Origin of the sequence: Dyadobacter sp. CY312 (genome assembly GCF_021390535.1) — a bacterium.
Classification (GTDB): Bacteria; Bacteroidota; Bacteroidia; order Cytophagales; family Spirosomataceae; genus Dyadobacter.
Genome location: NZ_JAJUXG010000003.1, coordinates 403,700 through 461,370, shown reverse-complemented (window position 1 = coordinate 461,370; position 57,671 = coordinate 403,700). Strand labels below are relative to the sequence as shown.

Genomic DNA, 57,671 nt, shown 5'->3' with positions numbered 1-57,671 from the left:
CAGCATCATCAGTTCCAAAGAACTTCTTCGCCAGTTTTTCAGTAATTACTACTGAATTAGGATCCGAAAACGGCTTTTCAGCATTGCCGTGAAGCACCTGAAATCCGCTGAATATTTTCAGGAAATTCCCATCCGCATAAACCAGATTATCCTTTTCTGTAAAAGTTTTTCCATTTGCGCGAAACGTGCCGGAAAAATAATCGCCAAAGCGCACAACACTTTCCACCCCAGGTATTTGCTTTTGAGTCACCACAGCAACGGGACCAGGTGTTGAAGTGAACGTGTGCTCATCTTCACCTTTCCCAAAATGTGCATTAATCAGATAAATCCGCTCCGCGTCTGCATGAAAGCGATCAAAGGTCAGTTCATCCTTTACCCACCAAAACAAAAGAAGACTTACAGCAAGCACAACTGCCAGACCACCGATATTGAGTACGGAATACCATCCATCGGATCGTATGTTACGAAATGCGATTTTGAAATAATTACGAATCATTCTGGTTCAGGATTAAGAGGTTATACAATCCCTTACGAAATTTGGATACAAACCGTTGCGTTTTGTGTTGTTCTAATATTCGCATGTGGATGAAGGAATTTAAGTTTGATAATTTAGCAAAGATTGATATGACTACAAAAGTGAATGGAATTTTAGAATCTGCTCTCTATTTTGAAGACCTTGAAAAAGCAGTGACATTCTACACAGATCTTTTCGGGTTCGAAATTCTTGTAAATACAGAAAGGCTTGTTGCCCTCAATGTGGCAGGGAAACAAGTGTTGTTACTTTTTAAAAAGGACAGTTCATTAAGCGACATTACATTACCGGGCGGGGGAATTATTCCGCCACACAATGGAAGCGGCCCGGTTCACCTTGCGTTCTCCATTGATGCTGATTCACAGGATGACTGGAAAAACAGGCTCACTGAAAGGAATATTACTATTGAGAGCCTGGTACAATTCAATGATGGTAATAGCATCTATTTCAGGGATACCGACAACCACCTGATCGAATTGGCTACACCAGGTATTTGGAAGGGAATTTAAAAAAAGAGCCGGCTGGATTATCGTCTGATATTCCAGTCGGCTCTTTACTATTTATGCATCGGTTAGTTACTCCGCGCTCGCTTCCTCATTCACGTACGTTTCCGCAAGTTCGGTCAACAAATGATCCGTTGTTCCTTCTTCGTCGAGCGTAATTTGGAGCAAGTCTGCCGCATCAGCATGGCCAAGCGTTCTTGCGATGTTTCTCAGTGTGCCGTAAGAAGCGATTTCATAATGCTCCACTTTTTGAGCGGCCATAATGAGCCCACAATCGCGAACCATTGTACCCTTTTCCGTACTATCAATGACTTCGTTTCCTTCTTCCAGCAGGCCTTCCATTGCAGCGCATTTTTTTGCCTGAGCTTTTTTGCCAATAAGGCCAAAGATTTCTTCCAAGCGGGTAACATGCGTTTCGGTTTCAGTAGTGTGTGTCTCAAATGCCGACTTTAATTCATCCGATGTAGCAGCTTTTGCCATTTTAGGCAATGCTTTTGCAAGATGTTTCTCAGCCCAGTAAATATCTTTAAGTCCGTCAACAAACAGTTCAGTTAATTTTTCGCTGTCTGTACTTGTAATCAGCTTTGTGGCTTTACTTTTCGCTTTCATAACATAAATAATTTTTAGTTGTCGTAGTCGAACGACGTAACATTACGCCGCTACCAGTCTGTATATAAAATATATTCCATTGTAGGATTTGGGTGAATGAGATTAAATAGTGCTGGATATGAATACTTTACTCTACATATACGTTGAGCTGTATACTATAAACGGAGGTACAGGTTGAGAATAGGGACGCTGGGTAAAAACATGAGGAATGATTTTTGAGATATGGTAGCAAAACTCAAAAGCATTCTGCCGTTATGAAAAAAAACCGTCCTGTTAAAATTACGTTAATCATTATTTTACTGGCTGCGGTAGGAGCAGCTGGATGGTATTTTTTCAAAAAGTACAAAGGCGATAATGAAAATCCTGTTTCCGGCTTAAAGCCTAAGGTTGAAATGGGTATCGGGCAGATCAGTAATATCACAGACAGCACGGTTGATCTTTCGCTGAACCTATTGGTTCACAACCCGCTTCCAATCGGTTTTGATGTAAACGAATTCGATTATTTCGTGACGATGAATGGTAAGAAAATCGTAGAAAATAATTATGATAAACCGTTGGCTCTGAAAGCCAACGATAGCAGTATGGTTACCCTGCCCGTTCAGCTCAAAATCAAAAACATATCCAGTGTAGGGGACAGCGTTACCGCAGCAGGAGAAGACAGCGCCAATTACCATTTTGAAACTGTGTTTCACTTAAAAAAGCCTTTACTTGGGAAAGATAGTATTACCCTGGAAATGGACAAAAAGCTTCCCCTGTGGCAATTGCCAAAGGTTGAGGTGGCTGGATATGATGTGGAAAAATTCCGCCTGAGTAAATCCGAATTAGTTCTTCAGTTGAAATTTACCAATAAAAACAGTTTTCCAATTCAGTTTAAAAATCCCTCTTATGTGGTGGATATGGGAAAGCAAAAGAGGCTGGCCGAAGGAAGTGTAAAGGGAACAACAAAGGTGAAAGCACAAAGCAGCGAGATATATGAAATCCCACTGTCAATTGATATGGGTAAAATTTTGAGGGCAGCGGGGCAAATCCTGGTAAATGGTAAAGATCTTCCGTTTACACTCTATTTTAAAAGTAAGCTTGCTTCTGAAAACGAAATCTTCAAGGACAGCGACGTCAATGTGATTGTAAATGGAGAATTGAAAGATCTAGAAACTGTCAAGAAAAATTTGGGAAATTGAGTAGTGCCAGTTGACAGTTGCATATTGAATGCATTTGCTTTCAAGCTGGGATTGCCCAAGGTTCGTCGTGATGTCGAAAAAGGGCAACTCGCCTTTTCTTGTTACCATACCGGAGCGCTTTATCTTCATTCCGATCAGGGATAGGCAAATTCAAAAGATCTTAATTTCTTATAGTAAACATACAAAAGTATCTTTCCTGTAATAAAAATGTAACCGTTACAATACCAACTGACAGTTTGCTACATAGGCCTTTGAAACACCGTTGATTTTAAATAACTTCGTTAAAACTCAGATAGAAGACATGAGCTCAAACATTCAGGTTTTAAGGGAGGAAGTTAAAAAGCAAATTGATGTTGCGGATGAACGTATGTTATCAATGGTTCATGCCCTATTGGAGGACAATACGAGCTCTGATTGGTGGGATACGCTGCCTGATGATGTGAAAAATGATTTGGAGGAGTCGATTAGTCAGGCAAATAATGGACAAACGTTAACCGAAGAGGAGGTCAATAAACGATTTCCACAATGGCATTTGAAATAGTATGGACCATCAAGGCCGTTGATACTTATGCTGCAAACATCGAATATCTCAAGGAAGAATGGTCCGATAAGGAAGTTAGGAAATTTGCTTTTCTCACGAAGCGAAAGTTGGAGGTTTTAAAGAGGTTTCCATTCTCTGGTATTTCGCAAAGTTCAGCCAATGAAAATATACGTTGTACAGTATTACACAAGAGGGTGAACCTGATATATCGTGTAAATTCAGTAAAAGGAAAAATAGAATTGCTACTATTCTGGAACACCTGGCAAAACCCTTCCAAATTTAAAGTCTAGATATTCCTATGACCACCGACTTTCTAAACATCTCCGATCTCCTTACTCCTGAGCAGCGGCTCATCACTCAAACCGTCAGGGATTTTACTGACAAGGAAATAAAACCAATCATTGACGACTATGCGCAACGAGCCGAGTTTCCTATACATCTGGTCAGAAAGTTTGGCGAACTGGGTGTATTCGGGCCGACCATTCCTGAGGACTATGGTGGCGGCGGGCTCGATTACATCAGCTATGGACTAATGTGTCAGGAAATTGAAAGGGGCGATTCCGGAATGCGGTCGACAGTTTCGGTACAGGGTTCGTTGGTGATGTGGCCTATCTATGCATTTGGATCGGAAGAACAGAAACGGAAATATTTGCCCGGACTTGCGAAAGGTGAACTTCTGGGTTGCTTCGGACTTACCGAGCCTGACTTTGGTTCCAATCCTGCTGGCATGAAAACGACGCTGGTCAAATCATCCGGAGGATATCTGCTCAATGGTTCCAAGATCTGGATTTCTAATGCACCCTTTGCCGACATTACCGTGGTCTGGGCCAGGAATGAGGAGGGGAGGGTGCAGGGTATTATCGTGGAACGGGGAATGGAAGGTTTTTCAACGCCTGAGATCCATAAAAAGTGGTCTCTTCGGGCGAGTACTACCGGTGAGCTTGTTTTTGATAACGTGTTTGTAAAAGAAGAAAATATTTTGCCTGAGGCTGCTGGCCTGAAAGCCCCGCTGCAATGTCTTGATAAAGCACGCTATGGCATAACGTGGGGTGCCCTTGGCGCGGCAATGGATTGTTATGAAACGGCTGTGAAATATGCCGGTGAGCGTATTCAGTTTGATAAACCGATCGGTGGATTTCAATTAACTCAGAAGAAATTGGCCGAAATGCTTACAGAAATTACGAAAGGTCAGTTGCTGGCATGGCGACTTGGGACGTTGATGAATGAAGGTAAAGCGACAACAAGCCAAATATCCATGGGCAAACGAAATAATGTTGCGATGGCTTTAAACGTTGCAAGGGAAGCGAGGCAAATTCTTGGAGCCATGGGAATCTCAGGCGATTATCCTGTGATGCGGCACATGATGAACCTCGAATCGGTGATTACTTACGAAGGAACACACGATATACATTTGCTGATTTTGGGAGCAGAAATTACGGGCATTCCGGCGTTTAAGTAGCTATTGGCTATCAGCTGATAGCATTTACCATTGTTGACGCTGGAAGCGGCGTTGACTATACAGTTTCCCTTTCAACGACCGACGGCTGGGTGCTGACCACCGACAGCTCCTTTTGCAATTGTTTGCTGGTTTGTCTTGATCCGTTATGCGACCAACCTGGTGCTTTAAATAGGTATTTGAGCTTGGTTTTGAACGTAACAGGCTGATTAAAATCCTTGCCTATTTCTTCCCATTCATGAAAGATGGTTTTCTTCAAACCTTCTTTACCAACATTTTTTGTCAATCCGTACTGCGTTTTCACCTGAGGCAGCTCTTCCTGAAATGTGCCAAAAATACGGTCCCAGATAATGAGACACATACCCATATTTTTATCAAGATATTCGACATTGCTGGCATGGTGAACCCGGTGGTGCGATGGCGTTACGAAAATATATTCGAGCCAACCCAGTTTGTTTACGTACTCAGTATGGACAATAATGCCGTATATCTGTGTGATGGAATACATTACCACAATATCAGCAGGATTGAAGCCAATCAATACCAATGGAATAAAATAAACGAATCGGTATAAAGGCTGGAAAACCGAAGAACGGAAACCAGTTGTGAGGTTGAAATGTTCCGAAGAATGATGGGTAACATGCACAGCCCAGAAGAGCCTGCTGTGATGATCTACATAATGTAACGTGTAAAATGCAAGGTCTTCGAGCAGGAAAAGTGCCGTCCAGTATAAATATGGATTCGGGATGGGTTCAATAAAGCTGAAATTATAAAGCCATATCAAAAGTCCGATGTAAGCAGCTCTGAAAAGAAGATCAATTCCTCCGTTAAGGAGCATCAAAATGGCGTTGGTGGCGGTGTCTTTAAATGAATAGCTTTTTTTGTCCGAACGATTAGTCAGGAAAATTTCCAGTGCGATGAGCACGATGTAAAATGGCGTAGAAATCTTAAGAATAAAATCCTCAAATTCATAGGTGCCGGACATAGCATTATTTAAAGTTTAGGCAAAGATAGAACGGAAGGTAAATTTATTATTTGTGGCAACAACTTTTAACTAATTTCTAATACTGCTGCTTTATAATCTGGCAGGCAAATCCTCTATGAGTTTAAGACAATTGAAAATGAATCTACCCCTATTTTGAATAACATTTAACAAATTCAGTTCTATTTGATCATCTTTTTCAATGCCTTTCTGAGTGCTTCGTTTTTGTGCCTTTTTTGCAAAATAATAGGCGCCGCTATCCGTTCACGGCAATCGAACAGTGCACATCTTTCACAAGTCTGGTTCACAATGCGTGCAGGAATTGTCGGATCCGGAAGGAAACGAAGTTTTTCTCTTGTTGCCTCGTCAAGGTAAATGCCCATGGACACGCTCACATTGAGATTGTGTGTGGTAGCCGCTGGTTGTGCGAAGCTGATCACCAGATACTCGTCATTGGAATCCAGGTAGGTCGATTTTTGTGCTTTACAAAGAACTGTTGATTCATTTTCTTCCTGTTCCGCCAGGTCATTCAGGATTGTGAGTGCCACCCAGCGCCTGCAATAATGCTCGTCCCGGACCGTATGCGGATAGTGTTTGCGGGATATGTGCAACTCCTTGGTCATGTCGAACCGGTTTTGCCCTGCAAAATTGTTGAAGCGGGAGAAAAAGATCTGGTTGATCCCAAAATATCGCGGCAGCACATTGCTCACACGATAGAAAAAGGATTCAGGCGTGGTGTTAAATTCGCTGATCAGCCCGGTAAGTGTTTCCGGCTGCCAGGTTGGTGATTCGAAGAAAGCGGCAAGCTTTGGTACCAACAAGCTCCGTTTAATAATGATCGCACTGGCAAAATAGGAAGCCTTAAAATTGTTCAGGAGTTGTTCAAATGTCTCCGCCTCCACCAGAGCGGTTGTGTGCAGCCGGTTTTTCAGGTTCAGATAATGATAGCCAATTTCCCTTCCGTAAATAAAAAGCCGTTGAACCGATGATAAATGCGCATTGAGCAACAGGCGGTTGCCGGCTGAACCTGGAATCGTGAGTGACCGTATGCTGGCAAATTCCGGGTTGGCTTTATCATTAATGTATTCAATCTTATATCCATACTGACCCGTCAGAATGCTTTCGAGAAAAAACTCATCCACCATTCTGGTATCCTGTATTTCATGAAGTGCAAGAAATTGCTCGGCTTCAATTTCAAGATCTTCAAAATAATTGTCATGCATTTCCTGATACGTACGCAATGCCGAAAAGTAAAACTTCTCAATGGACATATTGTAATTCCGGGCTATTTCAATCAGCGTGCCTACAAATGCACTGATCTTGGCAGGAGCGTCAGAGAGTATTTCCAGGAGATTGGCCGGATCTATTCCGAAAAGTTCGAGGGGCAGTTCTGTAAGTATATTCGAACTGAGCAGTTCAGAGATCGGTTCCAGGCGTTTGCTGAGTTTTAGTGAAACGAGCGTATCGTAATCCACATCCATGGCAGCAGCCAGAGCAATGATCTTATCCGACTTCGGATATTTCTTTCCTTTTTCAATCTCGTTGATGTACGATAACGACAGACCGCACTTTTGAGACAGCTCGCTTAGCGACAGTCCTTTGTCAAGACGGAGCTGTTTCAGTTTAAGTCCAAAAACAAGTTTTACGTTATCAGTATTTATAGCCACGAGGAAGTTGGAAATTTACATTAAGGATCCGCCATTGTATGAATCCATAACAGGCAATATAAATAAATATATACAAAAGCAGAAATCGCTGGTAGCAGAAGCTGGTGCAGAAAAACAAAGGCGAAGTCAGAATTACATCTGCTTCGCCTGTGAAAATCAGTTCGTTTCAAATTCTGTGTTTAGAAAATCGCAAGTCCAAGTGTAGCCTGGAACAAATTGCTCTTTTTACCAAATTGCGAAGCTGTTGTAGCGTTGTCAAACTTCACTTTAACTATGTCAGTGAAATTTCCTTCATAACGTACATCCAGGCTTAATCTTCCAAAGTCAAATCCTACACCAGCCTGGTATCCGTAAGCCAGACGATTTTTAAATTCCGCATCGGAGTTGTCTCCCGTCACATCGTCGAATGTGTCACCAATTTTTCCATTACTCGACATTCTCAGCGAAGCCATTGGACCCACATTAATCCTGAAAAGTTTAGCTACTCTGATACCAAATAGTACAGGAACGTCCAGGTTAGAAAAACGAACATCCACCTTGCCATCCGGGTTTTGAACTCCATCTTTATACACATTGAATTTTCCGCCTTTCTGTGACAATAAGAATTCTGGCTGTATATACACATTCTTACCAAAACGGAAGAAAACACCGCCTACAAAACCCAAAGAACGGTTATCGTTATCCTTAAAATTGAATGGATTGTTTCCTGATGCAAGTGTGAGGTCGTTACTTCCGTTGATATTTGAAAGATTGGCACCTGCTTTAATCCCGAATCTGAAACTTGGATCGTACTGTGCTGATGCTGCATGCGTGATCATCAAAGCGCAAAAGGCAATTAATAATTTTTTCATAGCAATGTGAATTAGAATTTGTAAGCGGAATCTGGTTATGTTAAAATCCTGGTTGTAGCAAAAGCCATGCCTGATCGGATTTTCGATTGTCTTGTATTTCGTGTTTTGCTCAATTTGCATGTTCAAAAAATGTCTTTTTCGATCTATTGTGATACGTCACTGCGCTGAATACAATCAAATCAACTATTTTTGCGGGCAATTTTAGCTTGGCTAAGTATGCAGTTAAATAAAAAGTAAATGGTCTTTGTTTAACTGGTTGTATTTCAAATATTAATAAGGGTTATCGATAATAAATGGTTAATAATTATGAGTGAGTATAGTCACAAGGATATTGAAAAAAAGTGGCAGGATTTTTGGGAAGAAAATGGTGTTTTTAAAGTTGAAAATGAGTCGGTACTTCCCAAGTATTACGTGCTGGACATGTTTCCCTATCCGTCAGGTGCGGGCTTGCACGTTGGCCATCCACTGGGCTATATCGCTTCTGATATATACTCACGATACAAACGGCTAAAAGGATTTAATGTTTTGCATCCGATGGGATTTGATAGTTTTGGGTTGCCTGCTGAGCAGTATGCGATTCAGACTGGTCAGCACCCGGCTATAACAACGGAACAAAACATAACCAGGTATATTGAGCAGCTCAAAAATCTTGGTTTGAGTTATGACTGGAGTCGTGAGGTGCGTACATCAGATCCTTCGTACTACAAATGGACGCAGTGGATATTTATGGAGCTTTTCAACAGCTGGTATAACAACGATACACAGCAGGCGGAGGCAATTGACACATTAACCGAACGATTTTCAAAAGGGGGGAATCAGAAGGTGAATGCGGCCTGCGATGAAGACACAACCCCATTTACAGCTGCCGACTGGAATGCATATACGGAAGAAGAACAATATAAAACTACACTGAAATACCGCCTGACTTACGTAGCAGACGCGACTGTGAACTGGTGTCCGGCACTTGGCTCGGTGTTGAGCAATGATGAAGTAAAAGACGGTGTTTCGGAACGCGGTGGTTTCCCTGTTATTCAAAAACTGATGCGTCAGTGGATGATGCGGATTACAGCTTATTCACAAAGACTTTTGGATGGGCTGGATACTGTCGACTGGACCGACTCGCTAAAAGAACAGCAGCGTAACTGGATCGGACGATCGGTAGGAGCGTTGGTGAGGTTTCAATTGGCAGAAAGCAAAGGGAATGGAGCAGAGGCTATTGAAGTTTTCACAACCCGTGTTGATACGATTTACGGTGTTACATTTATGGTAATTGCTCCCGAGCATGAGCTGGTGGATGTGATCACCACGCCTGAGCAACGTGCAGATATTGACGCCTACATAGACATGACCAAAAAGCGGTCTGAAAGGGATCGGATGTCGGATGTTAAAACGGTTTCAGGCGCGTTTACGGGTGCATATGTATTGAATCCTTTGAACGGTGAAAAAGTGCCGGTGTACATTGCCGATTATGTTTTGGCAGGATATGGAACGGGAGCTGTAATGGCTGTCCCGTCCGGAGATCAGCGTGACTGGAATTTTGCTACACATTTTGGATTGCCGATTATTCCGATTCTGGATGCACAAAAAGAAACGGATATCCAGGCTGATGCTACCAAGGAAGGGAAATACATCAATTCGGGTATCATCAACGGCATGACTTTCCATGAAGCCAACAAAACGCTGATTGATTGGGTGGAGGAAAAAGGTGTTGGTAAAGGAAAAATCAACTACCGTTTGAGAGATGCTGTGTTTGGCCGGCAGAGATACTGGGGAGAACCCGTTCCTGTTTACTACAAAAATGACAGCAGCGGACAGGCTTTGCCATACTTGCTTGACGAAAGCGAATTGCCTCTTAACTTGCCTGAGGTAGACAAATATCTACCAACAGAAAGCGGAGAGCCGCCGTTGGGGAGAGCGGAAGGCTGGGCACACGGCAGTGGAAACCAATATGAGTTGAGCACCATGCCGGGTTGGGCAGGAAGCAGCTGGTACTGGTATCGCTACATGGATCCAAAAAATGAATCAGATTTCGCATCTAAGGAAGCAATCGAATACTGGAAAGATGTGGATTTGTACATCGGTGGTACTGAGCACGCGACTGGGCATTTGCTTTACAGCCGTTTTTGGAACAAATTCCTGAAAGACCGTGGATTTGTGCCAGAAGAAGAGCCTTTCAAAAAGCTCATAAACCAGGGTATGATCCAGGGACGGAGCAACTTCGTTTACAGGGTAAAAAGCGATAATTACAGCAAACCCGTTTTTGTAAGTGCCGGACTTAAATCACAATATGACGTAACAGCACTTCATGTGGATGTGAACATTGTCGAAAATGACGTGCTTGATGTAGAGAAATTCAAAGCTACACGTAACGATATCGCCGGTGAACATGCTGAATTCATATTGGAGGATGGAAAATATAACTGCGGATGGGAAGTAGAGAAAATGTCGAAGTCTAAGTTCAATGTGGTCAACCCTGACGACATTGTAACCCGATATGGAGCTGACACCCTGCGTCTTTATGAAATGTTCCTGGGCCCTTTGGAGCAGGCCAAACCATGGAATACGAATGGTATTGACGGTACATATCGTTTCATACGTAAGTTCTGGCGTTTGTTCTACAACGACATGGGCCAGTGGGTGGTGAAAGACGTTCCTGCTAAACCGGAGGAGCTTAAAACCTTGCACAAAACGATTAAAAAGATTGCAGAGGATATTGAAAACTTCTCATTCAATACAGCTGTAAGTGCATTTATGGTGTGTGTAAATGAACTGAGCAGCCTTAAATGCAACAGTAAAGAAGTATTGCAGGAATTGGTTATTTTGTTGTCGCCATATGCGCCGCATATTTCGGAAGAACTATGGGATGCACTGGGTAATGAAAAAGGAATGGTTTCAAAAGCAGCATTTCCGAAATTCAATCCGGAATATGTCATCGAAGCCACTTTTGAATATCCTGTTCAGATCAATGGAAAGGTGAGAATATCGTTGCCATTTGCATTGGATACTCCCGCAGCTGATATTGAAAAAGAGGTACTGGCAAATGAAGTTGTGCAGAAATGGATGGAAGGGAAAACTCCTAAAAAGGTGATCGTAGTGCCGAAGCGTATTGTGAACGTAGTATTGTAATATGAGTACAAAACAAAGAGGATGACTGGCTTTTGTAAGCTTTGTCATCCTCTTTGTTTTGTAGGGTATTGAATCTATTTCAGCGAGATCATTCGTTCTGCTTTTTTCTCGTGAAGTTCCAGATTTTTAGATTGAGTTTGTCCGTCGCTGGTCACTTCAATGGTGTAGTTTCCTGCGGGCAATGTGCTGATATCCAAAGATCTTCTGAATTTTGTAACACGTTTGCCAGTCACTTCTCTGTACAGGATTTCCCCCTTTTCGTTTTCGAGCTGTATTACTGTTTGCTTGTCATTAAATTTTTCGACGCTGAGATTAATATTGCCCGATTTCATCATGTAAATACCGGTGCCAAAGGCAGCCGATTTTTTGGATTCTTTGTCTTCGGCATTTGCTTCAAATGCGAATAATGTACTCAATGCAAAAACAGCGATCAGTGATTTTATGTAAGTTTTCATGGCTAATGATTTTTATGATTTGACTTTTTGTTCTCCTTTAAGAACAAGACAAATGTATATGTTATGCTAGGTACTATGTTATACAAAGTACATGGATGGTTTAATTTTGGTATGAGTGGATTAATAGCAAGAAAAAACCTGCTCGGTTGGTGTTAGCCTTCCAAACAGGTTTAAATTAATAGTGTGCTGATGAATAGTGTTAACTCAAAATTTTCAGCTTGCTGATGAAGTGATAAAAAACTATAATGTGTGTAATCGCGTAAATAATGCGTGTTTTGTGGGATATAGACTGTGAGAAGGGAGCCAGGTCACTTTGGGACAAAAAAAAATTCATTTTTTTTTGTCCCAACTGTTTTGCTAAACCAGTCATGAAATGTAAATGACTACGGTTCTGATTTATAACTATAAGATGGTTGGTTTGATAATGAACTAGTTATTGGTGGCTCTTTCGTCAAAATCCCCAATTACTAACTTCTTGCTAGTCATTGGGGATTTTAGTTTGAATACGTTTTCCTATTTCAGCAACTCCGTTGCCTTATCTATCTCTGCCGTATACTTTTTCAAATTTTCGCTTACACGAAGTATTCCTTGCTCCGCTTCTACCCAGTTACGCTGTTCTATGGCTTCCCGAATCATTGGGAGCGTTTTTACGCCATAGCCTGTGTAAAAACCGGGGGCGTATATCTGGTGTTTATACCATGGTCTTCTGGGCAGCCCGTCCGGATGAATCAGGTTTCTTTCAGTTTTGTAAAGAATTTCGTTGAGTTCGGCCAGTTTGTCACCCGAAGCTCTCGCTACATTCGCAGATGCTTTTGCATAGGCAGATGCACTTTTTTCAAGTGTTGCCAAAGCATTTTCCAACGAAGCAAAGTTCATATAAGGAGCCACATCCATTTTGACAGGTTTTACAAAAGTATCCTTTGGATCGGCAACAGCTTCAAATCTGCTTTCAGCCATGAGCTTGTTGTGGTCTTCGGCTTTGGTTCTGACGGTTTCCAGCTCCTTCTTTACCTCTGTCGCATACATTTGCACGGTATTGGAAAAATTACTGAAATCGAATGGCAAAACTTCTGCATCGGCAAACCGCAGTATCGATCTGCCGGCAGTTTTTGCCAAAGCCACTCCATACGCAAAATCGCCATCCTTGAAACGTACATAGTTGTCGTAGGAATCGTAAATGGAATGGTAGTCACCGCCGCTGTCCTCACCGCCAAATCCCAGGTTAAGCGAAGATATACCCAAATGCTGGATAAATGGTGTGTAATCGGAGCCGGAGCCTAATGCGCCAATTCGCAGGTCGGTGCGGGTACGGGCTTCCTGTTTTGCCACAGGAGTGCCGTTCATGATTGTTCGAGAACGAAGCCGGTCAATAATACTCGTTCCTTTTTCCGGATCCACTACATCGCGGCCCACCTGATTGATGAATTTTTCGAGCGTATGTGATCCGCTTGCCCCCAGGTATCCACGTCCGTTACCGTCGGTATTCACATAAACGACAGTTTTTTCTGATAATATGTTTTTGTATTTTTCAACCCATTCGGTAGAACCAAGTAATCCTGGCTCTTCTCCGTCCCACCAGCAATAAACGATGGTTCTCTTTGGCTTCCAGCCTGTTTTAAGCAATTCACCTATCGCTCTTGCCTCTTCCATTTCTGCCACGGCACCGCTCACAGGGTCGCTCGCTCCGAATACCCACGCATCATGGTGATTGCCCCGTACCACCCACTGGTCAGGAAACTGACTTCCTTTTATCGTTGCGATCACATTGTAGGCCGGTACTATATCAAAGTTAAATTCCAGTTTCAAATGCACTTTGGCAGGTCCCGGACCTATGTGGTATGTAATTGGTAAAGCGCCTCGCCACGCAGCAGGAGCTATTTGTCCACCCAATGCTTTTAGCAAAGGCAGGGCGTCGCCATAGGAGATCGGCAATACCGGAATTTTCATCATGCTTGGTGCTTCTTCCACCGTTAGACGTTTGTTTTTCGCACTGGCTACAAAGCCATTTGTCAAAGGATCACCAGGAGCCAGTGGAAGATCCACCACCGAACCACGCTGCGCACCTGCTTCGTTTTTGAATGGACCTTTTGGATATACGTCACCTTGAAAATATCCGTCTTCTTTTGGGTCGGAATAAATGATACAGCCTATTGCTCCATTTTCGTAAGCCACTTTGGGTTTAATTCCCCGCCAGGAATTACCGTATTTGGCTATGACAATCTTACCCTTTACGTCAACGCCAAGCTTGGCCAGTTCTTCGTAGTCTTCCGGTATGCCATAGTTGACATACACCAGTTCCGCCGTTACATCCCCGTTCGCTGAAAATGCATGATAGGGAGGTAAAACATCTTTCGTTTGTCCGGAAGTGGCGTCTTCTTTAACAGCTCTTTCGGTAAGAAGGGCCTTGAATTTTGTAGGTGCTGTCAATTCCAGGATCCTCACTTTTGGAGTCGGGAATAAAACATGCACGGTGTCCAGATGAGCCTCAAAACCCCAGGAAGTCAGTTTGTTACGAATGAAAAGCGCATTATCGAGCCCGTATGCCGCCCCCAGTTGGTGTGGGAATGCCGTCATATGTTTCATCCAGTCACGCAGGTTATTGGCTTGCAGTTGTTTGTCAAATGCTGCTTCCAGTTCGAGTTGTTTTTTTGCTGCCTCTGAGCCAAACCCCATAAGATTCTGAGAATTGGCAGGCGTCAACAATAGCGGAGAAATAAGCAGCAGGCCGATGGCTTTCCTGTATAGTTTTTTCATAAAACGGAGTGAATAATTACAGTAAGGATATAAGGACTTCTCTAAGATAGCGATATTATGAAGCCAAAGTTTTTGTCCATTGGAAATTCATACAAATCATTATTTTATTTAAAGAAATACTTCACTAACCTCTTGCTGTCAGGTGATTGTGCTCATTTTAATCACTGCTTTTACACTCCTTCATCCAATAAAACCAAACCGTTTGAACCGGTTAAGATCATATTCAACTGCGTCCAAGGGCGTTTTGGTGCCGTAATCTTCCTGTTCTATCACCCAGTATTGGATTTGCGTGTTCTTTTTGGCAAAGGTTAAAATCGTGTCCAGATCCAGATTTCCTTCGCCAAGGTGGGTACTGAGCTTTGTATTTTTGTCAAAATCCTTAACGTGAATGGAGGAATAATAATGGGGGTATTTCCTGAGAAAAACCATTGGGTCCACTCCCGCAACCGACATGTTGGCAATATCCAACTGCTGGCTAATGAATCGTCTATCCCATTCTTTGAGCATGAAATCGTACAAATAAGCACCGTCATGCATGATTTCAAATTCCTGATGATGGTTGTGAAATCCGATTTCCAATCCTGAATTAGAAGCGAGTTCTCCCATTTTGTTAAATGCCTCAATGCCTTTTTTTACTTCTTCAATATTGTTTTTATCCCAATCGAAACTTGGGACAACAAGCATTCGCTGACCTGTAATAAGCGCATCTTCAATTGTTTTTTTATAGACGTCCGTAATGTCGTTTTTGTCTTTCAGCCAATGCGCTTTTTTGAATGCGGTATGAGAGGTCAGTACGCTCAGCCCGAAATCATCCGTTATTTTTCTGAATTCGGGGGCCGTAAATCCGTATATTTTGTGATCCACATAACTTGCCGGCTCTACTTCCCGGTAACCCATCTCAGCAATTTTGCTTAGTGTTTTGACAGGATCTTTTTTCATATCATCCCGAACTGAATAGAGCTGAACGCTGATGTGATACTTCCTGATAGACGGACCAGTCATGGCCATAAAAGCAGAAAAAGTTGCTATTCCTGTGGCTAATGCCTCTCTCCGGTTCATTTTTGATTTCATGTGGTTTGTCTGTAAGTGCTACTTCCTGATAAGTCGGGTCATAAAAAAACCTTCACAGCTTAGACGGATTTAAGCTGCGAAGGTTTATAAAGTTTTTGGATCTGAAAGGTATTACTCTTTTAAGCCTTTTATGTAAGCGATCGTTACTGGTATTTGTTTCAGGTAAGACGGGCTCTCATCTTCAATGAAATAATGTTCGATGCCTGCTTTTTTCGCCGCTTTCAGCACTGTCGGAATGTCGATGGAGCCGGTTCCGAGCGCCACATCATTGGTCGTGGGTGTACCGCCGGAAAGATTACCCACAACTCCTTTTTTGAGATCTTTCAGGTGCATCAGCTTCCAGCGTTTGCCATATTTGGTTAATAGTGCTGCCGGATCCTGGCCTGGAAATGCGGTCCAGAGTATGTCCATTTCAAAGGATACGTATTCCGGATTGGTGTTTTTAACGATGTAATCGAAAAGCGTACCGTCTTCATAAGGCACAAACTCGTAACCGTGGTTGTGATATGTGAGCGTAATACCATTCTCCTTCAAAGTTTTGCCGGATTTGTTGAAATCAGCGACAGCCTTTTTCGCATTCTCAAGAGTAAAACCTTTTGAATCATGGGGAATCCAGGCGACCATCACATATTTGGCACCCAGGATTTTAGCGTTTTTTACTGTTTCGTCGGTGCTCTTGGCGAGTTCGTTATAATCAGCGCCAATCGACACCATTTTTATACCTCTCTTGTCGAGCTGCTTCCGAAGTTCTTCTGTTGACATGCCTTTGATCGGGCCGCCTTCCATTTCAGTTACTCCCAAAGATTTGATGGTGTCAAGGGTAGCCTCAATACCATTAGGCCAGCTTCCACGGAAAGTATATGCCTGCAAGCCAATGGGTTTCGTATAAAGTGCCTTTTGGGCATAACTCAAATTGCCAAACATCAAAGCCAGCAACAGTAGTCCCAATCCTTTTCTTTTCATTTTCAGATATTTTAAGTTTGATCTATCTCTTTTCATAAATACTTAAAAGTAGTTGCATCTTAAAAACCTACTGATGAAACAGACAACCCGGAGATCGTTGCTGAGGCTCCGGGTTGTCTGTTTTCAAATAAGATATTTAGTATGCAATCACTCAGAATCCTTCGTCTTTGATCTGTTTTTCGGTGATCTCTCCGTATTTTTTTACTTTGTCTTTGATCTCGCTTGCCTTCCCAACCATGACAAACTGTAATTTATCTTTTGGGAAATAGTTAGCGATGATCTCTTTTACCTGCGCCGTGGTTAATCCATCCACTTTGGTTTGAAACGTATTGATGTAGTTTTCATCGAAATTGAAAACAAACATGTCTGTCAGTAAACGGGCCAGTGCACCGGCAGATTCATAATCCGGCGGGAAGTCTCCTTTGACATATGCTTTCGCAGATGCAAGCGTGGTTTCATCAATTCCTGATTTATGCAGGCTATCAAGTACATTAAGCGCCATGTCCACCGCCGGTACGGTTGTAGAATTTTTGGTAAAAGTGCTGATCGCGAATGTACCTGCATATTTGTAACGAGAGAAACGACTGTTCGCTCCATAAGTCAACCCTGAGTTTACACGTAACGCATCATTGAGCCATGAAGTAAAACGACCGCCAAGAATCGTATTTACAACCAGAATCGGTACGTAGTCATTTGAATTATAATCGACTCCTTTTCCTCCGATCAGGAATGTAGTTTCGCGGGCATCCTCTTTGTTAACAAGCAGCACGCGGCTTTTGTCAAATTCCAGATCAGGAGCGACGCGTTTAACCATTCTGGATTCAGCCGTTTTCCATGTTCCGAACATCGAAGTGATTCTTTTTTTCATGTCAGCGGTTTTAAAGTCGCCAACAATCGCTATCGCACCTCTGCCAGTTGTGTAGTTATTTTTATAAAAAGTACGGGCGTCTTCTGCGGAAATTTTCTGTACGGTAGATTTTGTTCCACCTCCCGGATTAGCGTAAGGGAAGTTTTTGAACACAAATGCATTGAAATAATTTCCAATGACCGAGCGCGGGCTTTCCTTTTGCTGATCCAGATCGAGCAGCGTTCTTTCTTTGTGTTTGTTAAACTCAGCCGCGTCAAAAGCAGGGAACATAATCACCTGATGAATGATATCGAAGAGCTTGTCCTGATCTTTAACAGCAAAAGAGGAAGTTAGTCCGGCATTATCTTTGGAAGCATAAGTATTGATACTCGCGCCCACGAAATCCGTCATTTCTTCTATTTGCGCTTTTGAGTATTTATTAGTGCCAAAAAGCAGACCGTCGGCGGTTAGCCCTGCAAGTCCGTAATGTGCACCGTCGTTAATGGAGCCTGCGTCGAATACCGCCGAAACGTTGATGAGCGGTACCTCATGCTGTTCCATCAGGTATACAGTCAGGCCGTTTTTAAGTTTAAATTTTTCGTACGGCGGTACCTTGAAATTATTCTGTGCCGTAATGGATACCGGAATGATGGCCAGCAGTATTAAAAGAATGTGTTTCATTTTTGTAGCTTTTAATGACCAGTCGGTTAACTGTCAGCTTTGATATTTGATATTGGTCTTTATTTTGTCTCCGTTTTTACGGCCGTTTCTGGCAGCAGATAACCTACAGTACGGTTTCTTTCGTTGAAATATTTGGCAGCTACTCTTTTAATATCTTCGGTCGTAACCTTTTCATACAGCTTTGGCGCGTCAAACATTTTCTTGTAATCTCCGAAAAATACATCGTAAGTTCCCAGGCTGTTTGCTTTCCCGTTTATGGTTTCGAGCGAGCGATAGAACTCCATCAGCTTCTGGTTTTTCACCTTCTGAAGTTCGTTTTCGGTTACACCATTTTTAACGATCAGGTCTATCTGGTTAAGTAATGCTTTTTCCAGGTCAGCCGCTGAAACGCCTTTTCCAGCAATGGCGTAGATGTTGAAAATGTTCGGATCAAATCCTTCTCCCAAAAATGTAAATGCTCTGGATGCAATGGTGGTGTCCATCACAAGCGATTTGATCAGGCGGGATGAATTTCCCGATGAAAGCAAGCTGCTGAAAAGATCCAGTGCATAATAGTCTTCATGTCCTGTTTGCGGAGTGTGATAGGCCAGAAGTACATTTGGCGTTGTGATGTCCTTGTAGGTTGTTACCCTTCTTTCGCCGTTCTGCTGTGGTTCAATCGTGCGAATTTTGGGAGGAAGCCCGCGAGCCGCGATTGGAGCCATGTACTGGTCGGCCAGTTTGCGAACCTGATCTACCGTAATGTCACCCACTACCACCACTGTTGCATTGTTCGGAGAGTAATAGGTTTTGAAATAATTTTCGAGATCTTCCTGAGTCCAGCTTTTGATGTCGGACTCAAAACCGATTACCGGGAACATATATGGATGCTCCTGAAAAGCTGCCGATTGAACAAGTTCACCCAGAAGCCTGTAATTGCTGTTTTCAAGTCCTGTGCTTCTTTCGGAAAGTACCACACCTCTTTCACTTTCCACCATTTTAGGATCGATGCTAAGATCAGCGATCCGGTCGGATTCTAATTTGAAGATTGTTTCAAGGGCGTCTTTCTGAAACCAGTCAGTATATACAGTTACGTTCTCAGTTGTGTAAGCATTGTTGGAACCACCATTGGCTTCCATTACACGATCAAATTGTTTAGGCCCGTAATTTTTGGAACCATTGAACATCATGTGTTCAAAAAAGTGCGACAATCCTGTAATGCCGTGTACTTCGTTACGTGAGCCTACTTTCCAGAAAAGGTACATGTTTGCAGTCGGAATCGAATGATCTTCCAGTACCAGAAACTTCATGCCGTTAGCAAGCGTAAATGTCTTTACGTCATCGGGTTTGGTCTGTGCATGAGCGTTGCTCAATCCAGCTATAATGGCTGCGCCAAGCAATAATTTTTTGAGCCTCATCGAAATGGGTTTTAGTAAATGGATATGAAATGATGACGAAAGATAGCAAACCGTCTCATAAAATATGGGGAAGCCTGTTAATATCATAAAAATGTATTAATTATGCCTATATTTAATCGCGGTGAACGGGAAATTTGTCCAAAATTGCTGCACCGTATCACTTTTTTTATCAGAGGATTTTATTCTTGTTACTATTAGGAAGATTCGTAGTCTCAACGGGTATCGGCTATACACGAGAGGCTATAATTTACATTTTTTTTATAAACACACTTTTTTGTTTGCTTACTAATCTATACACTTTTCTATGAAGACAAATTCTTTACTCAGGTTATTATTTTTCGTATCCTGTTTCCTTTTCAGCTATGGCTCTATGGCACAGGAAACGCCTACGACCAACTGCAATCTTCCGGGCGGAGGATGCGACACCCTTGGTGTTGAACGCAAAGTCAGCCCATGGCGCGTGGGAGGTTTCATCGGTCCGTCCGTTGCATTTTGCGGAAGCTGGGAAGCCACTTTTAACTCAGACAAATACCGAGACAAATCACTTTTTAATGGAATTGGGTTCAACGCAGCACTTAACGCCGATTACTTTTTCAAAACCAAAAATCCTGCTCCACGTGTGAAATTGGGTCTTGGTGCGGTTGCAGGCTTGCAAAATTTCTTTTTTAGAAAAGACATCAATACGTTTACCGACAAAATTGTTGCCGAAGCAGGTGTGAGCGATGCGGTTATCCGTAAGGGTTCATCAGAAGATCACTATTTTGCGATTGGACCTGTACTTAATCTGAATTTTACTAAAAAACCTCGCTCTCCATTCCTGGAAGCGTCGGTACGCGGAGGGATATTCCGCTCTACACCTGCTGCCATTTTTATATATGATCGTGCAACAGGCAATAACATTTACTCGGTTACGGCCAGCGACAAACGTTACCATGCAGGATTGCTAGCTACTTTGGGCTTTTTTGTACCAAGTAAAAACGGACTGTGGGCGTGGGGTGTAGAAGCAATGGGTTTCCGTACTAAAATGGATTACATTTTTCCTGGAGCAACCATTTATCCTTTCCAACGTAAGCACGGAGGTTTCAGTGCGGGACTTGCCATGCGCAGAAGTTTTGCCCGCGACGTACCTGTTAAGAAGGAACCAACACCTGGCTTGATCTGTCTGGCTCCGAACCTTGAATGGAAAATGGGAGATAAGTCAATCAAAGGAATGCTTTTCAATATTGGTCAGGATTCTTCAAAGGCAGAACCAATTGTTCTTACATGGACAAGCAGAGTTACTCCTGATACGACTAAGACAGAGACTTTCACGGCACGTATTCACCATTTGGATAACGGGCAGGATAAAGTAATTGCTTCTTTGGTTTGCCAGGAAGGTAACCAACTTGGTTTTCCGGCGGCATATCTTGATGCAAATGGTCGTCCGGTGATGGGACAATATTATGCGACAGTGAGCAGCCAGTTAGAGTCTGATTGTGCAAACTGTACCAGTGAAGCAAGTACAACTGGATTTGCAATGGTTAAGGAGAAAACTGTTATAGTTCCGGATACAGCGTGTTTAAAACAATGTACTATTGAAGTATACGCTTACCAGCTAAAGAAAGGTACAAGAACGAAATGGGTAAAAGGTGGATCCCCTGACTGTGCAACCTGTATTTGTCCGGTTCCCGGTGGTCCTTCGTCTTGGAGTGTAAGACGTGTTCTTGGCAAATTTGAGATGAAAGATTGTGATCCAAGTAAGCTGGAGGGAAATCTTGATCAATTGTTAAAAGAAAATAATATTAAGATACCTTCATGGGCCGGTACTGTGTTCATCAAAAATGATATGATCGTAGTTGGAAAATGTGATACTGAGGAAGGTAAGTTTCAGTATGATTATAAAGCGGTTCAAAAGAAAGGAAAATTAGGGCCGTTCAGTAAATTTGAAGACAAGAAGAAGAAAAAGAAATAAGTATTGGTCTCATAACCCGACTTGTTCAATTAAATAGCAGAAGCGGGAGATCGTTCGTTCGATCTCCCGCTTTGTTGTTCACGGCCGTTATCCTATTCTTCCTTAATCCACTTCACCCGCACAATGCGGCTTTGCACGCCGTGCTCTGCAAAAAAGTGTTGCCAGTGAAGCTGGCGTGACGACAAGTGATCTGTTGGTGATTTTATTTCTATAAAAGCATACTCTGTTTCATTCCAGACCAGCAAATCAGGAAAACCCCTCGTATTTTCCCTCATATTTTGAGCCACTTCGATCAGAACTTTATGAATTTGTTCCGGACTGAGCCAGGAGATTAGCGTGATCACTTTTGCCAGTCCGTCTTCATACCAGGGAACCAGCACATTGGTAATCCCGAATTTTTCCTCATATGTTTTTCTGACAATCTCTTCAATCTGTTCCCGGGTTTGCGCTTCCTTCATTCGATCTGAGAGCTGTCCTGAGCGGTTGTAATAAAAATCGGGAAGGAAAAAATCACTTGGCACCCGTTGCAGCGGATTATGAATTGTTTTCACGTTGGTGTCGTAAATGATATCCCAAAAAAGTAATCCGAACAACATCCGCCAGGGTTCATTTTCACTAAAAACGGCATTGTAACCCTGTGCCCGGTAATAGTGAATGGCTCCAAGTTCGACCTGATAACGATACATGGCAGGAACTTCGATAGCATCCGCAGATTTTAATGCCTGTGTGGTGCGTTTCACCACACGTTTCTTTTTATTTTTTATTCTCTCATGAAAATCCTGACTGAAATATCGCTCATCGGCATTCTGTGGATTTTCAGCAATCTCTTCACACAGCGCAAGAGCCTCATCGATTTCCCCCAGATTATACAGTAGCCTCACACGCCTTTCACGCGCGGGCGCATCGTTGGTGAGCTGGTAAATGGTCAAAGCCTGCGACAGCATTTTCTTTCTTTCGAGCCATGCGCTTACCCTCATAACAAAAAGATTGTAGGAAGGCAGCGATTTGGCACTCAGACTACCCGCAATACCGCCCTGCCAGTTCATAAACCAGTCATAAATTTCTTCCGGCGGATATTCCTGTTTTAAGACATCAAAGGTTTCCTTCATCAAAGAAACCATCAGTGTATCATCAACCTCTTTCCGTGTTTCAAACTGAATAGAAAGATGTGCCTCATCAAAGGACTGGAATCGTACGTGGCCCAGGTCGCGGATTACAAATTCAGTCATGTCGGCATATCTGTTGCCGAAAAAAAGGAATTTCATGAGCATTACTTCCGCTTCATGGGAAACCTTTACCACTGGTTCGCTCTCATTTATAATTTCACAAAGAACCTCAAAGTCATAGGTGTAAAGCAACCATCGGACAAGATCCGGCTTTTTGATACTCCTGGCCGGGAGCACATCCGGTTGAAGCAATTTAGTCAGTTCAAGGAGCTGCTCTTTTGTAAAAAGATCGATTATTTCTGCTGATCGGTCGCCATGGGTATCACAAAGTGTCTCAATAAACCGACGGTCATGAAGCTCTTCCAGTACAGCCGGAATGTCATCAATTTCATGATAAGATATGCTATTGACCCTGAAAAATGACTTGCTCCGGTTGCTGAAACGAATGAAAAGGCATTGCGCGTTTTCGGACAGTGCAGCGTAATCGTTAAGAAATTCAAGCTCGTGCTCGCGTAGGATCCCCGAATACCGTTTGCGAACGAACTCCAGTACGTAGCAAAAGTAATCATGATAATACTTTGGAGGCAGATCCTGAGGGAAAACGGTATTTTGCACGATTTTAAAACGGACTTTGGTATAATACTTAACACAAAGTTAGCAGACTTTGGTGCACGACTGGCCCGGGTTTTTTAAGAGAGCACTCATTTAAACTGCAAGAGGTGGCCTGGCACCACACATCGTTTAGTGATAATTGTGTTAGTGTAGTTTTTTACTATTTATTAGAAAAATATTTTGTAAAAATTGGATTATTACAATTCAAATTTCGTCCTTTTTGCATTACGTAGTATTTTATAAAGAATTGAATTACATTTGTTTTCAATGGAAAACAATTTTACATGCCCATGACAACATTAGATTCTTACAATTTTTCAGGCAAAAAAGCCCTTGTTCGCGTTGATTTTAACGTACCTCTTAACGACAAGTTTGAGATCACGGATGATACCCGTATTCGCGCAACGATTCCAACCATTAGTAAAATACTTGATGAAGGCGGATCGGTAATTTTGATGTCGCATTTGGGACGCCCAAAGGATGGTCCTACTGAAAAATATTCTTTAAAGCATCTGGTAAATCCATTGTCTCTGATTTTAGGCAAGACAGTGAAATTCGCTGATGATAGTATTGGTGAAAGTGCGGTAGAACTTGCTGCTGCTTTGGAGCCAGGCGAAGTGTTGCTGCTTGAAAACCTTCGTTTTTATAAGGAAGAAGAAAAAGGAGATGAAGCATTCGCAGAAAAACTTTCGAAGCTGGGTGATGTATGGGTGATGGATGCATTTGGTACTGCACACCGGGCACATGCTTCTACGGCAGTAATCGGCAAGTTTTTCAAAGATAAAGTTTGCGGATACGTAATGCAGGCGGAACTTGACAATGCAGAAAGACTTTTGGGACATTCGGAGCGTCCGTTTACGGCGATTATGGGTGGAGCAAAAATATCTGATAAAATACTAATTATAGAGCGATTGCTGGATTCGGTTGATAACCTGATCATTGGCGGCGGTATGTCTTATACTTTCTCCAAAGCACAAGGTGGGAAAATCGGTAAATCTCTACTGGAAGCCGACAAGCAGGAGCTTACTTTGGAACTTGTGAAAAAGGCGAAGGAAAAAGGTGTGAACCTGATTTTGCCTGTTGACACTGTAATTGCTGACGGATTCAGTAACGATGCGGATCGCAAAACGGTACCTGCCGGTGAGATTCCTGATGATTGGGAAGGGTTGGACATTGGTCCGGAAACGATCAAAATCTTCTCTGAGATCATCGCGAAATCAAAGACAGTGCTTTGGAACGGCCCAATGGGGGTTTTTGAATTCCCTAATTTCGCTGCTGGTACCAATGCAATCGCTAAATCGGTTGTAGCTGCGACGGAAGAAAACGATGCATTCTCATTGATCGGTGGTGGTGATTCTGCTTCGGCAATTAACAATGCAGGTTATGGAGATCGAGTAAGTTACGTGTCCACAGGTGGCGGAGCATTGTTGGAATATATGGAAGGAAAAGTTCTTCCTGGCGTTGCCGCTCTGGAAGCATAGTTAAATTTAAGATACAAATCAGTTCATTACTGAACAGGTTTGAAAAAACGAGGGTGTCCGGCTATTCGGACACCCTCGTTTTGCTTAAACACTATTGGTTGGTTATCCCCTAATTACGATTTGAAGAAAGCCAGCAGATCCTTGTTGATTGTAGCAGCCTCCGTAGTTGGCATTCCGTGAGGGAAACCAGGATAGGTTATCAATTTTCCGTTTTTCAGGAGTTTCGCTGCCTTCAACGCGGTAAGTTCATATGGCACGATCTGGTCGTCTTCTCCGTGTAATACCAGAACCGGAATGTCGACACTTTTCAGATCTTCGGTAAAATCAGTTTCCGAAAATGCCTTGATACAGTCGTAATGTGCTTTTATCCCGCCCGACATTCCCTGGCGCCACCAGTTGTCTCTTATTCCCTGGGATACTTTGGCACCTTCACGGTTGTAGCCGTAAAATGCTTCGTTAAAATCTTTAAAATACTGCGGTCTGTTTGTCCCGGTTCCTTCACGAATTTCATCAAAAACCGACATCGGAATCCCATCAGGATTGTTTTCTGTTTTGATCATCAGCGGGGTAACTGCACTCACAAGTACTGCTTTTGCGACCCGGCCTTTGCCATATTTTGCAGCGTAACGAATCACTTCACCACCGCCTGTGGAATGACCCACATGTATAGCATCCTTCAAATCGAGTGCTTCTACAAGTTCAGCGACATCGGCTGCATAGGTGTCCATATCGTTTCCAACCGCAGTTTGCGTAGAGCGGCCATGACCTCGGCGGTCATGTGCAATTACCCTGTAACCCTGATCCAGAAAAAATATCATTTGTGCATCCCAATCGTCGCCGGATAAGGGCCATCCGTGATGAAAAACAATCGGTTGTCCGGTACCCCAGTCTTTGTAATATATCTCTGTACCGTCTTTTACTGTGATCTTTCCCATGTTTTCTTGGTTGAGTGGTATTAATGGAATAAAGTTTTTGAAATATACTTTTTTATCGTGAAAACAGGAGTAATGAACTGGGCTAAATCTTAATTATGCGCTACCGGAGCGGCAGATCCGTGGCTAAGGATTACAAGCAGTTGAATTCTTGCTAATCGCAGGGTACAACTAAAAACATAACAAAATTAATTAAAATTGTAAGTAAGATAGAATATATTCGACCTTCTGAATCAGAAAGTTTAAGCTTGTTAATCACTAAGTTAACTGTGGATACATGACCTTAACTACTACTTAAAATGTCAGAAAAGCGACCTAAACTATGAGTAATGAAAAAAATCCTCCTGGCAAAAAATAAGATATTTTATAAAGCCATACTGGTACCGCTGTTCTTCATTTGGGGCTTTTTGGGATGCCAAAAATCGCATGAGTCGGATCGGAATAGCAAGTTGGAAGTAATGATTGACAGCCTGGATCGCGGTTCCAGAAAAATAGGGATTAAAAAGTGTATTGCGAAACTCGATTCGTTCATGGTTACATTGGGCAAACCTGCCCTTCAGGATCGCATGAATTACTACAAATTCATGAAAGTTCTTAGTCACAGAGATTCCACCCTGGCTGAAAATGCGCTGATGTATACCGATAGCCTGCTTCAATTGTTTGAGCCGGTTCAAATCAGAAAGCAATACCCAATTGACTACTCCAAAGCTCTGCTTTTGAGAGGAGATGATTTATTACATCAAAAAAAATATTACCAGGCATATCGTAATTACGACCATGGTAAATCCTTCCTTATCGGAATGGGCGAAATTTGTGAGTGCGCAAGGTATAGCAGCAGGATCGCGAACAGCTCATTCAGAGAGGAAAATTATTATCAGGCAATTGAGTATTGGAAGCAGGAATACAAAGAGTTGGCAAAATGCAGGAAATCGGGCAACTTTCAACTGGAATTTATAGAGAAGCAGGGGAGCCTGCGAAACATTGGGTTCGCTTATCTGTATCTCGACGAGCCCGATATGGCCTTAAGGTATTTTGAGAAGGCGAAAAATTTTATCAACGCGCATGCAGCGGAATTTCCGAAGGAGAAGAACTATATAAAATTTGCACGAATTGTTATCCTGCGTAATCAGGCTGAGGCTCACGCTTTAAAGGGCAACACGGCCATTGCAGAAAGACTTTTGCTGCGCTGTCTGCAACATGATGAAGAAATTGATTGGTCTGTTGAGGTGGAACAGGAGTCTCGGCTGATTCTTGCAAAATTGTATGTTGACACAGAGCAATACAGTAAGGCACAGCAACAATTAGACATGGTGAAAGCTTTGTTAGATACATCCGGTAATGCTTCTAAGTTTGGTAAATACAGGAAGTTGAAAGCTGCTGTTTTATTCGGGCAAGGGAATTTTGAAGAAGCAGGCAAATTGCTTATTGCTACTTTGGAAAGCGACCGTATAGACAAATTAAAGAAAAATGCAGAAAACAAGAGTGATGTCGGACAGCTGCTACAACAAATCCAGAGAGAACGAGAAATTGAGATCGATGCTGAGAAAGACGCCAGGGAAGGTCTGATTCTTACATTTTCAATTGCTATATCGATCGCTCTGAGCATAATTGTGTATCTCATCTGGCGTAGTGCCAGGAAAAGTTCGAGAAATTTGCGTGCAGTAACGGAATTGAATAGGACTATTACACAAAGCAATATTGTTCTTCAGGACACAGTGAACGCATTGGAACAAACAGAAATTGAGAACAGCGCAGTACTGAAAATTGTGGCGCACGATTTGCGAAACCCCATTGCGGCAATCATGTCGGCCTCAGAAATCATTTTTTGGGATGAAATCCCGTCCGGCGAACAAAAGGAAATGATTACGGCGATTCAGGCATCCGGTGAGAGGGCAAATAAATTGATTAGTCAGATATTACAGACAAGCTCAGTTCGTAATGATCTTGTGCTTAATCTGGTGGCATTAGAGGAAATCGTGCAGTCGTGCATTGACATGCTAAGTTATAAAGCCAATGAAAAACAGCAGGTCTTCGAATACCATTTTCATCGGGTTACGTTAGCAGCTGATCGCGAAAAGATATGGCGTGTTTTTAGTAACCTGCTAAGTAATGCGATCAAATTTTCACCGGCAGGAGGAATCATTACGGTGAATTTAGAAAGACAGACGAGTAAGATTTTGCTGTCCGTACACGACAATGGCATTGGTATACCCGATAGTCTTAAAGATCAGATTTTTAGACCTTTCAACAGTGCAAAGAGATCTGGTACTGCCGGAGAACAGTCTTTTGGGATAGGGCTTTCAATTTGCAAGCAGATTGTCGAAGCCCATGGCGGGCGAATTTGGTACGAGTCACAAATGGGATTGGGGACAACGTTTTTTGTTGAGATGGCATTGTGATGCCTGAACTTTGTGGAGGTAGTCAAATCCCATTTTTTACCAGTCAATAAATGAGATACCCAACCCAATCGTGTTTTGCGCATGGTTGTAATCGATGAGCGTTTCTCCATATCCAGCCGACATTTGAAGATGTCCTTTTAAGTGACCGTGAATCTGGAAAACCCAGTTTACCTGTGCGCTACCTTTGTTTAGAGAATTAAACGGATGCGTTCCTACCAGGTAAAATTGATGGCGCGGTCGCCCGTAAACGACCGTTATTTCACCTCTTCCAAGGTAATCCATGATCAAAGGATTCTCGTCATCTGCATCTTTTAGTCTGATCCAGGGGCGAAGAGTTACCTGCCAGTTTTTCCGCTCCATGCTCGTGTGAAACATGATTCTGTTCCAACTTCTCGAATGTGGAAGCTCCCGTCCGTTTGACTGGTGATTAAAAGCAACTCCCAGAGTACGACCTTCGAAACCCATGAATTGATAATGAACCGGAAAATTGAGCAAAAGCTCGGGTTCGTAATTCAGCTCCCTGAAAGGCCTGGACACACCAGTGTTGTATATCTGCCAATGTGCCTTTTGCGTGTAACCTGCCCACAAATCACCTTTTCCCCAGAAAATACTTTGAAGTAATTTCACCTTAAAACTGATGTGAAACCGTGCTTCGTAGTTGTTATAGTTTGTCGGGGAGGGTACACTGTAAGCAGGATTCTCACTGTGTGGCTGGTTATTGGGATTGCTCGACCACCTTCCCAGCGAAAAGTAAAATGGTTTGTAGGAAGTAAGCAAAAAAGTACCCCGCCGTGTAGAGTCTGCCAGTTCCCAGCGTTCGGAAATACTTTTGATCCGCACAGACTGGTCAGAAATGGTCTGTGCCCGGAGTTGAATGGATAGAATCAGAAAGATTAGAACGTTGAGGTTTCGCATACGTTGAACATAAATGAAGCTAAATATAGTGGTTGCAGATCAAAATAATACTCAGGATCTGGAAGCCGTCGCGATTATATTTCAGACTCAAAAGCTGTCGGTAACTTCTCATCCTACAAGGTACGATTGGTTGCTATCAGCCAATTTTCAACCAGCCCGTTATACTCATTCTCGGTTTGTTGGTTACCAGCACTTCATGTTCCAGTTCGCTGCTTTTGAAGAATACACTTTTTCCGTTGGTAGGTGAAATGTTCTGGCGGCTGTCGCCTTGGTGAATACACAATTCCCCGCCATCGTTTTCCTGCCAGTCGGAGTTCAGATACATGATCATGGAATATTGACGGCTACTGTTGCTACGAAACTGATCCAGGTGTTTTTTGTAAAAACTCCCTTTTTCGTATAAAGTGTAGTGAAACTCATATCCGGTGATTCCTGTATAGCAAGTACTGTTCAAATGACTGACGAACGCATCCATCAATTCGAAAAAGTCATTTTCAGGCTGATTGTTGTGGCTTCGGTCGAGCCAGAAAATCCTGTCACTTCTGACGAGCTTATTGTGAGAAACCAGCGTATCGTTTCCCGTTCCGGCCGACTGCATCCGTTTGTCATTGTAAAGCGTTGTGAGGTTCGCCTTCAACTGTGTGGCTAATGATTCGCTCAGAAAATTTTCGGCGATGCCGACTTTGTTGGCGATAAAGGTATCGATGAGTTCATTAAATATTTTTTGCAATGAGATTGATTGAATAACAATACAGCAGCATTGCCGATATACCTGTGAAGGTATGTCTAATTAATTGTAAATCTGGATTTTAGTTTGGTGCTCAGAAGGGTTTTAGAATTGTTGAAGCAAGAAAGAAAAGTATGGCGGCTGTCATAGTTCAATAAGGTGGACAATATCTCTATAAGGCGACCTAGCGAACCGAAAATACTACCTTTGCGGTGATGGAAGAATTTTGGGATTATATAGAACAGTATAAGGTCGTTTCGGAAGAATCGAAGGCGGCTTGGTCTGCCCTTTTGAAAGAATCGGAGGTGAGAAAGGACGATTATCTTTTGAAAAATGGAGTGGTTCCAAAGGAAATAACCTTTATTAAAAAGGGATTGTTTTCTTATGAATACACCAACGAGAAAGGTGACAAAGTGATCAAAAAGTTTTTCCCGGAAAATCATCTAGTGTCTTCAACCAGCGCAATGCTTCAACAACAACATGGCAACTTTTCTATTCAGGCTCTGGAAGACTGCGAGGTAGTCAGTTATTCATTTGAAGGGTTCAGAGCATTGACAGAAAAGTATAGTGACATCGCTGCATTCTATATCAAATACCTGGAACAAAAATGGGTTATTGAAAAGGAATTTGATGAAATAACACTTAAATCAGAGACTGCGAAACAACGGTATCTGGCATTTAAAAACAGGTATCCGGATCTGATTCCCCGGTTGAAACTCCATCACATTGCTTCGTATCTGGCCATTACGCCCACACAGCTGAGCCGCATCAGAGCGGAACTCTAAATTTCTCTCTCTCAACATATGTAAAGAACTCTGGTATTTTTAACAGATACCTTTGCGCTTCGTTCAGGGGCTTTCCCGTACGGATAAGGTTTGTTTTTGTCCGGCAAATCTGGTCAGGAAATTTATCAGGATATAGCTTTATCAATGAAAAACAACATCATCAAAGGGAGTATTTTAGTTGCGCTGGGTGCATCAAGTTATGGCATGCTGGCAACCTTTGTGAAAATGGCATACTCGGAAGGTTTCAGTACGGCGGAAGTTACGCTTTCGCAGTTTATGCTTGGATTTGCAGGTCTTTTTATCCTGACATTATTCCGTAAAAAGGAAGCAAATACGGAGAAAAAGCCGTCAGACCTTCGTAGTGTTTTGAAGCTGGTTCTTGCCGGAACCTCGATGGGGCTCACAAGTATTTTTTATTACATGGCGGTACAATACATTCCCGTAAGTGTAGGCATTGTGTTGCTGATGCAAACTGTGTGGATGGGCGTCATTCTTGAAATGATCCTGCACAGGAAAGCACCGGGATTGCGCAAGACCATCGCCGTTTTTATCATTCTGGCTGGAACTGCATTGGCTACCAATTTGCTTACAGAATCCGTAACCATCAACTGGATAGGCTTTGGCTGGGGAATGATGGCAGCGCTGTCCTACACCGCATCGATGTATGCTTCTAATAATATAGTGCTGCATTTTCCATCACTGAAAAGAAGTCTGTATCTGATCCTGGGCGGACTGATCATCATTGCCGTCATCTTTTATTCGTCGATCAATTCATCCTTTTCCTATCAGATATTTCTGCGCTGGGGATTGATCCTTTCACTATTTGGAACTATACTGCCACCGTTGCTTTTCACCAGAGGCGTTCCGCTGATCGGTATGGGATTGGGAGCCATCATTGCGTCGGTAGAAATACCAGTATCCATTCTCATGGCCCACCTTTTACTCGGTGAGCCTGTAAGTTTGCTGCAATGGACGGGTGTAGCGCTGATTTTATTTGCCGTGGTGCTGATGAATATTAAAGGGCGAAAAAAGGGTTTGGTTGGTAGTGAGTTGGCTACTAGAGTTAGGGATTTAGAGGGTGTGAAGACTGATTATTAAGTAATTTCTTACTACCCGATCGCCGGCAAAACCTTCCCCCGCAATTCACCAAAACCAATACGGATTCCATTTTTTTCTCCAAAACCACGCATGATCACTTCGTCGCCATCTTCCAGAAAGCGGCGTGATTTTGAATCTGAGAGCTGTATGGGTTGTTTACCGCCTGCGGTTGCTTCAAGTAAACAACCTGCACTTTTTGCACCATTACCGCTGATTGTACCAGTCGCCAGAAGATCACCCACATTGAGGTTGCAGCCTGTTACGGTATGGTGCGCGACTTGCTGGCTGATGTTCCAATAGAGATGTTTTGCATTGGTTTGAGACACCACATATTCGTCATCATTTTCGGGTTTGATGGCGATTGTCAGATCAATATCAAACCCTTTTCTTTCGGGATGGTTTAGGTAGGGTAGTGGTTCCGGGTTTTGTATTTGCGGTGCACTACGAAGTAATGCAAGCGCTTCCATGGTCACGATCCAGGGTGAAATTCCAGATGCAAAATTTTTGCTCGTAAATGGTCCGAGCGGTTGGTACTCCCAGCGTTGTATATCCCGCGCAGACCAGTCGTTAAACAACAAAACACCAAAAACATAATCTTCGGCTTGTTCCACAGGTATGGGTTTTCCCATGTCAGAATCCTTGCCGATCACGAATGCAAGTTCCAGTTCATAATCAAGTGCATTGGTCGGAGCGAAAATTGGGTTCGCTGTTGCATCACGGTTTATCTGCCCCATTGGTCGGTGAATGGATGTACCGGAAATGACAATGGAAGAAGCGCGGCCATGGTAGGCAACAGGTAAATGTTTCCAGTTGGGGAACAGCGGATTGTCGGGTCTGAAAAGTTTGCCTACTGTTGTGGCATGTTCTTCGCTGGAATAAAAATCGGTATAGTTGCCGACTTTTATGGGCATCAGCATTTGCACATTGCTTTGTTTGATCAGCAATGTTTCGGCATGTTTTTTCAACAAAGAATGAGGATCCAGCAATGATTCCTGTAAAACGGAACGGACATAGCCAGAAAATTCACGCCCCTGGGAAATGAAGTCATTGAGAACAGGTTTGCGAAATAAGTTTTCAGCCAAAACGTATTTGGAAAATAGACCAAAGTCAAAGGCGGCAGCAAGATCTATCACATAATCGCCGATGGCAACACACGCCGCAGGAGGCCGATTGTCTTTTTGAAAAATGCCGAAGGGCAGATTGTGGATAGAGAAATCTGAGTTTTGAGAAATGCTGAGCCACGGTTGCTGCATAAATTCACTTTTATTTAAGTTATTCCTAGTAATTTGAAGCAGTGAGTTTTATGCTAATTGGAACCTTACTTTTTTGTCTTAACACAAAAAAGTAACAAAAAAAGTCAAGGCTTCACGCAAATCTTAACGAAAATTGACTCACTCATCACCTAAACAAAAAAAACTCCTCCTGACGTCGTCAAACAGGTTTTTGTTTTTGACGGTGCTGAATGAGTCAATTTTCTAATTTGCATAAGGCCGATGTTACTTGCATTGAGGCATTTTTGTTATTCCGAAAAAGTCAAAAAACTTACTATGATTTCATTATCAAGCACCAAATATCTACGAATAAGCTACAAGAAATTTTTCCATTCCGGTTACTGACTCGTAAAGTTGTTCATAGGATTGAATTACAAAATAATGATCCTGATATCTGTCGATGTGATAAGGTGTATTCAGCACCAGTTCCAGATCAAAGTCTATTTTCGGAACCTGCGGGGAAAGGCAATAGTGGCTTTCGCCAGCAGAAGAAATAATACCACCTCCATAAATTTTCAGATCATTTTGTTCATATATCAGCCCAAATTCTACTGTGTACCAATATAGGCGGGAAATACGCTGTAAGGTTTCTTCGTGATCTATGTAGCGCAGAGCAATAGCGCTCAGCTGCGACATAAAATCACAGAACGCCTGATTACTCAAAAGCGGCACATGCCCGAAAGTATCGTGAAACATGTCAGGCTCTTCCAGATAATCCATTTGCTCAGGTTTTCGCAGCCAGTTTGATGCCGGAAATTGCCGGTTGTACAAATGCGTATAAAATTCCTGATGTGGAATTAAACCCGGCACCACATACACTTCCCAGCCCGTTTGCGAGCGCAACAACGGATTGGTTTCCAACTCAAAATTTGGAATATGATCAGCCACAAAACCAACTTTCTCTATTCCGGTCAAATAGTCTTTGCTGGCAATAGCAGGCAAATTCTTCATTTGCCCCTCAAAAAGCCGTTTCCACATCCGGTGGTCAGCTTTTGTATATTGTTGATAGGCTTGGTTCATGGTGTTTTGGGCGTTTTAGCTTGTTGTGAGCTTTGGTGTCTGTCAGATTGAGGGATATTTTACTTCATAAAAAAACAATATAAGCGACGCTAAAATGCTTGTCACACTGAGCGGAGTCGAAGTGCGAGCAACCAAGATTAAACTGTTAATAATCAATATTTTATAAGTAATGTCAATGGTATCGGAGTCGAAACCCGGGCAACCGAATTAGATTTATTGATAATCAGTACATCATAAAAGTGTCAATGGCAGCGAATCAGGTATGTTCAGTTGAAGTCAAGATCATATCTTAACTATTTATTTGTCAATTATTTTCAAATTAATCAAATCGAAAGTGGTCCGAATCTAGGCAATTTTGTGAGTTCCCTCCAATCTAATTTTACAACGATTATCAATTACATTATTGATAATAATTTACGAAGTCGCCCGGACTTCGACTCCGCTCAGTCTGACACACATTTTGGCGAATTTCATAACCTTTTCACCAATAGACCACCCTTCACTATCACACAGAATCAACGCTTTTCTCCTTCACCGTTCAGCCCGACTGCGTCGTTCAGACCGGAGGTTACAGCGTTCCTCGCAACATTTGCTCACGTTCAATGGCTTCGAACAAGGCTTTGAAATTCCCTTTTCCGAAGGATCGGGCTCCTTTTCTTTGAATAATTTCAAAAAACAAGGTTGGTCGTGGCATGATGGGTTTGGTGAATATTTGTAACAAATAACCTTCATCATCACGATCTACCAAGATGCCCAGTTCTCTGAGATTTGCCATTTCTTCATCAATTTCTCCCACTCTTGCGGACAAATCCTCGTAATAGGAAGCAGGAACCTGTAAAAATTCGACACCTCTATCGCGCAACGTGCGAACAGTTTCAACGATGTGATCCGTTGCCACTGCAATGTGCTGTACACCTGGCCCGCCATAAAAATCCAGGTATTCTTCCACCTGCGACTTCCTTTTTCCTTTCGCCGGTTCATTAATCGGAAATTTTATCCTGCCATTTCCATTACTCATCACTTTGCTCATCAACGCTGTATAGTCGGTTGAAATATCGTTGTCATCAAAAGAAACCAGCGTGGTGAAGCCCATCACGTTCTCGTAAAATTTGACCCACTTGTTCATCTCATTCCAGCCCACATTGCCGACGATATGATCAATGTATTTCAATCCGGTTACGGTCGGTACATGTAACGGTTTCCACGCAACAAAACCGGGGAGGAAGACTCCTGAATAATTTTTCCGTTCAATGAAAAGGTGAACCGTATCGCCGTAGGTGCGAATCCCTGACTTTACAACGGTGCCTGCATCATCCTGAGTTGTCACAGGTTCCAGGAAAGACTGCGCGCCACGTTTCATCGTTTCCTGATAAGCACTTGTGGCGTCATCCACCCAAAGTGCAATGGCTTGAACGCCGTCGCCGTGGCGGTCGAGGTGTGCACCGATGGATGTGCCGCCGTGCAGCGGTGAAGTCAACACGAGGCGTATTTTATCCTGCACAACCACATAAGATTCCCGATCGGTAAGTCCCGTTTCGAGCCCCGCCATAGCCAGAGGTTGAAATCCAAAGGCATTCTGAAAGTAGTGGGCGGTTTGCAAGGCATTGCCCACAAATAATTCAAGATAATCCGTACCATTAATAGGCAGGAAATCTGTATTCGTTTTATCCGCCGTCACTTCCGGCATTATTTCCATTGTGTCCATAGTCGTTTCCTTTTCAAGTTCAATTCCCTCATTCTTAATTCTCAATTCCTAATTTCCATCACTCCTCTAACCAGCTTTTGTAGTAGCGTCCATCATCTAGTTTCATGGCTGCTTCGGTGAGCATTAATGGCCGGAAAGTATCGACCATCACAGCAAGTTCATGTGTTTCCTTTTTGCCAATGCTTCGTTCATAAGCTCCCGGATGCGGACCGTGTGGGATTCCGCCCGGGTGAAGGGTAATGTGCCCCTGTGCAATGTCGTTTCGACTCATAAAATCACCATCCACGTAATAGAGCACTTCATCCGAATCAATGTTGCTGTGGTTGTACGGAGCCGGAATTGCCAGCGGATGGTAGTCGTACATACGCGGACAAAATGAGCAGACTACAAAACCGTCTGTCTGGAAAGTCTGGTGCACAGGTGGTGGCTGGTGAATGCGTCCTGTAATAGGCTCGAAATTGTGAATTGAAATACCCCAGGGATAGTTATATCCATCCCAGCCGATCACATCGAAAGGGTGTGAAGCGTAGGTCACCGGATGAATGAAATTCTGCTTTTTGATTTTGATCAGAAAGTCACCTTTTTCATCAAATGTTTCCAGGTTCTGAGGTAATATATAATCCCGCTCGCAATAAGGTGCTTGTTCCATCAATTGCCCAAAATGATTGCGATATCTTTTAGGCGTATAAATAGGGGAGTGCGATTCAAGATAGAAAATCCGGTTGTCATCTGTATCGAACTCAATCTGATAAATTACACCTCTTGGGATAACGATATAGTCACCTGATTCAAAAGGCAGATTTCCGAAAAAAGTACGGAGTTTCCCTTTTCCGTGATGAATAAAAAGGAGCTCATCGCAATCTGCATTTTTGTAAAAATAGCTCATTACACCTTTCACGGGAGCAGCAAGGCCAATGACAACATCCCGGTTCACAAGCAGCGGAATACGACTTTCGAGATAATCATCGGCAGGTTGTATTTCAAAACCGACCAACTTCCGCATGGTGAGGTTGTTCGCGACGACAATTTTTGGTGTTACGTCGTATGGTTCAGCAATGGCTTTCACCTGAGTAGGACGCCAGGTGTGATACAGCAATGACGACATTCCGTCGAAGCCAATCGTTCCAAAAACCTCTTCATAATACAAACCTGCGTCGCTTTCGGAAGACTTCCGGAATTGCGTATGCCGCTTAGGCGGGATATTTCCAAGTCGGTGATAGATCGGCATTTTCGTTCGCTGTTTTAATGAAAAACGTCAATGAAAGCAGTCTTGAAATAGGTCCTTCTCTTCATTATTTAACAAAATGTATTCAAGCTAATAATTGTCTATGCAATTATATTAAAAATATAATATTTAAACAAATTTTTGAATTATTTTAATTTTTTAGAGAATATGAAAAATGGGTGCTTTGTCTGATACAGCACCCATTTTTTTGAGATGAAATCCAGGATTATAGCGACATTTTTATGCCAATAGCGAGGCTCAGAATATCAGACGGTTTCAGAAATCCGGTGTTTTGTACGTAGCTAATGAACATGAGGTCGTAAGTACCAACTTCGTAATAGGCCTCAAAATTTCTGACTTTCTTATTGAACTTTACTGTTCTTCCTGCTTTTCCACCAACATAGGCACCAAGCCGGACGGCGGTGGCCCACCAGTAATAGCCTTTTGGATAATATTCAGGCCATTTGGAATCGAACTGAGGACCGAATGTGTGACTTGAATAAAACCCTATCGAAAATGGGGCGATATTATACGAGTTTTTCAGATGAATACGCCACGGCGAATAGGTAACTTTAGCAGTGAGTGTAATCAGTGCATCTCCACCAAATTTTTTCGGCAAAAACCCAAACAATACATCCGTTTCGAGGGTTTTGTTGCGAGAAATGTAACCTGGTCCGCCCGACATAAAACCGATATTTCCGGCAAATTGAAGCTTCATATGATCCGGAATATACCATTTTCGATATGAGTCCGTACGTGGGCCATCCTCAGCGAAACTAGTGACTGAAAACAATGTCAGGTATAGTAAAAATAGTTTTTTCATATTGATTAAAATTCAACCCTTTCCACACGATAGCCACCTTTCCAGGTGGTCACAATCAAATATCCTCTTGCTCCCATACTGGTAGTGGTCATGTATCTGACACCATCTTCATAAAATTCTTCATTTTTGAAAGTGTGCTGATGTCCGTACAAGGTGAATTTTACATTTGGATCTGACGCCAGAATTTGCGCGTATTCATTCTGCATGTTAGGATCAAAATCAGCATCGAAAGGAGGGACATGCGCAATGACAATGGCGTTTTTGTCAGTTGGATTGTTTTTCAATTGAGACCGCAGCCAGGGCAGGTTCGGTACCAGTCCGTCAAAGTTATATTCCCTTGAATTTGTATTGATAAATATGAATTTATTGCCTCCAAACTCAAATGAATAATCAAGCTCGCCATACATTTTTTTGTACACCAAAGGCCCGTTGGCAACTATGTCGTGGTTCCCGATAACCGTTACATAAGGATATTTCAGCTCCTGCATAATTTGATTGACCCACTTAAATTCCTGAGAAAGACCAAAATCTGAAATGTCGCCGGCATGAATTACAAATGAAATATCGCGCTGGCTGTTTGCACTTTTAATGAAATCCGAGGATTCGTCGTACCAGCGCTGGGTATCGCCCATCAAAATGAATCGGGTGGTGTCCTTTTGCGGGAGTGCCTGAATGAGCGCAACGTTTTTGAGATTCAGATTCCGCTCATCCTCTTTCAGAATAACCTGATTCGGATTATATTGGAACAGTCCTTCACAGGAAATGTTGATGAGCGCGGTGAAAAGAATAAATGTATTGAGTAAGGTTTTCATAGTGAGGTTGTTAACTCTGTTGGTGAGGAGTTTGCACCATTTGGCAGGATCCCGAAAAATTCCCAGTGACCGATAATCTTTTGGTCACGAAAGGCGAGAATGCGTTGGCCTTGCAGCACTTCATTTTCCCGATGAGCAGATGGGTCTTGCAAAGTGCTCAGTGTCATTTTTATGCCAATTATTGCAAAATCGTGCTCGGTAATGATACTTTCTATCTCAGTATGATGACTGACACCTTCGCTCAATACTTTTAGATATGCATGAAAACCTCGCCCATTTTGTGCGCCAAATGGGAGGCTGTGATCAATAAATTCGGGATGCAGATATTGGCACAGCTTCGCGAATCTGCTGTTGTTCCAGATATCTTCTATAAAGCCGATCACTAATTTTTCGGGTTCTATCATCAGGATACAATTAATTGGCAACTTATCGGGGTTGTCTCTGCCCATCAACAGTCAAATGTCCATGAGATGGACCAGATATGTAACTACTTTCGGGCTGAAACGGACAAATAATAGGGTGAAGAGGAAGCGAAAAAGAGAGGCTTGCCCAGCTTTATGCATATTGATTAAGCATATAACCGGGTGATTTCAAATGAAGATAAAATGAATGGCAAAGAGCTGGTTACGAGGTGAGGGACCGCCGTATCTGCTGTTCTGTTCCTGTTACAAAATGTTTGGAGCCATCTTTTAGAATGACCAGGCTGTAACGCATGTCGGCGTCCGGTACTATTTCTACGATTTCGTCTAAGGACAACCTGATCCTGACACCATCCTTGGTGGTAAAGTTCTTTTGTTTTTTCATGCTGCTTGTAAACCTGGAATCTATTGGAGAAGCTGTCTTCATCCCGACTCTATACTAATCAATTGGATAAATAATTATGCCTGAACCTTGCTCCGACTTCATCGCCCCGAGCATACATTTTTGTTCTTCTTCCTAATGGCAAAGTGTATTCCGGGCAGCTTTTTGGGGAAGGTAGTTCTCCAATATTTTAGTTTTCACACTCAAAGAGTTGCAAGCGGTTAGAGTTGGTTATGTACAAGTTATAAGGGATTCCTGTTGCTCAAAAAAATGTCGAATTTCAGCGAGACTCCCCGGCTATGCATTTATGGAGATCACGTATCAGTTATCAATGGTTTTATAACTTGGGGAAAATGGCTGATTTTAGGGATAGTTTTTAATTTCATCCGTTGTAACTTTGAGACATATATTTCGCTTTGCCAACAATTTTTCTTTTTGGAATGAAAAAAATATCAATACTCTGCGTGCTATTTTTTTACTGCATATCCTGCCCTGCACAACTTCTGGACCGGATTAAAAACAAGGTGGAGCAAAAAGTTGTTGACCAGATTGACCAGTCTATTGACAAAGCCACACAAAAAAAGAAGCGGAATGACAAGCCGGCAGAAACGGAGTCGGTTCCCAGGGTAAATGAGGAAAGCGCGCCATCACCGTCGGAAGATGCTAAGGATCAGCAGCAGCCCAATACTCCAATCAAAACCGCAACGGGCATTACGGCTTACTCCAAGTTCGATTTTGTACCAGGTAAAACGATCATATTACATGAAGATTTTTCTCAGGATGCGATTGGCGACTTCCCGGCAAACTGGAATACGCGTTCCGGAGCTGAAATTGTTACAATCGATGGGCGGAGCGGCAAATGGCTCAGATTAAACCAAAGCGGGGTTTTCTACTCCGAGGCTTTAACTGACGATCTTCCTGAAAATTTTACCTTACAAATGGATTTGATTGCCAATGAGCATGTGTCGAACATAGGAGAATTTATGATTAGTCTGATGCAAACCGGCGACACAGATCAAAAATTTGACTGGGGCAACGCAAGTCAGCTCACAACGCCGAGTTTTAAAATAGCATTTCAGCCTACATCAACCGACAAAGGACAACTCAAATATTCTTCCAATCTGATAGGCGGTCAATACAAACATGGCGTCCCTGAATTCAATATCAACAAAAATTCAACGAGAATTTCGATATGGAGACAGAAGCAACGTGTGCGGGTTTACCTTGACAGTTCCAAAGTGCTTGACCTTCCCCGGGCACTTAATGCACCGGAACCTCTGAATACGCTCACGTTTACAGCAATTAATCCGGACTTTAGCCAGAAGGGCGGTGCTTTCTTCCTGGCGAACGTTCAGCTTGCAGTTGGAGTAGCCGATACCCGTAACAAACTACTCACGGAAGGGAAATTTGCTACCAGTGGAATCCTTTTTGACGTTAATAGTGACAGAATATTACCTCAATCGTATGGAAGTCTCAAAGAAATCGCCCAGGTTTTGCAAGAAAATGCTTCTGTACGATTCAAAATTGTTGGTCACACCGACTCCGATGGGAATGAAGGTGATAACGAAAGCCTGTCCAAGCGTCGCGCTGCTGCGGTGAAAGAGACCTTGAAATCTGATTTCAGTATTGATGCCGCACGTTTGGATACGGATGGAAAAGGGGAGACAGATCCTGTGGATTCCAATGAAACACCTGTTGGGAAGGCCAATAACAGAAGGGTAGAGTTTATTAAGCTGTAAGATATTAAGAAGGGTCTCTGCCGGAATACAAAGCCTACCCCATAAGTTACTTGTAACGTAAACTTATGGGTAGGCTTTATTTTCAATCGGCTTAATTAGTAAGTCCTCTGCCGGTTTTGTGTTGCAATTCGTCAATGCGCTTTGAAGCTTCCGCTTTCGTTAGTGTGAGATCTGCTTCTTCCGAAAGTGTTTTCAAATACGATTGCTGTGCACCTGTCATCGGTTCTTCACCTGTTGTCCATTCGTCCGGGTCCTTCACTGTGTTCGATCCTTTCAGTACCTGATGATTGTTATCAACCGAATCTTTGTCGTCGGTGCTGACTTTTTATCCCTGTTTTCCATGTGCTATCTCTTTTAAGAACAGAAATACAAAAACTTAGCCAGCTTATTTAGATGGTATGATTTTGCCGTAAAAATAGCGGGCGCGTAAATCCGTTTTAGCCAGTTGCTGATCTGCTGAATCCAGAGTATGTTAAATTTTAGATTAGTCATTAAAGTAAAATCCCTGACAATCAATCGATTGTCAGGGATTTATGTACCCGGAGCCGGAGTCGAACCGGCACGAGTGTAACCTCATTGGTGTTTGAGACCAACGCGTCTACCAATTCCGCCATCCGGGCATTGATCTTCTCTGTTGGGAGTGCAAAAGTAGACAGAAAAATAGATTTCGCAAGAAATTTTATCCAAAATTGAAATAATATTTTTTAGCCGACTTTTCTTCGCTTTGATCCTATTCGTAACGTAATGCTTCGATTGGATCAAGACGTGATGCTTTTATTGCCGGATATATCCCTGAAATAACGCCAACAACTACGCAAACGATAATTCCCATGGCCATCCAGACCCACGGCACTACAAACGTACTTTCGGTACTGATGGAGTTGGAAATGACATTGCCGATGATGATGCCCAGGAACAGACCGCCTATCCCACCGAGAATACAAACCACGATTGCTTCAATCAGAAACTGGAAGCGTATCACGCGTGGTGTAGCTCCAAGCGATTTGCGGATTCCGATTTCTCTGGTGCGTTCTGTAACGGATACAAGCATGATGTTCATTAATGCAATGGAAGCTCCAAGTAATGTGATGATTCCTATACCGAACCCTCCGATTCGAAGATAACCAGTGATGCTTTCAAATTCTTTGGCCATGGCGTCCGCACGTTCGAGTGTGAAAGAATCCTCGGAGCCAAGTTTGTCGGATCTGATCCGGCGCATTAGTCCGCGTGCTTCTTCGATGATAAACTCCCCGTCTTCAATGTTAGGGGCCGAAGCTGTGATGTTGTAGGTAAGTGAGCGGTTTGCGGCCAGTCCGCGACCGTTGTCAAGCGGAATAATGATAATTCTGTCTGAATCGGTACCGCCGCCCATGGATCCTTTTTTTGCCAAAACGCCAACGACTTTGTACCTGGCACCCATGAAAGTGATTTCTTTATTGACCGGATCTATATTACCAAATAGGTTTCGGGCAACTTCCTGACCTAATACTGCTGCATTTACAGAATTTTCAAGGTCATTTTTGTTGAGGTTACGACCAAAATCTATTTTATACCCTTTTATGGCAAGAAAATCGTCGTCAGCTCCCACCACGTTAATGTTGGGGTTTGTCTTTTTGCTAAGATAATTTACCTGAACTGCGCCTCCAATATTGGCAGAAAGGGAAACGGTACCGCCAAATTCGCTGCGAAAACGATTTGAAAATTCTCCTGCCTGCTGATAATTGATGACAGGATATTGTTTCTCTCGCCGACCACCCCGCCTGAAACCCTCGTCCATGCGACTTTCCACAGTGAAGGTGTTGGCTCCCAGATCCGCAAAGCTGCTGTTTACCGAATTTTGGATGCCTTCAATAGCAGTAAGGATACCAACCAGCGATGTGATGCCAATTGCAATGATCAGGGCTGTCAGTACCGTTCTTAACAAGTTTGATTGTATGGACCGAAGGCCTTCGTCTACGTTTTCCTTAATATTCATTAATTATCAGTTTTATCGGATCGGTATCACTTATGCATCATTATTTCGTAATATTACGTTAGATCAGTATCAATCTGAATGGAATCGTTATTGAGCTTTGTACCGGAGTTCAGGTCGAAAATTTATCTCCTGTAAGCCTGCCGGTACAGCGTAATTTTTGAACTAATTTTATTTTGTAAAGCTGCAAATGATACGTGAAAGAATCAAACCAATGAGACGCCTGTTTATTCCGCTTATCATTTTTTTGTCAATATCCCCGGGTGTATGGGCCAACAAGCTGCTCATTCCAATGGACGGATCGCAAAAAAATCACCTGAAAGCATACGGAATTTCCTTCTGGATATTGAAAAATTTTGAAATGGAAATGGATTGGCTGCTCAATTACCGGGGTGGAAGTTTTATGGTGCAATATAATCAGTCTTTCGCTTCTGAAATGACGGTTCGCGGCGTGAGTTATGAAGTGATTTCGGACGGCCAGGCAAGTCAGATCATGACCAGCATCAGCTCTCCTGATGTAAATATGGATGCTGTGAAATTGCAAAAAGCTCCCAAAATCGCGGTTTATTCTCCAAAGTCCAAATTACCTTGGGATGATGCCGTTACACTTGTGCTCACCTACGCTGAAATCCCTTATGATGTAGTATATGATGACGAGGTGCTGAGTACCAAGCTCCCGGAATATGATTGGCTTCATTTGCATCACGAAGATTTTACGGGCCAGTTTGGAAAGTTTTTCCAGTACAAGGATTTTCCCTGGTACCGGGAGCAAAAACGTGAAGCTGAGGCCACTGCTGAAAAATATCAGTTTGCCAACGTTCCGCAGATGAAACTGGCAGTAGCCAAAAGGATATCGGAATTTGTAACGGGAGGTGGGTATATGTTCGCGATGTGCAACGCAACAGACACTTTTGATATAACACTAGCAGCCGACGGACTGGATATTGTTGAAACCATGTACGACGGAACACCGGCGGATCCTACTGCAAACAGTAAACTGAATTTTGATAATACTTTTGCTTTTCACAATTTCAAGACAATTCCATATCCCTACGAAATTGAGTTTTCGGACATAGACAACCAGCCCGAGGAACGTCGCCTTGAAGAAGGGAATGATTTCTTTTCTCTATTCCAGTTCTCTGCAAAATGGGATCCGGTTCCGAGCATGCTTACACAAAATCATCAGAATGTGATCAAGGGTTTTATGGGGCAAACCACGGCATTTAAAAATCGGGTTGTGAAACCGGAGGTGATCATTCTTGCGGAGAACAAGGCAGCCAACGAAGCCCGGTATATTCACAGTACGCATGGTAAGGGTTTCTTTACATTTTATGGCGGGCACGATCCGGAAGATTACCAGCATAGAGTGGGAGAGGAGCCAACTGATTTGAATCTGCATCCGACTTCAGCCGGCTATCGATTGATATTAAACAATGTACTTTTCCCGGCAGCTAAGAAGAAAAAGCTCAAAACTTAGCGTTTGGTCGAAATAACAGATTTCTTATTTGTTCAGATTGACACAAGCTGTGCGTTATCGCACGGCTTTTTTTGTGGCAATTTTTCTCAATTGGTTGATTTTTAAATACATAACTTTTGGCATAGAGTTGTACTGATAATAGCAGGTTAGCCATGAAAAAATATTGCTCTCAATTATCAGTACACAATGGACAGGGAAGTAGCACCGGAATTTGTTAAAAGCGAAAGAAACAGAAAGTGGTTTGTGGGCGGAATCATTTTGTTGATTCTTGTCGCAGGAATATACTTCCTTCGAAAATCACTTGGCAGTACAATGGAGTCGTCCAAAATACGTACGGCGATTGTCCAGCAGGGCGATGTCGAGAATACCCTCAATGCTACTGGCGAAGTAATTCCCGCCTATGAGCAGATTATCACGAGTCCGATCCGTGCAAGCATAAAAAGTGTTTTACTCTCGCCGGGAACGAAGGTAGTACCCGGCCAGGCCATAGTGGAGCTTGATAAATCCTTAACTCAAATTGAATTCGAGCGATTTCAGGATCAGCTGGAGCTGAAAAAGAACGGCATCGAACAGCTGCGTATGAAGCTGGACAAAAACTTGTATGATGCCGAAATCAGCGATAAAATCAAGCTTTTGAACATCAGTAAATTACGGGCTGATCTGGAAGATTCCAGGCGTTTGGAAAAAGTTGGTGGCGGCACCAGGGAGGATATCACACGCGCCGAAAATGCTCTGAAAATTGCAGAATTGGAAAAGCAACAGCTTGAAAATGATCTTTCTTACAACCGTAAATCCATGGGGGCCAGTTTGCGGGAAACCGAACTTGGCGCGCAGATCGAAGGCAAAAATCTCAAAGAATTACAGCATAAACTGAAAATGGCCGACATCGTGGCCGATCGTAAAGGTGTATTGACATGGGTCAACGAAAACATCGGATCATCTGTGAACGAAGGTGAGATGCTCGCAAAAGTCGCTGATCTGGGCAGCTTTCGTGTAGAAGGTTCTTGCTCAGATATTTATGCGGAGCAGGTGAAACCAGGTTTAGCTGTTATTGTGAAAGTAAATGAAGCGGCGTTGCGCGGTATCATTACACAGGTAAAACCAGCCGTAAAAGATGGAGTCATAGGTTTTGTAATTCAGCTTGATAACGCTCAAAATGAGGCGCTTCGCCCAAATATGAAAGTAGAGGTGTACGTGGTGACAAGCCGAAGCTCCAACACAATTCGCGTTGCAAATGGGCCTGCATTCAATGGCAAACAGAAACAACACGTGTTTGTGCTTGAAAACGGTATTGCACGAAGGAGAGACATTCAGGTCGGACTTTCCAATTTCGACTATGTAGAGATCAAAAGCGGCTTGCAGGTTGGCGAGAAGGTGATTCTGACGGATATGAATCAGTATGAACATTTGGAAGAAATTACCATTCAAAACTGATCGGTGCCATGAAGAAAATTTCTCTGTTATCAGTTTTTCTGTTCGTTGTTGTCAGTCAGATCTTTGGCCAGGTTCAGCGTTATACACTCGCGGAAGTGGTGCAACTGGCGCGCTCACAATCTATTTCATCCAAGCAGGCCGAAACCCGTAAGAAAACCAATTACTGGCAGTATCGCTCGTTTATCGCAGATTTCAAGCCGCAGCTTAGCCTGTCGGGGACTTTACCTGGTTTCACCAGATCATATATTCAGGTTGTGCAGCCAGACGGTACAATTTCATTCAGGAATGTATCTTACAATAACTCGCTGGTGAATCTGGGTCTCAGTCAGAACATTGCTTTAACAGGCGGCACCATTTTCGTCCAGAAGGAATTACAGCGTTTTGACGATTTTGACAGAAATACAACAAGTTACAATGGCATACCTGTGGAAATCGGGATCAACCAGCCGTTATTCCGTTTCAATGAAATGAAATGGACTAGGAAAATTGAACCATTGAAGTTTCAGGAAGGAAACCAGCAATTTGTATCATCACTCGAACAGGTTTCCCTGGATGCCGCAGCATATTATTTTGAACTGTTGGTCGCGCAAGTGAACTTGCAAATTGCCGGGAAAAACACAAGCAACAGTGATACACTGTTCAAAATAGCAGAACACAAATTGCGGTTGGGAAAGATATCTCAAAATGATCTGTTGCAACTCCAGATGGGTCTTTTGACGGCACAAAAGGATCTTGCATCAGCAAAGCAAGCAACAGCAGTAGCATCTATGCAGTTGAAAATGTTCATGAGTTCCCGTAACGAGCAAGATCTGGAACTTGAAATTCCGATAGAGGCCGGGGAATTTGAGATTGATACGAAAATTGCCTTGGAAGAAGCCTTTGCCAACCGTTCCGATGCAATTGGTTTTAAACGCAGATTGCTGGAAGCGGAAATGGAAACCCAAAAGGCAAAGAAAAACAATGGATTGAATGCGTCGCTGCAAGCCACTTTTGGTTTGAGCAATCAGGGAGTAAGGCCGGGAGATATTTATGTGAATCCACAGGATAGGGAATCGGTGCGGCTTGAATTCACTTTGCCCATCATGACGTGGGGAAGAAATAAGGCTAGAACGGAGATAGCAAAAGCCAATCAGGAATTTGCGCAACAATCCGTAGAGCAGGATAAACTTACTTTTGAGCAACAGATATACACGCAGGTTACACTTTTACAAATGTTACAAAAACAGGCAAAACTGACCAAATTAGCAGACGACATTGCAGCCAACCGGTATCAAATTGCTCAGGACCGGTTTATTTTAAGTGATTTGAGTGTAACAGACCTTGGCATTGCGATGCAGGAAAAGGATCGTGCAAGGCGGGATTACATCATCGCCCTGCGCGACTACTGGCAATCGTATTACAGCCTGAGATTACTGACATTGTATGATTTTGAAAAAAACGAGAAAATAAGATAATAAGTAAGATTTCACGCAAAGACGCAAAGTTTTAACCGCAAAGTACTTAAGCAGATATAGTTCAATTGAAGTATACAAGAGATATCTATAAAGGATCTTTTGCGCTCTTTACTTTTTCCCTTAGCGTCTTTGCGCGGCGGGCGTTCCCGTGAAACCCTTAAAACACAAACCAAGCCATGATCAAATTACAGAACGTCGAAAAAGTTTACCGAACCAGTTCAATTGAAACTCTTGCGTTGAACAACATCAATCTTGATGTAAAAAAAGGAGAATTCGTATCCATTATGGGACCTTCAGGATGTGGCAAGAGTACGCTGCTTAATATCATGGGACTTCTGGATGAACCTTCCAAAGGCAGCATTGAAGTAGGCGGAATAAAGGTTACCAACTACCGCGATAAAGAATTGGCCAGGTTGCGAAACGAGAAGCTGGGATTCATTTTTCAAAGCTTTCACCTGATCAATGATCTTTCGGTAATCGACAACGTGGAAATCCCGTTGCTGTATCGCGACAGTACGCTCAAAGAGCGCCGCGAACTGGCAAGACAAGCACTGGAACAAGTTGGGTTGAGCAACCGGATGAAACATTTCCCCAAACAATTATCTGGGGGACAAAAGCAGCGTGTTGCCATTGCGAGAGCAATTGTCGGCAAGCCGGATATTATCCTGGCCGATGAACCAACCGGAAACCTGGATAGTGCAATGGGTAACGAAATCCTGACAATACTTCAGAATCTGAATGAAGAAGGTGCCACCATCGTGATGGTAACCCACGACGACGCCATGGCGAAAAGGACACACAGGTTGATCCGGTTGTTCGATGGTACGCAGGTGCTTTAGGGAAGGGGCAAGGCGCGTGCCAGACCAGTTTAGCTTGTAAGGCTTCGTGCTGATAAAAAACAACAAATATGAAATCAATACTAACGGTTGCATTAATTACTTTTTTTTCAATAACATCAGCTTTTTCGCAGATATCCGTCCGGAAATTTATATCCATCAACAATAAACAAATGGCATATAGAACTTTCGGACTGGAAGAAAGAAAAGCCAATGAGCCAATTATGGTCTTCGAAAGTGGCCTTGGGTCTGGCGGCGGGGCTTACGGGAGCATGTTCCCTTTTATTCAAAAAAGCTTTGCAGGAATTGTTTATGACAGAAGCGGAATTGGAGAATCAGAAATCGACAATTCTATTAAAACAGATGCCGATGTTATAAAAAGGCTTCACGATTTGTTGGCAACTTTAAAAATAAGTCCACCCTATATGCTGGTGGGACACTCAATTGGCGGGCCATTTATTCGCCTGTATGCCTCCACATACCCAAATGAAATTTGTGGGCTGTTTTTTATTGACCCGACAGACTTTATGCTTACAAAAGAGGAAGACAACAGGGTGAAAATTAACACATCCAGCTCAACCGGTTATCAGGAACTGTTGGCAATAAATCTTCAAAATATCATAAACGACACCTTAACGTCAGATGGCTTTCGAAATGAGGCAAAAAGAGTACAGAATGAAAGTTCACAGGAGTTCTTTAAAAATTATAAATCCTTAAAACCTATTAAGGATGTTCCTGTAACGGTAATGATTGCTTACAATAAGCATATTGAACATTATGAAACAGAAATGAACAAAAATCTGAAATTGGGCATCAATCTGATACCGTGGTGGAAAGAGCTGGATGAGTTAAGAATAAACCATTATGCAGAAATGATAAAAAATAATGGTAAGAGCCAGATCATATTGTTGCCACGTTACAGCCACGGGATACATCAGCAGGACCCCAAAATAGTAGCTGACGCTTTAATCGATACTTATGAAAACTGTGTGACTTCCTTGAAAAACAAGTAGAAAAAACTACGGGTCAATACGGTTAATTCTATATGTTAAACAGGTTAAATTATTGATATTCAATATTATAAATATGTTTAGGTATAAGATGTAACGAATTTCATATTATCATTTTATAACCTGGGAATCATATTCAGGAAGAATCAAAAATAGCTATTTAATAAACTGGACGAGGTTAGCAGAAAGATTATGAGTTTTCATAAAGTCTTAGTTCCCAAGCCAACTATGTCCTAATCCCCATTCCCCCATGCTCATAAACTACATAAAAATCGCCTGGAAGGTATTGCTTCGGCATCCTTTCTACACGTTCATTACCTTGTTCGGGATCAGTCTTACACTGACAGTACTGATGGTGCTTACCTCTTTTCTGGATCATCTTTTTGGATCACATTATCCGGAGAACAAGCGTTTCAGAACACTCTACATTGCCATGGTGCTGCAAACTGATTCTGCCAAAACTTCGATGAGCTCCGGTCCGGCAAGTTTCAGGTTTTTGGAAAAGTATGCGAAATCGCTCAAAACGCCTGAAAATGTTGCGGTTGTTTCAAATTTTAGTTTCTCAAATACTTATGTCAATGGAAAGCGTATCAAGTTAAACACAAAATACACGGATGTTGCTTTCTGGGAAGTGGCCGATTTTGAGTTTCTGGAAGGCAAACCTTACAATGAGCAAAACATAAAAAATGGTGATCATGTGGCCGTGATCACCGATGACCTTCGTGATCAGTATTTTGAACCGGGCGCTCAGGCGGTTGGTAAATTTATCGATATAGAAAACATCAATTACCGGGTTATCGGAGTTGTAAAAGGCAGTCCGGCCACACGATTGTATACCTATGGAGATGTTTATTTTCCATACACTGCGCCAAAAAGCAATTACGAGAACAAGAGTATCCGGGGAAGTTACATTGCCATGGTATTGGCCAAAACAATAGACGATGTCCCGGCAATTCAGGCAGAATTCGACAATGCTATTTCCCGTATACCAAAGGATGAGATTCGGGATGGGGGCCACTTCACCGTACTAACGGTCAAGGCACTTAAATACTTCGATCATTTTTTGGACACTTTTGCCAGGGACGATTCTCAAAAAGTGTTTTTTTACTCGATAGGAGCACTGATATTGGTTATGATCATGGGGCTGCCTGCCATCAATCTGGTGAATGTCAATGTGAGCCGGATACTTGAACGAGCTTCCGAAATAGGAGTAAGGAAAGCATTTGGAGCTCCGGCAAAAGCACTGCTCTGGCAGTTTATCATTGAAAACATTTTCATCACATTCATTGGCGGTTTGTTCGCGTTGATATTATCGTTTGTGATCATATCAATGATCAATTCCAGCGGCTGGATCGCTTACGCCGATCTGACGATCAACTTCACGGTATTTCTGGTCAGTATTTTCATCTGTCTGATTTTCGGATTTCTATCAGGTGTCTTACCAGCATTCCGGATGTCAAAACTTAAAATTGTCGATGCGCTTAAGTCGTAATTCAATCATTCACTCATTCTATCATTATTGATATGTTACGTCATTTATTTAAATTAATCTGGAACAAAAAGGGCTCTCATTCTCTGTTGATTATTGAGATTTGGGCCTCCTTTATGGTTCTTTTCGGAGTGCTGTCACTCATCGTTTACAATGTCAGTAACTATGTACAGCCGATAGGTTTCGAATACGAGCGCGTTTGGAATTTGCAATTGAGTAATAACCAGGATACGGTGGGTGTCAGTGATAAAATGCATCGTATTGTGCAGCAGATCAAATCCAATAAAGAGGTCGAATCGCTTTCACGTATGAGTAGCAATTCACCGTTTTCTGCCAATCAGATGATGAATGGCGTTACGTATAAGAAGGTTAGTATATCACCCGAATTTTTTTATACCGATGAGAATTTTAGTAAAACACTTGGCTTGCCCGTGGTTGCCGGAAAGTGGTTTACGGAGAGCGACCGGGTTTCAAAATTTACGCCAATCGTAATCAATTCGAAGTTAAAAGAAGTCCTTTTTGCCAATGAAAATCCCTTGGGTAAAGTGATAAAGGTAGATGATAAAAAATCTTTCAAGGTTGTAGGTCTTGTTGACAAATTTAAGTCGAAGGGTGAATTTGCCAGCGATTCGCCCGCGCTTTTCGAGATGTTGAGCAAAGATGATACCTGGAGCACCAATGTATTAATCAAAACAAAAGCAGGTGTGGATGCAAATTTTGAAGCCAAGCTGGTGAAGGAAGTAGCTGCCACATTACCAGGTTGGGGAATTGAGGTTAGTTATCTGACTGAACAGCGTAAAAACAGACATAATCTGACGCTCGTTCCGGTTACCATTTTCTTGATCGTCAGTGGATTTTTGCTTACCAATGTGGCCCTTGGTCTTTTTGGAATCCTTAACCTGAATATTGCCAAAAGAAAAAATGAGATCGGATTACGCAGAGCAATGGGAGCCACAGAGAGTGGAGTTACAACGCAGTTTTTAGGAGAAATATGGGTGCTTGCCGCATTGAGTGTGTTGATAGGCTTACTGTTTGCCATTCAGTTCCCGATTATACATGTGTTTGACATGAAGGCTAATATATATATCACAGCCATTGTTATTGCAATCGTTCTGATCTTCATCATCGTGACGCTCTGTGCCTGGTGGCCAAGCCGGCAAGCATCGAGGATACATCCTGCTATTGCTTTGCATGAGGAATAAGAGTTGAAGGTTTTTTAAGGTTTCGAAGGTTTCACGCAAAGACGAAAAGTTTAGCAGAGTTCGCAAAAGGGTTTTGAGTCAAATGGTTTTTATTGAATCTTTGTGATAATACACTTCTTCAATAAAACATCATGGATGAGAATGAACTATCTTACGAAATCATAGGGATTGCGCTTGAGTTGCATAGAAACATTGGGCCGGGACTGCTTGAATCAGCTTATGAAAATGCGTTTGCATACGATTTATTGGAAGCGGGTTTTGATGTGAAACAACAAGTCGTTATGCCATTTGAATACAAAGAAGTGAAAATGGACGTTGGATACAGGATTGATATGATAGTGGAAAACAAAATCATCATAGAAATTAAGGCTATTGCAGATATTGCTCCTGTCCACTCTGCCCAGCTTTTAACCTATTTGAGGCTGTCAAATTTAAAGTTGGGGTTGCTGATTAATTTCAATACTAAACTTTTAAAAAACGGAATTCAACGTGTCGTGAATGGATTGTGAGATTTCACGCAAAGCAAAAAAGATAACTGCAAAGTGTGCAAAGGGTATCTCTGCGCTTTTTGCTTTTTTCTTAAAATCTTTGTTTCGAAATTTTCACGCAAAGCAAAAAAGCTTGGCAAAGAACGCGAAGATTATTCCTTTGCGTTCTTTGCTCCTTTTTCTTCAAACCTTTGCGTGAAACCTTTCAAACTTTTAAACTTAAAAACCTGAAACCTAGTGCTCCTTATCATCGACGACGATCTTGCAATACGAACATCTCTGGCTCTTATGCTTAAAAAGGAGGGCTTTGGGGTGAAAGGTGCGGCTTCGCCTGACGATGCTTTTAAAATACTGAATGCCGAAACACCGGAACTGATATTGCTGGATCTGAATTTTTCCATCGAAACCTCGGGTGAAGAGGGAATGAGCTTGCTTTCAAGAATCCGTAAACATGATACTGCCATACCAGTCATACTCATTACCGGCTGGGGAACCATCGATCTGGCGGTACAGGGAATGAAACTAGGTGCGAAAGACTTTATAACCAAACCCTGGCAAAATGATCATTTACTGCAATCGGTAAAGACCATTTTAAATCTGGAACAGCAAAGTCCGGAGGTCACCAACCGGCGTAAACTGGAAGAAAAATATCAGTTTGATAACATTGTTGGCAAAGACGCCAAGCTGCTTGAAATACTGGAAACGGTCGGCCGTATAGCCGTTACGGATGCCGCGGTGCTCATTACGGGCGAAAGCGGTACTGGAAAAGAGCTGATTGCGGAAGCAATTCATTCAAACAGTAAGCGTAAAAGTAAGCCATTTGTAAAGGTAAACCTTGGCGGTATTTCTTCCACCCTGTTTGAAAGTGAACTGTTCGGTCATGTGCGTGGCGCGTTCACAGATGCGAAGACTGACCGCGAGGGACGTTTTGAAATGGCTCACCGCGGAACCATCTTTCTGGACGAAATAGGCGAACTTGATCTGTCAAGCCAGGTAAAATTGCTGCGGGTATTACAGGAGCGCACATTCGAGCCATTGGGAAGCAGCAAGAGCCGAACTGTGGATGTGCGCGTGATATGCGCTACCAACCGAAATCTGGAAGAAATGGTAGCGAATGGTACTTTCCGGGAAGATCTTTACTACCGTATCAACCTCATTACCGTGAAGTTACCAGCCTTGCGGGAACGTCCGGATGACATTCCTTTACTGGCAGAATTTTTCATGAATAACCTCAAAATCATATACCAGCGACCAAATTTGCAATTGAGCAAACCGGCTTCTAAGTGGCTGAAATCGTTGCCCTTGCAGGGAAATATAAGGCAGCTAAAAAACATTGTGGAGAGAACGGTATTGCTCTCGTCATCCGACGAGCTGGATGTGAACGATTTTCAGGCAAGTTTGAATGCCGGAATGATTTCTTCCAGAAGTAGTGCTTTGCCGGAAGTGGGCGCACTAACGCTCGAAGAAATGGAATTTCAGATGATCAGAAAGGCGATGGAATTTCATCAGAATAAGGTTTCGAAAGTGGCTCGCTCACTCGGTATTACAAGATTTGCTTTGTACCGCCGGCTCGAAAAATATGGCATTTCTTACGAATCGGAGGATGTATGAGATGGTCGGTAAAAAGTAAATACATACTATACATTCTGGTGCTTCATTTGGTATTGGTTTTATTGGTGTATAAAATTTTGTTTCAGGATAAGATCCTGTTTATTGCCTCTGAGGTTTTTCTGCTTATATCCGTTGCGCTTTCCATTAAAATCTACCACGACTTTATGCAACCTAACGAATTTGTCAGATCGGGCATTGAAGCCATTAAGGATAAGGATTTTACGATCAAGTTTGTACCGACCGGGAAAGGGGAGGTCGATTCGCTGATCGATGTTTATAACTTGATGATCGACCAACTTCGTGAAGAAAGAACAAAGTTGAACGAACAGCACTTTTTTCTGGAAAAGCTGATCGCTGCTTCGCCCATTTCAATTATTATCTTTGATTTTGACGAAAAAATTGAAACCCTTAATGCAAAAGCAGAGAATCAATTTGGCAAGAATTTAAAAGGAAAAGGACTGGAAGAAACAGGTGTGCCATTATTGGCGGATTTAAAACACTTAGCCGATGGAGACTCAAGGATATTCAAAGCGGAAGGTATAGAAACCTTCAAAGTGCAGCGGTCTCATTTTATGGATCAGGGTTTTAAAAGATCTTTCATTTTGATAGAAGAACTGACCGCCGAAATGCACGAGTCGGAAAAGAAAGCTTATGGGAAGGTAATCAGAATGATGGCACACGAGGTGAACAATACCCTCGGAGCTACGGATTCTATCCTGCAAACGACAAGGAATTATCTGAACACAGATGAATATTCAGACCTTAGCGATGCGCTGCGGATTGCCTCAGAAAGAAATATGCGTTTAACACGCTTTATGCGGAATTTTGCAGACGTGGTACGCCTGCCTTTGCCTGGTTTAGAAACCATTGATCTTTCCAAACTAGTTAGGGATGTTTGTATTTTTATGCAACCTTTTAGTTTGGAAAAAGGCGTCAGAATTGAACTGAATATTTCTGAAAATATCAGTAAAAAAGCCGATTCTGGTCAAATTGAACAGGTGTTGGTCAATGTGGTTAAAAACGCAATTCAGGCTTGTGAGCAGGGAAGTGAGGTTCAGATTTTACTTTCTGAAAAGGAGTTGATAATCCGGAACAATGGAAAACCTATTTCAGCGGAAGAATCCAATCAGCTTTTCAATCCATTTTACAGCAGCAAACCTGACGGGCAGGGAATAGGTCTCACACTAAGCCGGGAAATTCTGGTTAATCATGGTTTTCATTTTTCGTTAAAAACGAATGAAGACGGCTGGACGGAGTTTGTGATTGTGTTTTGAACATTTACCACGGAGTATTACGGAGTTTTTCACTGAGTGACACGGTGTCTTTCAATTTTTCTTCTCACATTTTCCTGACCTGAATGGCAAGCATTTGCGAGGGATTGTTAATCAGGATTTGATCAATTTCTTTCTGTTTAAAACCATTGGATTTAAGATAAGGGATGAATTTATCAGAAATTGTGGTAAATCCTTTAAACGCTCCTCCGTCTGGCTCGCCTGGTTTGTACCATCCTGCATCGTGAGAGATCAATACTTTGTTTAACAATCCACTGGATTTTAGTAACGAAATGGTTTTCGCATTTTTATCCATATTGCCGTCATCTATTCCATCCAGACTAATCCAGGCTCCCATTTTGGCAATCTTTAAAAAATCTTCATCAGATCCGTTTGCATGCACCCACACAAAGGCGCTTGGGTGAACGCCGGATTGTTTGAGAATTTCGAGCTGTTCAAATGCGGGAATTGCAGGTCCGGTGTGAGAGTAGATTGTCAATCCTGTTTGCAAATGAGCAATAGCAGCTGCTGAGATAAGCTTTTTATGTAAATCGGACAGGCTGCCCGGATTCACACCAATTTTAATAAATCCGGGTTTTACATCAGTTCCGTCAATTCCACGCTTAAATTCTGCTATCCAGCGATTAGCCAATTCCGTTGCCGTTTCGGTTAGGGCAAAAGAGGGCAGGTATTTATTATCCGAAGCTCCATAAAAACCGGTATTTGTAAGTATCTGAAGTCCGGACTGATGAGCTAATTTTTGCAACAGTTTTACATCTCTGCCCAGGAAAGCTGGTGTACATTCAACAATTGTCTTTATACCTTTCGCCTTAATGTCCAATAAATAGGGAAGCACCTTTTTTATAACCTGATCATGTTCCCACCGGTTCGGATTGATTTTATCTGCTCCTATAAAATCTACCAGAACATGTTCATGAATCAGCGTTCTGCCAAGTTTTGACGCATTTATTTCACCAGACAACGTGACGATTTTCGTGTCTCCATAAGCCGGACTTTTCAGAAGTAACGGGGAAGCGAAGCAGGTTTGAATGAATAGCCGGCGGGAAAACATGAGTTGCTTATTAATTCATTGAATAATATCTGAATTTAAACAAAGCATGTGAAATCAATTATCTAACTCAATTTCTCAAAATCACCCCAGTCTCCTCATAATTTTTCAGCCATGTTTTATGCCGCCCTTCAATGGTCAGGTAAAAGTCGTAAATGGCTTTCATGTCTGCTTCGTAGCTGTTTTGAAGATACATCGGCTCACTGATCACAATCGCTTTTCGCGGATAATCAAAACCAATGAGAATAAGCGGAACGTTTGCTTTGAGGGCAATGTGGTAAAAACCGGTTTTTATTCTGTCTACATCTTTTCTGGTACCTTCGGGCGTAATGGCAATATGCAGACTTTCATGTTCCGCGTACATCGCAGCCACATTGTCGACCAGATTTGAAGCTTTATTTCTGTAAACAGGATAACAGCCCATGGCCCGGAATAGCCATCCTGAATACCATTTGAACAACTGACTCTTTGCAAGAAAACCAATATTGATTTTGAGCTCCGCGCGACCGCCAAGACAAACTACGAAGTCCCAGTTGGTATAATGTGGTGCGCCTACCCAAACTGCCTTTTTGATTTCAGTGGGATACCGGCCAATGATTTTCCAGCCAGCGGCACGATATAAAAACGCAGTGATGGCTCTTAACATGATGATGAAGTGGTGTAAAAAAGACTTATTTATTACAGGATAATAAACGGTTGGGGGCTAAATGTAAGAATGAAAATGATCAGTGCAAAAATTCCAAGAATGATTCGAGGCGTATCAAGAGGTTGATTGTCTTCTGTTTCGGGATGTTTCACGCCAAGGAATCTTCCCAGAATGAAAACAAATGGTAGAAAACCAGAATAACCTTCCTGTTCGGGGGCTAGGTAGGTTACTGCAAATTGAGCCACGACGACGATTAAACTGATCATCAAAGCAGTAGCAGATGTTTCGAAGGTCCTACGGAAACAGATGTATATAAAATACACATACAAAAACAGATAAATGAGCTGCTCATAAAACATTTCATCGCTGCCAATCGCAAAAGATTCGTGTGTGAACAAACCTAACCCGGCAAAGAAAATGAAGATGCCAAAAAGAACTGGTGCCACAATATCAAATTTTTTCTTACCTATTAGTCCAAACAAAATATGACCACCATCCAGCTGACCAATAGGAATCAGGTTGAGAGAAGTGAAAAACAAAGCGAGATATCCGGCAAAAATATATGGGTAATGAATCATTTCATAGGCGTGTGGAAGCAGTGCCGGATCCGCCACGTAGGTTTTAAAAAGCCAGAACA

50 protein-coding genes and 1 tRNA gene (2 of these 51 running past the window's edge) are annotated in these 57,671 nt (G+C 42.5%); 22 read left to right on the top strand and 29 right to left on the bottom strand.

The window, feature by feature from the left end; translation table 11 throughout:
- On the bottom strand, nt 1-496 hold the start of the coding sequence (locus tag LZG71_RS06135) for an ABC transporter permease (protein WP_233818061.1). 1,862 nt of this gene lie to the left of the window's left edge; only the first 496 of its 2,358 coding nucleotides appear in the window; the start codon lies at nt 494-496; its stop codon lies beyond the left edge, outside the window.
- Nucleotides 497-585: 89 nt separating this feature from the next.
- On the opposite strand from LZG71_RS06135, the gene LZG71_RS06130 reads away from it, so the two are divergent.
- On the top strand, nt 586-1,041 hold the full coding sequence (locus tag LZG71_RS06130) for a VOC family protein (RefSeq protein WP_233818059.1): 456 nt from the start codon (nt 586-588) through the stop codon (nt 1,039-1,041).
- Between the two features lie 66 nt (nt 1,042-1,107).
- Here LZG71_RS06130 and LZG71_RS06125 read toward each other — a convergent pair whose 3' ends face one another.
- Nucleotides 1,108-1,644 carry a ferritin-like domain-containing protein gene (locus tag LZG71_RS06125; RefSeq protein WP_233818057.1) on the bottom strand — a complete coding sequence of 179 codons (537 nt, stop codon included), beginning with the start codon at nt 1,642-1,644 and terminating at the stop codon, nt 1,108-1,110.
- Nucleotides 1,645-1,898: 254 nt separating this feature from the next.
- Between LZG71_RS06125 and LZG71_RS06120 the strand changes: the two genes are divergently transcribed.
- From LZG71_RS06120 to LZG71_RS06105, 4 genes are all read left to right on the top strand, one after another.
- Nucleotides 1,899-2,822, top strand: a complete 924-nt coding sequence (locus LZG71_RS06120; protein ID WP_233818055.1) for an LEA type 2 family protein — start codon at nt 1,899-1,901, stop codon at nt 2,820-2,822.
- A 301-nt stretch (nt 2,823-3,123) separates the two neighbouring features.
- Nucleotides 3,124-3,363, top strand: a complete 240-nt coding sequence (locus LZG71_RS06115) for a hypothetical protein (protein ID WP_233818053.1) — start codon at nt 3,124-3,126, stop codon at nt 3,361-3,363.
- Nucleotides 3,348-3,653 carry a type II toxin-antitoxin system RelE/ParE family toxin gene (locus tag LZG71_RS06110; protein WP_233818051.1) on the top strand — a complete coding sequence of 102 codons (306 nt, stop codon included), beginning with the start codon at nt 3,348-3,350 and terminating at the stop codon, nt 3,651-3,653. The genes LZG71_RS06115 and LZG71_RS06110 overlap by 16 nt, the downstream gene beginning before the upstream one ends.
- 8 nt (nt 3,654-3,661) lie before the next feature.
- Nucleotides 3,662-4,822, top strand: coding sequence for an acyl-CoA dehydrogenase family protein (locus tag LZG71_RS06105; RefSeq protein WP_233818049.1), 1,161 nt, complete (start codon nt 3,662-3,664; stop codon nt 4,820-4,822).
- A 55-nt stretch (nt 4,823-4,877) separates the two neighbouring features.
- Here the strand turns inward: LZG71_RS06105 and LZG71_RS06100 are convergent, their stop codons facing one another.
- From LZG71_RS06100 to LZG71_RS06090, 3 genes are all read right to left on the bottom strand, one after another.
- Nucleotides 4,878-5,804: a sterol desaturase family protein gene (locus LZG71_RS06100; protein ID WP_233818047.1), complete on the bottom strand. Its 927-nt coding sequence runs from the start codon at nt 5,802-5,804 to the stop codon at nt 4,878-4,880.
- Between the two features lie 179 nt (nt 5,805-5,983).
- Nucleotides 5,984-7,468, bottom strand: coding sequence for a helix-turn-helix domain-containing protein (locus LZG71_RS06095; RefSeq protein ID WP_233818045.1), 1,485 nt, complete (start codon nt 7,466-7,468; stop codon nt 5,984-5,986).
- Nucleotides 7,469-7,647: 179 nt separating this feature from the next.
- Nucleotides 7,648-8,319: a porin family protein gene (locus LZG71_RS06090; RefSeq protein ID WP_233818043.1), complete on the bottom strand. Its 672-nt coding sequence runs from the start codon at nt 8,317-8,319 to the stop codon at nt 7,648-7,650.
- Between the two features lie 306 nt (nt 8,320-8,625).
- Between LZG71_RS06090 and leuS the strand changes: the two genes are divergently transcribed.
- Nucleotides 8,626-11,445, top strand: coding sequence for a leucine--tRNA ligase (gene leuS / locus LZG71_RS06085; RefSeq protein WP_233818041.1), 2,820 nt, complete (start codon nt 8,626-8,628; stop codon nt 11,443-11,445).
- 74 nt (nt 11,446-11,519) lie between these two features.
- Here the strand turns inward: leuS and LZG71_RS06080 are convergent, their stop codons facing one another.
- The 6 genes from LZG71_RS06080 to LZG71_RS06055 form a co-directional block, all read right to left on the bottom strand.
- Entirely contained in the window at nt 11,520-11,900 is a 381-nt protein-coding gene (locus LZG71_RS06080) for a T9SS type A sorting domain-containing protein (protein ID WP_233818039.1), read from the bottom strand.
- Nucleotides 11,901-12,413: 513 nt separating this feature from the next.
- Complete coding sequence (locus tag LZG71_RS06075) at nt 12,414-14,654, bottom strand: M28 family metallopeptidase (RefSeq protein WP_233818037.1); 2,241 nt, start codon at nt 14,652-14,654, stop codon at nt 12,414-12,416.
- Between the two features lie 180 nt (nt 14,655-14,834).
- On the bottom strand, nt 14,835-15,725 hold the full coding sequence (locus LZG71_RS06070; protein ID WP_233818036.1) for a sugar phosphate isomerase/epimerase: 891 nt from the start codon (nt 15,723-15,725) through the stop codon (nt 14,835-14,837).
- Nucleotides 15,726-15,836: 111 nt separating this feature from the next.
- Complete coding sequence (locus LZG71_RS06065; protein ID WP_233818034.1) at nt 15,837-16,688, bottom strand: sugar phosphate isomerase/epimerase; 852 nt, start codon at nt 16,686-16,688, stop codon at nt 15,837-15,839.
- A gap of 151 nt (nt 16,689-16,839) precedes the next feature.
- Nucleotides 16,840-18,216, bottom strand: a complete 1,377-nt coding sequence (locus LZG71_RS06060; RefSeq protein ID WP_233818032.1) for a pitrilysin family protein — start codon at nt 18,214-18,216, stop codon at nt 16,840-16,842.
- A gap of 59 nt (nt 18,217-18,275) precedes the next feature.
- Nucleotides 18,276-19,613, bottom strand: a complete 1,338-nt coding sequence (locus LZG71_RS06055; protein WP_233818030.1) for a pitrilysin family protein — start codon at nt 19,611-19,613, stop codon at nt 18,276-18,278.
- A gap of 304 nt (nt 19,614-19,917) precedes the next feature.
- Here LZG71_RS06055 and LZG71_RS06050 point away from each other — a divergent pair, with 304 nt between their 5' ends.
- Nucleotides 19,918-21,564 (top strand): hypothetical protein, encoded by a 1,647-nt coding sequence (locus LZG71_RS06050; protein ID WP_233818028.1) that lies wholly within the window; start codon nt 19,918-19,920, stop codon nt 21,562-21,564.
- Between the two features lie 92 nt (nt 21,565-21,656).
- Here LZG71_RS06050 and LZG71_RS06045 read toward each other — a convergent pair whose 3' ends face one another.
- Nucleotides 21,657-23,345, bottom strand: a complete 1,689-nt coding sequence (locus LZG71_RS06045; RefSeq protein ID WP_233818027.1) for a VRR-NUC domain-containing protein — start codon at nt 23,343-23,345, stop codon at nt 21,657-21,659.
- A 287-nt stretch (nt 23,346-23,632) separates the two neighbouring features.
- Here LZG71_RS06045 and LZG71_RS06040 point away from each other — a divergent pair, with 287 nt between their 5' ends.
- Nucleotides 23,633-24,823: a phosphoglycerate kinase gene (locus LZG71_RS06040; RefSeq protein WP_233818025.1), complete on the top strand. Its 1,191-nt coding sequence runs from the start codon at nt 23,633-23,635 to the stop codon at nt 24,821-24,823.
- A 113-nt stretch (nt 24,824-24,936) separates the two neighbouring features.
- On the opposite strand, the gene LZG71_RS06035 is transcribed toward LZG71_RS06040, so the two are convergent.
- A complete protein-coding gene (locus LZG71_RS06035; protein ID WP_233818023.1) occupies nt 24,937-25,758 on the bottom strand; it encodes an alpha/beta fold hydrolase in 822 nt (273 codons plus the stop codon).
- A 326-nt stretch (nt 25,759-26,084) separates the two neighbouring features.
- Here LZG71_RS06035 and LZG71_RS06030 point away from each other — a divergent pair, with 326 nt between their 5' ends.
- The gene (locus LZG71_RS06030) at nt 26,085-28,154 is read left to right on the top strand and encodes a HAMP domain-containing sensor histidine kinase (RefSeq protein WP_233818021.1); all 2,070 of its coding nucleotides are present in this window, start codon (nt 26,085-26,087) and stop codon (nt 28,152-28,154) included.
- Between the two features lie 36 nt (nt 28,155-28,190).
- On the opposite strand, the gene LZG71_RS06025 is transcribed toward LZG71_RS06030, so the two are convergent.
- The gene (locus tag LZG71_RS06025; protein WP_233818019.1) at nt 28,191-29,069 is read right to left on the bottom strand and encodes a phospholipase A; all 879 of its coding nucleotides are present in this window, start codon (nt 29,067-29,069) and stop codon (nt 28,191-28,193) included.
- Nucleotides 29,070-29,205: 136 nt separating this feature from the next.
- The gene (locus LZG71_RS06020; RefSeq protein WP_233818017.1) at nt 29,206-29,799 is read right to left on the bottom strand and encodes a 2OG-Fe(II) oxygenase; all 594 of its coding nucleotides are present in this window, start codon (nt 29,797-29,799) and stop codon (nt 29,206-29,208) included.
- A 212-nt stretch (nt 29,800-30,011) separates the two neighbouring features.
- Here LZG71_RS06020 and LZG71_RS06015 point away from each other — a divergent pair, with 212 nt between their 5' ends.
- Nucleotides 30,012-30,581: a Crp/Fnr family transcriptional regulator gene (locus LZG71_RS06015; protein WP_233818015.1), complete on the top strand. Its 570-nt coding sequence runs from the start codon at nt 30,012-30,014 to the stop codon at nt 30,579-30,581.
- Between the two features lie 144 nt (nt 30,582-30,725).
- Nucleotides 30,726-31,679 carry a DMT family transporter gene (locus LZG71_RS06010; RefSeq protein WP_233818013.1) on the top strand — a complete coding sequence of 318 codons (954 nt, stop codon included), beginning with the start codon at nt 30,726-30,728 and terminating at the stop codon, nt 31,677-31,679.
- Between the two features lie 11 nt (nt 31,680-31,690).
- Here LZG71_RS06010 and fahA read toward each other — a convergent pair whose 3' ends face one another.
- The 8 genes from fahA to LZG71_RS05970 form a co-directional block, all read right to left on the bottom strand.
- Nucleotides 31,691-32,932 (bottom strand): fumarylacetoacetase, encoded by a 1,242-nt coding sequence (fahA, locus tag LZG71_RS06005; protein WP_233818011.1) that lies wholly within the window; start codon nt 32,930-32,932, stop codon nt 31,691-31,693.
- A 321-nt stretch (nt 32,933-33,253) separates the two neighbouring features.
- A complete protein-coding gene (locus tag LZG71_RS06000; RefSeq protein ID WP_233818009.1) occupies nt 33,254-33,970 on the bottom strand; it encodes a phenylalanine 4-monooxygenase in 717 nt (238 codons plus the stop codon).
- A 568-nt stretch (nt 33,971-34,538) separates the two neighbouring features.
- Nucleotides 34,539-35,675, bottom strand: coding sequence for a 4-hydroxyphenylpyruvate dioxygenase (gene hppD, locus LZG71_RS05995; RefSeq protein ID WP_233818007.1), 1,137 nt, complete (start codon nt 35,673-35,675; stop codon nt 34,539-34,541).
- Between the two features lie 58 nt (nt 35,676-35,733).
- Complete coding sequence (locus LZG71_RS05990; protein ID WP_233818005.1) at nt 35,734-36,903, bottom strand: homogentisate 1,2-dioxygenase; 1,170 nt, start codon at nt 36,901-36,903, stop codon at nt 35,734-35,736.
- A 223-nt stretch (nt 36,904-37,126) separates the two neighbouring features.
- The gene (locus LZG71_RS05985; protein WP_233818003.1) at nt 37,127-37,723 is read right to left on the bottom strand and encodes a hypothetical protein; all 597 of its coding nucleotides are present in this window, start codon (nt 37,721-37,723) and stop codon (nt 37,127-37,129) included.
- A 5-nt stretch (nt 37,724-37,728) separates the two neighbouring features.
- Entirely contained in the window at nt 37,729-38,535 is an 807-nt protein-coding gene (locus LZG71_RS05980) for a metallophosphoesterase (RefSeq protein ID WP_233818001.1), read from the bottom strand.
- Nucleotides 38,532-38,939 carry an ester cyclase gene (locus tag LZG71_RS05975; protein ID WP_233817999.1) on the bottom strand — a complete coding sequence of 136 codons (408 nt, stop codon included), beginning with the start codon at nt 38,937-38,939 and terminating at the stop codon, nt 38,532-38,534. The genes LZG71_RS05980 and LZG71_RS05975 overlap by 4 nt, the downstream gene beginning before the upstream one ends.
- A 220-nt stretch (nt 38,940-39,159) precedes the next feature.
- A complete protein-coding gene (locus LZG71_RS05970; RefSeq protein WP_233817997.1) occupies nt 39,160-39,339 on the bottom strand; it encodes a hypothetical protein in 180 nt (59 codons plus the stop codon).
- Nucleotides 39,340-39,776: 437 nt separating this feature from the next.
- Here LZG71_RS05970 and LZG71_RS05965 point away from each other — a divergent pair, with 437 nt between their 5' ends.
- On the top strand, nt 39,777-41,075 hold the full coding sequence (locus LZG71_RS05965; protein ID WP_233817995.1) for an OmpA family protein: 1,299 nt from the start codon (nt 39,777-39,779) through the stop codon (nt 41,073-41,075).
- 91 nt (nt 41,076-41,166) lie between these two features.
- Here the strand turns inward: LZG71_RS05965 and LZG71_RS05960 are convergent, their stop codons facing one another.
- From LZG71_RS05960 to LZG71_RS05950, 3 genes are all read right to left on the bottom strand, one after another.
- The gene (locus LZG71_RS05960; protein WP_233817993.1) at nt 41,167-41,334 is read right to left on the bottom strand and encodes a DUF3072 domain-containing protein; all 168 of its coding nucleotides are present in this window, start codon (nt 41,332-41,334) and stop codon (nt 41,167-41,169) included.
- A gap of 277 nt (nt 41,335-41,611) precedes the next feature.
- Nucleotides 41,612-41,695: transfer RNA gene (locus tag LZG71_RS05955), tRNA-Leu, on the bottom strand.
- 110 nt (nt 41,696-41,805) lie between these two features.
- Nucleotides 41,806-43,050, bottom strand: coding sequence for an ABC transporter permease (locus LZG71_RS05950; RefSeq protein WP_233817990.1), 1,245 nt, complete (start codon nt 43,048-43,050; stop codon nt 41,806-41,808).
- A 211-nt stretch (nt 43,051-43,261) separates the two neighbouring features.
- Between LZG71_RS05950 and LZG71_RS05945 the strand changes: the two genes are divergently transcribed.
- The 10 genes from LZG71_RS05945 (at nt 43,262) to LZG71_RS05900 (ending at nt 55,322) form a co-directional block, all read left to right on the top strand.
- Nucleotides 43,262-44,524: an asparagine synthetase B gene (locus LZG71_RS05945; RefSeq protein WP_233817988.1), complete on the top strand. Its 1,263-nt coding sequence runs from the start codon at nt 43,262-43,264 to the stop codon at nt 44,522-44,524.
- Nucleotides 44,525-44,710: 186 nt separating this feature from the next.
- Complete coding sequence (locus LZG71_RS05940; protein WP_233817987.1) at nt 44,711-45,958, top strand: efflux RND transporter periplasmic adaptor subunit; 1,248 nt, start codon at nt 44,711-44,713, stop codon at nt 45,956-45,958.
- A gap of 8 nt (nt 45,959-45,966) precedes the next feature.
- Nucleotides 45,967-47,412, top strand: coding sequence for a TolC family protein (locus LZG71_RS05935; protein WP_233817984.1), 1,446 nt, complete (start codon nt 45,967-45,969; stop codon nt 47,410-47,412).
- A gap of 176 nt (nt 47,413-47,588) precedes the next feature.
- The gene (locus LZG71_RS05930) at nt 47,589-48,251 is read left to right on the top strand and encodes an ABC transporter ATP-binding protein (protein WP_233817982.1); all 663 of its coding nucleotides are present in this window, start codon (nt 47,589-47,591) and stop codon (nt 48,249-48,251) included.
- A gap of 170 nt (nt 48,252-48,421) precedes the next feature.
- Nucleotides 48,422-49,261, top strand: coding sequence for an alpha/beta fold hydrolase (locus LZG71_RS05925; RefSeq protein WP_233817980.1), 840 nt, complete (start codon nt 48,422-48,424; stop codon nt 49,259-49,261).
- 247 nt (nt 49,262-49,508) lie between these two features.
- A complete protein-coding gene (locus LZG71_RS05920; protein ID WP_233817978.1) occupies nt 49,509-50,750 on the top strand; it encodes an ABC transporter permease in 1,242 nt (413 codons plus the stop codon).
- A 32-nt stretch (nt 50,751-50,782) separates the two neighbouring features.
- A complete protein-coding gene (locus tag LZG71_RS05915; RefSeq protein ID WP_233817976.1) occupies nt 50,783-51,949 on the top strand; it encodes an ABC transporter permease in 1,167 nt (388 codons plus the stop codon).
- Nucleotides 51,950-52,080: 131 nt separating this feature from the next.
- Complete coding sequence (locus LZG71_RS05910) at nt 52,081-52,458, top strand: GxxExxY protein (protein WP_233817974.1); 378 nt, start codon at nt 52,081-52,083, stop codon at nt 52,456-52,458.
- A gap of 216 nt (nt 52,459-52,674) precedes the next feature.
- The gene (locus LZG71_RS05905; RefSeq protein ID WP_233817972.1) at nt 52,675-54,048 is read left to right on the top strand and encodes a sigma-54 dependent transcriptional regulator; all 1,374 of its coding nucleotides are present in this window, start codon (nt 52,675-52,677) and stop codon (nt 54,046-54,048) included.
- Complete coding sequence (locus tag LZG71_RS05900) at nt 54,045-55,322, top strand: PAS domain-containing sensor histidine kinase (protein WP_233817969.1); 1,278 nt, start codon at nt 54,045-54,047, stop codon at nt 55,320-55,322. Before LZG71_RS05905 ends, LZG71_RS05900 begins: the two co-directional genes overlap by 4 nt.
- Before the next feature lie 64 nt (nt 55,323-55,386).
- Here LZG71_RS05900 and LZG71_RS05895 read toward each other — a convergent pair whose 3' ends face one another.
- From LZG71_RS05895 to LZG71_RS05885, 3 genes are all read right to left on the bottom strand, one after another.
- A complete protein-coding gene (locus tag LZG71_RS05895; RefSeq protein ID WP_233817968.1) occupies nt 55,387-56,391 on the bottom strand; it encodes a phosphotriesterase in 1,005 nt (334 codons plus the stop codon).
- A 67-nt stretch (nt 56,392-56,458) separates the two neighbouring features.
- The gene (locus LZG71_RS05890) at nt 56,459-57,034 is read right to left on the bottom strand and encodes a 1-acyl-sn-glycerol-3-phosphate acyltransferase (protein WP_233817966.1); all 576 of its coding nucleotides are present in this window, start codon (nt 57,032-57,034) and stop codon (nt 56,459-56,461) included.
- Between the two features lie 32 nt (nt 57,035-57,066).
- Nucleotides 57,067-57,671: the 3' portion of a site-2 protease family protein gene (locus LZG71_RS05885; protein ID WP_233817963.1), read on the bottom strand. The gene runs 589 nt beyond the window's last position; the window shows 605 of its 1,194 coding nt (coding positions 590-1,194); the start codon falls outside the window, past its right edge — the gene reads right to left on this strand; the stop codon is at nt 57,067-57,069.

What these genes read in the sequence shown, in the direction of transcription:
- LZG71_RS06130 (WP_233818059.1), top strand. Translation starts at nt 586, where the DNA reads ATGAAGGAATTTAAGTTTGATAATTTAGCAAAGATTGATATGACTACA.
- LZG71_RS06125 (WP_233818057.1), bottom strand. Translation starts at nt 1,644, where the DNA reads ATGAAAGCGAAAAGTAAAGCCACAAAGCTGATTACAAGTACAGACAGC.
- LZG71_RS06120 (WP_233818055.1), top strand. Translation starts at nt 1,899, where the DNA reads ATGAAAAAAAACCGTCCTGTTAAAATTACGTTAATCATTATTTTACTG.
- LZG71_RS06115 (WP_233818053.1), top strand. Translation starts at nt 3,124, where the DNA reads ATGAGCTCAAACATTCAGGTTTTAAGGGAGGAAGTTAAAAAGCAAATT.
- LZG71_RS06110 (WP_233818051.1), top strand. Translation starts at nt 3,348, where the DNA reads ATGGCATTTGAAATAGTATGGACCATCAAGGCCGTTGATACTTATGCT.
- LZG71_RS06105 (WP_233818049.1), top strand. Translation starts at nt 3,662, where the DNA reads ATGACCACCGACTTTCTAAACATCTCCGATCTCCTTACTCCTGAGCAG.
- LZG71_RS06100 (WP_233818047.1), bottom strand. Translation starts at nt 5,804, where the DNA reads ATGTCCGGCACCTATGAATTTGAGGATTTTATTCTTAAGATTTCTACG.
- LZG71_RS06090 (WP_233818043.1), bottom strand. Translation starts at nt 8,319, where the DNA reads ATGAAAAAATTATTAATTGCCTTTTGCGCTTTGATGATCACGCATGCA.
- leuS (WP_233818041.1), top strand. Translation starts at nt 8,626, where the DNA reads ATGAGTGAGTATAGTCACAAGGATATTGAAAAAAAGTGGCAGGATTTT.
- LZG71_RS06080 (WP_233818039.1), bottom strand. Translation starts at nt 11,900, where the DNA reads ATGAAAACTTACATAAAATCACTGATCGCTGTTTTTGCATTGAGTACA.
- LZG71_RS06075 (WP_233818037.1), bottom strand. Translation starts at nt 14,654, where the DNA reads ATGAAAAAACTATACAGGAAAGCCATCGGCCTGCTGCTTATTTCTCCG.
- LZG71_RS06070 (WP_233818036.1), bottom strand. Translation starts at nt 15,725, where the DNA reads ATGAAATCAAAAATGAACCGGAGAGAGGCATTAGCCACAGGAATAGCA.
- LZG71_RS06065 (WP_233818034.1), bottom strand. Translation starts at nt 16,688, where the DNA reads ATGAAAAGAAAAGGATTGGGACTACTGTTGCTGGCTTTGATGTTTGGC.
- LZG71_RS06060 (WP_233818032.1), bottom strand. Translation starts at nt 18,216, where the DNA reads ATGAAACACATTCTTTTAATACTGCTGGCCATCATTCCGGTATCCATT.
- LZG71_RS06055 (WP_233818030.1), bottom strand. Translation starts at nt 19,613, where the DNA reads ATGAGGCTCAAAAAATTATTGCTTGGCGCAGCCATTATAGCTGGATTG.
- LZG71_RS06050 (WP_233818028.1), top strand. Translation starts at nt 19,918, where the DNA reads ATGAAGACAAATTCTTTACTCAGGTTATTATTTTTCGTATCCTGTTTC.
- LZG71_RS06040 (WP_233818025.1), top strand. Translation starts at nt 23,633, where the DNA reads ATGACAACATTAGATTCTTACAATTTTTCAGGCAAAAAAGCCCTTGTT.
- LZG71_RS06035 (WP_233818023.1), bottom strand. Translation starts at nt 25,758, where the DNA reads ATGGGAAAGATCACAGTAAAAGACGGTACAGAGATATATTACAAAGAC.
- LZG71_RS06030 (WP_233818021.1), top strand. Translation starts at nt 26,085, where the DNA reads ATGAAAAAAATCCTCCTGGCAAAAAATAAGATATTTTATAAAGCCATA.
- LZG71_RS06025 (WP_233818019.1), bottom strand. Translation starts at nt 29,069, where the DNA reads ATGCGAAACCTCAACGTTCTAATCTTTCTGATTCTATCCATTCAACTC.
- LZG71_RS06015 (WP_233818015.1), top strand. Translation starts at nt 30,012, where the DNA reads ATGGAAGAATTTTGGGATTATATAGAACAGTATAAGGTCGTTTCGGAA.
- LZG71_RS06010 (WP_233818013.1), top strand. Translation starts at nt 30,726, where the DNA reads ATGAAAAACAACATCATCAAAGGGAGTATTTTAGTTGCGCTGGGTGCA.
- fahA (WP_233818011.1), bottom strand. Translation starts at nt 32,932, where the DNA reads ATGCAGCAACCGTGGCTCAGCATTTCTCAAAACTCAGATTTCTCTATC.
- LZG71_RS06000 (WP_233818009.1), bottom strand. Translation starts at nt 33,970, where the DNA reads ATGAACCAAGCCTATCAACAATATACAAAAGCTGACCACCGGATGTGG.
- hppD (WP_233818007.1), bottom strand. Translation starts at nt 35,675, where the DNA reads ATGGACACAATGGAAATAATGCCGGAAGTGACGGCGGATAAAACGAAT.
- LZG71_RS05990 (WP_233818005.1), bottom strand. Translation starts at nt 36,903, where the DNA reads ATGCCGATCTATCACCGACTTGGAAATATCCCGCCTAAGCGGCATACG.
- LZG71_RS05985 (WP_233818003.1), bottom strand. Translation starts at nt 37,723, where the DNA reads ATGAAAAAACTATTTTTACTATACCTGACATTGTTTTCAGTCACTAGT.
- LZG71_RS05980 (WP_233818001.1), bottom strand. Translation starts at nt 38,535, where the DNA reads ATGAAAACCTTACTCAATACATTTATTCTTTTCACCGCGCTCATCAAC.
- LZG71_RS05975 (WP_233817999.1), bottom strand. Translation starts at nt 38,939, where the DNA reads ATGATAGAACCCGAAAAATTAGTGATCGGCTTTATAGAAGATATCTGG.
- LZG71_RS05970 (WP_233817997.1), bottom strand. Translation starts at nt 39,339, where the DNA reads ATGAAAAAACAAAAGAACTTTACCACCAAGGATGGTGTCAGGATCAGG.
- LZG71_RS05965 (WP_233817995.1), top strand. Translation starts at nt 39,777, where the DNA reads ATGAAAAAAATATCAATACTCTGCGTGCTATTTTTTTACTGCATATCC.
- LZG71_RS05950 (WP_233817990.1), bottom strand. Translation starts at nt 43,050, where the DNA reads ATGAATATTAAGGAAAACGTAGACGAAGGCCTTCGGTCCATACAATCA.
- LZG71_RS05945 (WP_233817988.1), top strand. Translation starts at nt 43,262, where the DNA reads ATGAGACGCCTGTTTATTCCGCTTATCATTTTTTTGTCAATATCCCCG.
- LZG71_RS05940 (WP_233817987.1), top strand. Translation starts at nt 44,711, where the DNA reads ATGGACAGGGAAGTAGCACCGGAATTTGTTAAAAGCGAAAGAAACAGA.
- LZG71_RS05935 (WP_233817984.1), top strand. Translation starts at nt 45,967, where the DNA reads ATGAAGAAAATTTCTCTGTTATCAGTTTTTCTGTTCGTTGTTGTCAGT.
- LZG71_RS05930 (WP_233817982.1), top strand. Translation starts at nt 47,589, where the DNA reads ATGATCAAATTACAGAACGTCGAAAAAGTTTACCGAACCAGTTCAATT.
- LZG71_RS05925 (WP_233817980.1), top strand. Translation starts at nt 48,422, where the DNA reads ATGGCATATAGAACTTTCGGACTGGAAGAAAGAAAAGCCAATGAGCCA.
- LZG71_RS05920 (WP_233817978.1), top strand. Translation starts at nt 49,509, where the DNA reads ATGCTCATAAACTACATAAAAATCGCCTGGAAGGTATTGCTTCGGCAT.
- LZG71_RS05915 (WP_233817976.1), top strand. Translation starts at nt 50,783, where the DNA reads ATGTTACGTCATTTATTTAAATTAATCTGGAACAAAAAGGGCTCTCAT.
- LZG71_RS05910 (WP_233817974.1), top strand. Translation starts at nt 52,081, where the DNA reads ATGGATGAGAATGAACTATCTTACGAAATCATAGGGATTGCGCTTGAG.
- LZG71_RS05900 (WP_233817969.1), top strand. Translation starts at nt 54,045, where the DNA reads ATGAGATGGTCGGTAAAAAGTAAATACATACTATACATTCTGGTGCTT.
- LZG71_RS05895 (WP_233817968.1), bottom strand. Translation starts at nt 56,391, where the DNA reads ATGTTTTCCCGCCGGCTATTCATTCAAACCTGCTTCGCTTCCCCGTTA.
- LZG71_RS05890 (WP_233817966.1), bottom strand. Translation starts at nt 57,034, where the DNA reads ATGTTAAGAGCCATCACTGCGTTTTTATATCGTGCCGCTGGCTGGAAA.